This window comes from Kaistia soli DSM 19436, from assembly GCF_900129325.1.
In the GTDB taxonomy this organism is placed as follows: Bacteria; Pseudomonadota; Alphaproteobacteria; order Rhizobiales; family Kaistiaceae; genus Kaistia; species Kaistia soli.
Genome location: NZ_FQUP01000006.1, coordinates 171,007 through 223,743, shown reverse-complemented (window position 1 = coordinate 223,743; position 52,737 = coordinate 171,007). Strand labels below are relative to the sequence as shown.

46 protein-coding genes (1 of these 46 only partly in view) are annotated in these 52,737 nt (G+C 64.8%); 33 read left to right on the top strand and 13 right to left on the bottom strand.

All coding sequences use genetic code 11. The annotated features are described in order from the left end of the window. Positions 1-1,121, bottom strand: a 1,121-nt coding sequence (locus BUB39_RS21615) for a mannose-1-phosphate guanylyltransferase/mannose-6-phosphate isomerase (RefSeq protein ID WP_073057915.1), incomplete at its 3' end; no start/stop codon positions are given. 227 nt (positions 1,122-1,348) lie between these two features. Between BUB39_RS21615 and BUB39_RS21610 the strand changes: the two genes are divergently transcribed. Together BUB39_RS21610 and denD are read left to right on the top strand one after the other, a co-directional pair. Then, positions 1,349-3,409: an ATP-dependent helicase gene (locus tag BUB39_RS21610; protein ID WP_073057914.1), complete on the top strand. Its 2,061-nt coding sequence runs from the start codon at positions 1,349-1,351 to the stop codon at positions 3,407-3,409. A 99-nt stretch (positions 3,410-3,508) separates the two neighbouring features. Next, a complete protein-coding gene (gene denD / locus BUB39_RS21605) occupies positions 3,509-4,492 on the top strand; it encodes a D-erythronate dehydrogenase (protein WP_073057913.1) in 984 nt (327 codons plus the stop codon). 86 nt (positions 4,493-4,578) lie between these two features. On the opposite strand, the gene BUB39_RS21600 is transcribed toward denD, so the two are convergent. Further along, entirely contained in the window at positions 4,579-4,941 is a 363-nt protein-coding gene (locus BUB39_RS21600) for a VOC family protein (protein ID WP_073057912.1), read from the bottom strand. Between the two features lie 32 nt (positions 4,942-4,973). Then, positions 4,974-5,687, bottom strand: a complete 714-nt coding sequence (locus BUB39_RS21595; RefSeq protein ID WP_073057911.1) for a helix-turn-helix transcriptional regulator — start codon at positions 5,685-5,687, stop codon at positions 4,974-4,976. 205 nt (positions 5,688-5,892) lie between these two features. Here BUB39_RS21595 and BUB39_RS21590 point away from each other — a divergent pair, with 205 nt between their 5' ends. The 29 genes from BUB39_RS21590 (at position 5,893) to BUB39_RS21450 (ending at position 43,012) form a co-directional block, all read left to right on the top strand. Next, entirely contained in the window at positions 5,893-7,242 is a 1,350-nt protein-coding gene (locus tag BUB39_RS21590) for an extracellular solute-binding protein (RefSeq protein WP_073057910.1), read from the top strand. A 77-nt stretch (positions 7,243-7,319) separates the two neighbouring features. Further along, a complete protein-coding gene (locus BUB39_RS21585) occupies positions 7,320-8,204 on the top strand; it encodes a carbohydrate ABC transporter permease (protein WP_073057909.1) in 885 nt (294 codons plus the stop codon). A 9-nt stretch (positions 8,205-8,213) separates the two neighbouring features. Next, positions 8,214-9,128, top strand: a complete 915-nt coding sequence (locus BUB39_RS21580; RefSeq protein ID WP_073057908.1) for an ABC transporter permease subunit — start codon at positions 8,214-8,216, stop codon at positions 9,126-9,128. A gap of 12 nt (positions 9,129-9,140) precedes the next feature. After that, positions 9,141-10,247 (top strand): sn-glycerol-3-phosphate ABC transporter ATP-binding protein UgpC, encoded by a 1,107-nt coding sequence (gene ugpC / locus BUB39_RS21575; protein WP_073057907.1) that lies wholly within the window; start codon positions 9,141-9,143, stop codon positions 10,245-10,247. A gap of 68 nt (positions 10,248-10,315) precedes the next feature. Continuing rightward, on the top strand, positions 10,316-11,239 hold the full coding sequence (locus tag BUB39_RS21570) for a TIM barrel protein (RefSeq protein ID WP_073057906.1): 924 nt from the start codon (positions 10,316-10,318) through the stop codon (positions 11,237-11,239). After that, entirely contained in the window at positions 11,240-12,304 is a 1,065-nt protein-coding gene (locus BUB39_RS21565; RefSeq protein ID WP_244540341.1) for an endonuclease/exonuclease/phosphatase family protein, read from the top strand. A 107-nt stretch (positions 12,305-12,411) separates the two neighbouring features. Next, the gene (gene mdlC, locus BUB39_RS21560) at positions 12,412-14,046 is read left to right on the top strand and encodes a benzoylformate decarboxylase (RefSeq protein ID WP_073057904.1); all 1,635 of its coding nucleotides are present in this window, start codon (positions 12,412-12,414) and stop codon (positions 14,044-14,046) included. Positions 14,047-14,176: 130 nt separating this feature from the next. Then, on the top strand, positions 14,177-15,001 hold the full coding sequence (locus BUB39_RS21555) for an ImuA family protein (protein ID WP_073057903.1): 825 nt from the start codon (positions 14,177-14,179) through the stop codon (positions 14,999-15,001). Further along, entirely contained in the window at positions 14,934-16,451 is a 1,518-nt protein-coding gene (locus BUB39_RS21550; protein WP_244540340.1) for a DNA polymerase Y family protein, read from the top strand. The genes BUB39_RS21555 and BUB39_RS21550 overlap by 68 nt, the downstream gene beginning before the upstream one ends. Next, a complete protein-coding gene (locus BUB39_RS21545; protein WP_073057902.1) occupies positions 16,448-19,711 on the top strand; it encodes an error-prone DNA polymerase in 3,264 nt (1,087 codons plus the stop codon). The genes BUB39_RS21550 and BUB39_RS21545 overlap by 4 nt, the downstream gene beginning before the upstream one ends. An 84-nt stretch (positions 19,712-19,795) precedes the next feature. Then, positions 19,796-20,992, top strand: a complete 1,197-nt coding sequence (gene uxuA, locus BUB39_RS21540; RefSeq protein ID WP_073057901.1) for a mannonate dehydratase — start codon at positions 19,796-19,798, stop codon at positions 20,990-20,992. A 134-nt stretch (positions 20,993-21,126) separates the two neighbouring features. Beyond that, positions 21,127-21,750 (top strand): TetR/AcrR family transcriptional regulator, encoded by a 624-nt coding sequence (locus tag BUB39_RS21535; protein ID WP_175561925.1) that lies wholly within the window; start codon positions 21,127-21,129, stop codon positions 21,748-21,750. 71 nt (positions 21,751-21,821) lie between these two features. Continuing rightward, positions 21,822-23,033 (top strand): efflux RND transporter periplasmic adaptor subunit, encoded by a 1,212-nt coding sequence (locus BUB39_RS21530; RefSeq protein WP_073057900.1) that lies wholly within the window; start codon positions 21,822-21,824, stop codon positions 23,031-23,033. Continuing rightward, positions 23,030-26,551, top strand: coding sequence for an efflux RND transporter permease subunit (locus tag BUB39_RS21525; RefSeq protein ID WP_073057899.1), 3,522 nt, complete (start codon positions 23,030-23,032; stop codon positions 26,549-26,551). Before BUB39_RS21530 ends, BUB39_RS21525 begins: the two co-directional genes overlap by 4 nt. A gap of 203 nt (positions 26,552-26,754) precedes the next feature. Continuing rightward, positions 26,755-27,801, top strand: coding sequence for a LacI family DNA-binding transcriptional regulator (locus tag BUB39_RS21520; RefSeq protein WP_073057898.1), 1,047 nt, complete (start codon positions 26,755-26,757; stop codon positions 27,799-27,801). After that, entirely contained in the window at positions 27,798-28,805 is a 1,008-nt protein-coding gene (locus BUB39_RS21515) for a Gfo/Idh/MocA family protein (protein WP_073057896.1), read from the top strand. Before BUB39_RS21520 ends, BUB39_RS21515 begins: the two co-directional genes overlap by 4 nt. A gap of 2 nt (positions 28,806-28,807) precedes the next feature. Then, positions 28,808-30,400 (top strand): acyl CoA:acetate/3-ketoacid CoA transferase, encoded by a 1,593-nt coding sequence (locus BUB39_RS21510; RefSeq protein ID WP_073057894.1) that lies wholly within the window; start codon positions 28,808-28,810, stop codon positions 30,398-30,400. Further along, the gene (locus BUB39_RS21505) at positions 30,393-31,172 is read left to right on the top strand and encodes an enoyl-CoA hydratase/isomerase family protein (protein WP_073057892.1); all 780 of its coding nucleotides are present in this window, start codon (positions 30,393-30,395) and stop codon (positions 31,170-31,172) included. The genes BUB39_RS21510 and BUB39_RS21505 overlap by 8 nt, the downstream gene beginning before the upstream one ends. Position 31,173: 1 nt before the next feature. Further along, positions 31,174-32,688 carry an aldehyde dehydrogenase family protein gene (locus tag BUB39_RS21500; protein ID WP_073057890.1) on the top strand — a complete coding sequence of 505 codons (1,515 nt, stop codon included), beginning with the start codon at positions 31,174-31,176 and terminating at the stop codon, positions 32,686-32,688. Between the two features lie 63 nt (positions 32,689-32,751). Beyond that, positions 32,752-34,005, top strand: coding sequence for an ABC transporter substrate-binding protein (locus BUB39_RS21495; protein WP_073057888.1), 1,254 nt, complete (start codon positions 32,752-32,754; stop codon positions 34,003-34,005). Positions 34,006-34,267: 262 nt separating this feature from the next. After that, on the top strand, positions 34,268-35,161 hold the full coding sequence (locus BUB39_RS21490; RefSeq protein ID WP_084527825.1) for a carbohydrate ABC transporter permease: 894 nt from the start codon (positions 34,268-34,270) through the stop codon (positions 35,159-35,161). After that, positions 35,158-36,093 (top strand): carbohydrate ABC transporter permease, encoded by a 936-nt coding sequence (locus BUB39_RS21485; protein ID WP_073057885.1) that lies wholly within the window; start codon positions 35,158-35,160, stop codon positions 36,091-36,093. Before BUB39_RS21490 ends, BUB39_RS21485 begins: the two co-directional genes overlap by 4 nt. A gap of 4 nt (positions 36,094-36,097) precedes the next feature. Next, a complete protein-coding gene (locus BUB39_RS21480; protein WP_073057883.1) occupies positions 36,098-37,213 on the top strand; it encodes an ABC transporter ATP-binding protein in 1,116 nt (371 codons plus the stop codon). Beyond that, positions 37,210-38,724, top strand: a complete 1,515-nt coding sequence (locus tag BUB39_RS21475) for an FAD-dependent oxidoreductase (RefSeq protein ID WP_175561924.1) — start codon at positions 37,210-37,212, stop codon at positions 38,722-38,724. Before BUB39_RS21480 ends, BUB39_RS21475 begins: the two co-directional genes overlap by 4 nt. Then, positions 38,721-39,500 carry a 3-ketoacyl-ACP reductase gene (locus BUB39_RS21470; protein WP_073057881.1) on the top strand — a complete coding sequence of 260 codons (780 nt, stop codon included), beginning with the start codon at positions 38,721-38,723 and terminating at the stop codon, positions 39,498-39,500. Before BUB39_RS21475 ends, BUB39_RS21470 begins: the two co-directional genes overlap by 4 nt. An 85-nt stretch (positions 39,501-39,585) precedes the next feature. After that, a complete protein-coding gene (locus BUB39_RS21465) occupies positions 39,586-41,223 on the top strand; it encodes a GMC family oxidoreductase (protein ID WP_073057933.1) in 1,638 nt (545 codons plus the stop codon). Between the two features lie 21 nt (positions 41,224-41,244). Next, positions 41,245-41,553 (top strand): Dabb family protein, encoded by a 309-nt coding sequence (locus BUB39_RS21460; protein WP_073057879.1) that lies wholly within the window; start codon positions 41,245-41,247, stop codon positions 41,551-41,553. Positions 41,554-41,665: 112 nt separating this feature from the next. Next, positions 41,666-42,766, top strand: a complete 1,101-nt coding sequence (gene ribB / locus BUB39_RS21455; protein WP_073057877.1) for a 3,4-dihydroxy-2-butanone-4-phosphate synthase — start codon at positions 41,666-41,668, stop codon at positions 42,764-42,766. A gap of 81 nt (positions 42,767-42,847) precedes the next feature. After that, entirely contained in the window at positions 42,848-43,012 is a 165-nt protein-coding gene (locus BUB39_RS21450) for a DUF1328 domain-containing protein (protein ID WP_073057876.1), read from the top strand. Between the two features lie 56 nt (positions 43,013-43,068). Here the strand turns inward: BUB39_RS21450 and bla are convergent, their stop codons facing one another. The 3 genes from bla to BUB39_RS25900 all read right to left on the bottom strand — a co-directional run bounded on the left by bla (position 43,069) and on the right by BUB39_RS25900 (position 44,873). Further along, on the bottom strand, positions 43,069-43,965 hold the full coding sequence (gene bla, locus BUB39_RS21445) for a class A beta-lactamase (RefSeq protein WP_073057874.1): 897 nt from the start codon (positions 43,963-43,965) through the stop codon (positions 43,069-43,071). A 77-nt stretch (positions 43,966-44,042) separates the two neighbouring features. Next, positions 44,043-44,585, bottom strand: coding sequence for a sigma-70 family RNA polymerase sigma factor (locus BUB39_RS21440; RefSeq protein WP_073057872.1), 543 nt, complete (start codon positions 44,583-44,585; stop codon positions 44,043-44,045). 54 nt (positions 44,586-44,639) lie between these two features. Further along, the gene (locus tag BUB39_RS25900) at positions 44,640-44,873 is read right to left on the bottom strand and encodes a NepR family anti-sigma factor (protein WP_175561923.1); all 234 of its coding nucleotides are present in this window, start codon (positions 44,871-44,873) and stop codon (positions 44,640-44,642) included. Here BUB39_RS25900 and BUB39_RS21430 point away from each other — a divergent pair. After that, on the top strand, positions 44,789-45,841 hold the full coding sequence (locus BUB39_RS21430) for a response regulator (RefSeq protein WP_342169566.1): 1,053 nt from the start codon (positions 44,789-44,791) through the stop codon (positions 45,839-45,841). The two genes, BUB39_RS25900 and BUB39_RS21430, sit on opposite strands and share 85 nt — an antisense overlap. Positions 45,842-45,897: 56 nt before the next feature. On the opposite strand, the gene BUB39_RS21425 is transcribed toward BUB39_RS21430, so the two are convergent. From BUB39_RS21425 to BUB39_RS21395, 7 genes are all read right to left on the bottom strand, one after another. Continuing rightward, positions 45,898-46,245 (bottom strand): hypothetical protein, encoded by a 348-nt coding sequence (locus BUB39_RS21425; RefSeq protein WP_073057867.1) that lies wholly within the window; start codon positions 46,243-46,245, stop codon positions 45,898-45,900. After that, on the bottom strand, positions 46,242-46,547 hold the full coding sequence (locus BUB39_RS21420) for an ElaB/YgaM/YqjD family protein (protein WP_073057865.1): 306 nt from the start codon (positions 46,545-46,547) through the stop codon (positions 46,242-46,244). Before BUB39_RS21420 ends, BUB39_RS21425 begins: the two co-directional genes overlap by 4 nt. 193 nt (positions 46,548-46,740) lie before the next feature. After that, entirely contained in the window at positions 46,741-47,472 is a 732-nt protein-coding gene (locus tag BUB39_RS21415; protein WP_073057863.1) for an aspartate/glutamate racemase family protein, read from the bottom strand. An 8-nt stretch (positions 47,473-47,480) separates the two neighbouring features. Continuing rightward, positions 47,481-48,437 carry an ABC transporter permease gene (locus tag BUB39_RS21410; protein WP_073057861.1) on the bottom strand — a complete coding sequence of 319 codons (957 nt, stop codon included), beginning with the start codon at positions 48,435-48,437 and terminating at the stop codon, positions 47,481-47,483. Positions 48,438-48,440: 3 nt separating this feature from the next. Further along, positions 48,441-49,322 (bottom strand): ABC transporter permease, encoded by an 882-nt coding sequence (locus BUB39_RS21405; RefSeq protein WP_073057859.1) that lies wholly within the window; start codon positions 49,320-49,322, stop codon positions 48,441-48,443. Between the two features lie 106 nt (positions 49,323-49,428). Then, positions 49,429-50,709 (bottom strand): ABC transporter substrate-binding protein, encoded by a 1,281-nt coding sequence (locus tag BUB39_RS21400; protein WP_073057857.1) that lies wholly within the window; start codon positions 50,707-50,709, stop codon positions 49,429-49,431. A gap of 33 nt (positions 50,710-50,742) precedes the next feature. Beyond that, positions 50,743-51,723, bottom strand: coding sequence for an ABC transporter ATP-binding protein (locus BUB39_RS21395; protein ID WP_073057855.1), 981 nt, complete (start codon positions 51,721-51,723; stop codon positions 50,743-50,745). A 327-nt stretch (positions 51,724-52,050) separates the two neighbouring features. On the opposite strand from BUB39_RS21395, the gene BUB39_RS21390 reads away from it, so the two are divergent. Next, positions 52,051-52,737 carry the 5' portion of a GntR family transcriptional regulator gene (locus BUB39_RS21390; protein ID WP_073057932.1) on the top strand. It continues 51 nt past the right edge of the window, so only the first 687 of its 738 coding nucleotides appear in the window; its start codon is at positions 52,051-52,053; its stop codon lies off the right edge, out of view.

The following is a 52,737-nucleotide window of genomic DNA, read 5'->3' as shown; positions in this document are numbered from 1 at the left end:
GTCTCATAGGTCCCCCAGGGGCGGTGGATCTTGATGTGCTCGTTGGCCTCGTTGCGCTTTTCCTTCTTGAGGCCGGCGACGAGATGCTTGACGTCCTGGCTGCGGTCGGTCGGCATCACCAGGATGGCATCGTCGGACGCGATCACGGTGAAGCCGTCGAGACCGATGCCGGTGACGAGCGGTCCTTCCGAATGGACGAAGGCGTTGCGGCTGTCGAGCAGCGATACCGGGCCGAAGGTGACATTGCCCTCTTCGGTCGGGGTGCCAAGCTCGCGCACCGCGTCCCAACTGCCGATATCGGACCAGGCGAAGCGTCCCTCGATGACGGCGGCGCGATCGGTGCGCTCCAGCACGGCATAGTCGATCGACTTGGCCGGTGTCGCGAGGAAGGCCGCCTTGTTGAGACGGATGAAGCCGAGATCCTCAGTGGCACCGGCGACGGCGGCAAGAGCGCCAGCGGCGATCTCCGGCTCGAACTTCTCCGCCTCGGCGATCATCAGCGCCGCCGGGAAGATGAAATTGCCGGAATTCCAGAGATAGCCTTCGCTGAGATAGGTCTCTGCGGTGGCGCGATCCGGCTTCTCGACGAAGCGTTCGACCTTGAAGCCGCCGGGAACGGCAAGCGGAGCGCCCGGCTTGATATAGCCGTAGCTGGTGCGCGGTTCGGTCGGCGTGATGCCGAACGTGACGATATAGCCTTCCTCGGCGACGCTCGCGGCCGTCATGCAGGCGCGGCGGAACGTGGCGGCGTCGGGAACAAGATGGTCGGCGGCGAGCGCAAGCACCAGGCAGTCGTCGCCGTAGCGTTCCTGCGCGATCCGGGCCGCGACGATCATCGCGGCGGCAGAGTCGCGCCGCGCCGGTTCAAGGACCACCGTGGCTTCGACGCCCACTTCCGCTGCCTGGCGGCGCGCAAAGAACCGGAAATCATCGCTCGTCACGACGATCGGATCGGCGACGCTCTCGCCAGCCTCGGGCAGGCGAAGCAGCGTCTCCTGATAGAAGGTCTTGGCCGAGCCAAGGCCCAGGAACTGCTTCGGCAGACTGTCCCGGGAAATGGGCCAGAGCCGCGTTCCCGAACCACCAGCAAGTATAACGGGAACGATCTTGGAACCGGTCATCAGCGATCCTCTAGCGATTTTGCGGCGCACTCTATCATGTTGCGATGCCGCGTACGTTGCCCAAATTTTGGCACGGCGAGCGGCCGAGTTCAACGCATCCGAAAGAGAACCCCGCATCGGGAGGAGGCGCTGGCCGTCCGCGCGCAGGGCGATTGCGAACAAAACAAGAAACGTGCTGCATTCGCGTGCGGCTTGGCCGCCTGATTCGCAAGGAAGCTGCTCGAACGATGAGCGCCGATCCCCTCGCTCGGCTGAATGAGGACCAGCGTCGTGCCGTGGAACACGGCGTGACGACGGAGGGCCGCGGTCCGCTCCTCATCATCGCCGGGGCCGGTTCCGGCAAGACCAACACGCTCGCCCACCGCGTCGCGCACCTCATCCGCAACGGCGCTGATCCCGGCCGCATCCTGCTCCTGACTTTCTCGCGGCGTGCCGCGGGCGAGATGGCGCGCCGCGTCGAGCGCATCGCGGCTGCAACGCTCGGCGACAAGGCCGAGGCGCTCGCCGGTGCGATCCTTTGGTCAGGCACGTTCCACGCCATCGGCGCGCGCCTCTTACGCGAATATGCGGCCTGGCTCGGCCTCGACCCCGCCTTCACGATCCATGACCGCGAGGATTCGGCGGACCTCATGAATCTCGTGCGCCACGAACTCGGCCTGTCGCGCAAGGAGAGCCGCTTTCCGCAGAAGAGTACTTGCCTCTCGATCTATTCGCGCGCCGTCAATGCCGAGATGGCGCTCGATCAGGCGCTGATCGAGGTCTTCCCATGGTGTGCGATGTGGAAAGAGGACCTGCGCGGCCTGTTCTCCGCCTATGTGGAGGCCAAGCAGCGCCAGGGCGTGCTCGATTACGATGACCTGCTGCTGTATTTCGCCCATGCCATGGCCGAGCCGCAGGTCGGAGCGGCGATCGCCGCCCGGTTCGATCATGTGCTGGTCGACGAATATCAGGACACCAACCGGCTCCAGGCTTCGATCCTGCACGCTCTAAAGCCATCGGGCGAAGGGCTGACCGTGGTTGGCGATGACGCCCAGTCGATCTATTCGTTCCGCGCGGCCGAGATCCGCAACATCCTCGATTTTCCCGCCCGATTCGCGCCGCCGGCCTCCGTGGTGACGCTCGCACGCAACTACCGTTCGACAGCGCCAATTCTCGCCGCGGCCAATGGCGTGATCGGCCTCGCCAGCGAGCGCTTCACCAAGGATCTGTGGACCGAGAAGACGGCGGGCGAGGCTCCGGCGCTGGTCACCGTTCGCGACGAGACCGACCAGGCGCGCTATGTCGTCGAGCGCATCCTTGAAAAGCGCGAGGAGGGCGTGGCGCTCAAGGCGCAGGCGGTTCTCTTTCGCGCCTCGCACCACAGCGGCCCGCTCGAGGTCGAACTGACGCGGCGTAACATCCCTTTCGTGAAGTTCGGCGGCCTCAAATTCCTTGACGCGGCGCATGTGAAGGACCTTCTCGGCGTTCTGCGCTTCGCCGAGAACCCGCGCGATCGCGTCGCCGGCTTCCGCGTCATCCAACTGATGCAAGGCGTCGGACCGACCACGGCCGGAAAAGCGCTCGATGGGTTGGCCGGGGCCGTCGACCCTCTGGCCGCGCTCCTCGACTTCGCGCCGCCGGCTCGCGCTGGCGAGGATTGGCGGGATTTCATCGGCCTGATGACGGCGCTGCGCAGCCGGCAACTCGGCTGGCCGGCGGAACTCGCAACTGTCCGTTCCTGGTATGAACCACATCTGGAACGCCGACACGAGGACGCGGCCATCCGCCTGCTCGATCTTGTGCAACTCGAACAGATTGCCGCGGGCTATCCGTCGCGCGAGCGCTTCCTGACCGAGCTGACGCTCGATCCGCCCGACGCCACCTCGGATCAGTCGGGGGTGCCGCTCCTCGACGAGGACTACCTCATCCTTTCGACCATTCACTCCGCCAAGGGGCAGGAGTGGTCGCAGGTCTTCGTGCTCAACGCAGTCGACGGCTGCATTCCTTCCGATCTCGGCACGGGATCGTCGGCGGAGATCGAGGAGGAGCGACGCCTGCTCTATGTCGCGATGACACGTGCCAAGACCGATCTCCACCTCGTGATGCCGCAGCGCTTCTTCGTCCATCAGCAGGGCAGGGGCGGCGACCGCCATATCTACGCGTCGCGCACACGCTTCATTCCGCCTGCACTTCTGCGGCATTTCCGCCAGGTCATGTGGCCGATGGCGCGTGCGACGGCCACGGAGGCGCCTCTACAGCCGCCGGCGCCGATCGATATCGCGGCCCGCATGCGTGGGATGTGGCGCTAGGTGGCGGGCTCAATTGGTATGATGACGAGACGAGCCTTGCGCGGCGACGAAGTCTCGTATTGAACCAAACGACAACAAGAGGTCGGAGGAGACGAGACGATGCATGTGCTGATCCTGGGCGCCGCCGGCATGGTGGGCCAGAAGCTGACGACAGCGCTCATCGCCGACGGCGGACTTGGCGACCAAGCCCTGACGCGCCTGTCGCTGGTCGATGTGGTCGAGCCTCCCGCGCCCGCGGCCTTCTCGGGCGCCGTTGATCGCGTCGCCGCTGATCTGTCGCTCCCGGGCACGGCCGAGCAGGTCGTCGCATCGCGGCCCGATGTCATCTTTCATCTCGCCGCGATCGTCTCGGGCGAGGCCGAGGCGGATTTCGACAAGGGCTATCGTATCAATCTCGACGGCACGCGCTTCCTCTTCGACGCCATCCGCCTCGTCGGCGACGGCTATCGCCCGCGCATCGTGTTCACCTCGTCGATTGCCGTATTCGGCGCGCCGTTCCCGGATCTGATCCCGGACGAGTATTTCACGACGCCGCTGACGAGCTATGGCACGCAGAAGGCGATCGGCGAACTGCTGCTTTCGGACTACACCCGCCGCGGTTTCTTCGACGGTGTCGCGATCCGCCTGCCGACCATCTGTGTCCGGCCCGGCAAGCCGAACAAGGCGGCTTCGGGCTTCTTCTCGAATATCATTCGCGAGCCGCTCAGCGGACACGAAGCGGTGCTGCCGGTTGCCGAGGATGTGCGCCACTGGTTCGCCTCGCCGCGCGCAGCGGTCAGCTTCCTGAAACATGCTGCGACGCTGGACAGCGACCGCATCGGCCCGCGCCGCGCGATTTCCCTGCCCGGTCTTTCCTGCACGGTCAGCGATGAGATCGCCTCGCTCCGCCGCATCGGCGGCGAGGCGGTGGTCGCGCGCATCCGCCGCGAGCCCGACCCGACGATCGGCCGGATCGTCGCTGGCTGGCCGACTAATTTCAATGCCCGCCGCGCCGCGGAACTCGGCTTCGTCGCCGAGACAAGGTTCGAAGAGATTATCGAAGCTCACATCGAGGATGAACTGGGCGGCCGCTTCGTTTCGTAAGGACGGGAGTGGCCCTATGACGAACTCGTCCAACTCGCCGATGTTGCGGAGCGGGCAGGCGTCGACGTGACGATCCAGGCCGCCGTTCAGCCGACGGGCGTGAATACCCGGATGCGGTGTCCGTCCGGGTCGAGGGCGACGAAGGTGCGCCCAAAATCCAGCTCGGTCACGGGCTGCGCGATGGTGATGCCCTTTGCCGTCCAGGCGTGAAAGGTCGCTTCGAGCGCGTCAGCGTCCACTGTGATCGCGACTTCTGCGCTACCGGCGGCACCGCTGGCCGGGGGCTGGACGCCGTGCTTCGACCAGAGGCCGAATTTCAGACCGTTTTCGAAGACGAACAGAACGAAGGTGGGCGAGGATTCGACAGCTTTACGGCCAAAGAGTTCGGCGTAGAACGTGCCGCTTGCCTCTGGCTTGTCGACATAGAGCAGGATGTAAGTCGGGGTCATTGGAAGTCTCCGTCGTTGGTGACGACGGAGATCTAGCCCATCCTGCTGTCAGTTTTTGTCAGCATGCCGCGCTTCCCCTCCAGGGCCTTCCAGTCCTTCATGAGCGCGGCGCGCCGGCGCGGATAGCGCTCGCCCGTCTCGGTCGCTCCGGCGATACGGTCCGTGCGAAAATGACGGAAATCATCGCGCAACTCGCACCAGGCGATCAGCACGCGGACGTTGTCGAAGAAGCCGAGCGCGAAGGGCCAGATGGTCCGGTTGGACAGGGTGCCGTCGGCATCGGCATAGGCCAGCGCAAGACGCTGCTCCGCTCGAATGGCGCGTCGGAGCGCCGCGAGATCGATCCGGTCACGAGGCGATCCGGTCGGAGCGACGAGCAGCGTCGAGCTGTCGAGCGCGCGCCGCAATTCCTCCGGCAAGACGCCAGAGATCTTGGCGAGCACATGCTGCGCCGAGCGCTGCAACGGTTCGTCGGCGCGCATCGCGACGAAGCGCATGCCGAGAACCAGGGCTTCGATCTCCTCATCCGCAAACATCAGCGGTGGCAGAAGGAAGCCCGGCTTCAGAACATAGCCGAGGCCTGGCTCACCCTCGATATCGGCGCCCTGGCCCTTGAGTGTCGCGATATCGCGATAGACCGTCCTGAGGCTGACGCCCAGCGTCTCGGCGAGTGCCTGCCCGCTGACGGGCCTGCGATGACGCCTGAATTCCTGAATGAGATCGAGCAAACGTTCCGAGCGCGCCATCCCGGCCTCCTGATGACCGTCCCATAGCACATTTCAGCCCACCGGCTTCCGGCCGAAGCAGAGGCGCACAGTAATTCGATAAAATAAGCCGGCAAATAATAAGCCGGCATGTCATTGAAACTTCATTACTATTGGGCGCCTCGATCGGCTAACCGGTTGCCGTCGCGCCGCAGGAGGCGCTCCACCCCATTCCCGTGAGGCTTCCATGCACGCCAAATTCCTCGGCGCCGCCGGCATGTTCGCGATCGCCGCCATGCTGGCCGGACCCGCCATGGCCGACAAGACCAAGATCGATTTCTGGTTCGGCAACACCGGCGATATTGCCAAGCGGGTCCAGGAGCAGTGCGACCGGTTCAACCAGTCGCAGTCAGACTATGAGGTCGTCTGCACGTCGCAGGGCTCTTATGACGCCTCGCTGCAGAACACCATTGCCGCCTTCCGCGCCGGCAAGCAGCCGACGATCGCCCAGGTCTCGGACGCCGGCACGCTCGACATCATGCTCTCTGGCGCCTTCTACCCGGCGAAGAAGCTGATGGCCGACATGGGCTATGCGGTCGACTGGGACGATTACTTCTCCGGCATTCGTTCCTATTACGCGACCTCGAAGGGCGACATGTACTCGTTCCCCTTCAATTCATCGACGCCGCTGCTCTACTGGAACAAGGACGCCTTCGCCAAGATCGGCAAGGATCACGCGCCGGCGACTTGGGAAGAGGCAGCCGAAGATTTCAAGGCCCTGAAGGCCGCCGGCTACGCCTGCCCGCTCGGCTTCAATATCTCGCGCGACGAGATCTGGCAGTATGGCGAGCAGTTCATGGCCGTGCATGGCGAGCCGATCGCCACCAAGCGCAACGGCTATGACGGCCTCGACGCCGAGTTGATCTTCAACAAGGGCAAGTGGGTCCAGTACGTCAAGAACCTGAAGAGCTGGTACGACAACGGGGAAGCTGTGCTGAAGTCGAAGGAGACCGGACAGACCTTCGTCGAGGCCTTCGCCGCTGGCGATTGCCAGGTGATCCTGACTTCGGTCGGCGACCACGGCAATATCGGCCGCACCGCGAAGCCCGGCATGAACTGGGACGTCGCGATGCTGCCGGTTTATGCCGGCACCGAGCGCAAGCACTCCTTCGTCGGCGGCGCCTCGCTCTGGGTCCTCGCCGGCAAGTCGGATGCCGAATACAAGGGTGCCGCGGCCTTCTTCAACTTCATCGCCAAGCCGGAAGAGGCGCTGACCTGGTCGACGGTCACCGGCTACATCCCGGTGCGCAATTCCGGCTACGACTATCTCGTGAAGCAGGGCTTTTATGACAAGGCGCCCTATGCCGGCCGCGAACTCGCGATCAAGAGCCTGACCGCCTCGCCAGCAACGGCCGACTCGCTGCCCGGCATTCGTCTTGGCGGGCTGCTGCAGATCCGCCAGGAAATGGCCAACGGCCTGCAGGCGATCTTCATCAACAATGCCGACGTCCAGGCATCGCTCGACGATGCGGCGGCGCGTGGCAACCAGATCCTGCGCCGTTTCGAGCAGACCTATAAGGGCAAGCAACTGCCCTAGGCCTTCTCGCGTCTCTTCGCCCTCTCCCGTCCGCGGGGGAGGGCTTCCGGCCAAGAGCGGACGGCAATACGGATCCCATGGAAAAGCGCGCTACCTTCTCCTCGACGACGATCGGCCTCATCTTCATTGCGCCGATGCTGCTGCTGATCTTCGTCTTCTTCTACTGGCCGAGCGGCCAGGCTCTCTATTGGGCCTTCACGCTCGAGCAGCCCTGGGGTGGCGGAAATCAATGGGTCGGATTGCAGAATTTCCAGCAGCTCCTCTCTGATCCCGTCTACTGGAACTCGATCACAAGAAGCCTCGTCTTCGGTCTCGCCTCGACCGCGATCGCCATGGGCGTTGCGCTGGTGCTGGCGCTCTTCACCGACCGGGAGCTTCGGTTCCACCGCGCCTATCGCTCGATCTTCGTCTGGCCCTATGCGATCGCGGCGCCGGCGCTCGGCCTTGCTTTCCGCTTCATCCTGGCGCCCGAAGCCGGCCTTTTGTCGGTGCTCAACTCGGTCTGGCCAAATATCTGGAATCCGGCTCTCGACGGCAAAGACGCGATGATCGCTGTGATCATCGCCTTCTCGTGGAAATATATCGGCTACAACTTCATCTTCTTCCTGTCCGCGCTCGCTGCCATCCCGCGCTCGCTGATCGAAGCGGCGGCGATGGATGGCGCCGGTCCGGCGCGCCGCGTCGCCGACATCCAGCTGCCCTTGCTGACGCCGACGCTGTTCTTCCTGCTCGTGATCAACATCACCGAGAGCTTCCAAGACAGTTTCGGCATCGTCGACATCATGACCCAGGGCGGTCCGGCCCGGGCCACCGAGCTCATGGTCTACAAGATCTATTTCGACGGCTTCAAAGGCCTCGACTATTCCGGCGCTGCCGCCCAGTCGATCATCCTGATGGGCCTCGTCGTCCTGCTCACCATCGTGCAGTTCCGCTTCATCGAGCGGCGCGTGCACTACAAATAGGAGCGGGTCATGGTCGAACGCACACCTCTTTTCGACGCGATCTGCCAGGCAATTCTGCTGATCGGTCTGCTCGTCGCCTTGCTACCCTTCGCGATCGTCATCATCGCGGCGACGCACGACATCCGCACCGTCAACATCGTGCCGATGCCGCTGATGCCCGGTCATGACCTCATGGCCAATCTGCATGAAGCCTGGGTCCGCGCCGATCTTGGCAGCAAGCTGTTCAACTCGATCCTGTTCGCGACGTCGGTCGCCGCCGGCAAGGTGATCCTCTCGGCGATGGCGGCCTTTTCGATCGTCTATTTCCGCTTTCCCGGCCGCTCGTTGCTGTTCTGGGCGATCTTCATCACATTGATGCTGCCGCTTGAGGTGCGCATCGTTCCGACCTATGCGGTAGCAGCCAATGCGCTCGCCCCATTCCAGGCGATCCTTGACCTGACGGGCATCACCTGGCTGGTCCGCACGGTCTCTGGCCTCCAGGTGACACTGCAATGGGGGCTGCTCAATTCCTATCCCGGCCTGGTCCTGCCGCTGGTGGCGACGGCGACAGGAACGTTCCTCTATCGGCAGTTCTTCCTGACCATTCCGGATGAACTTGCCGAGGCCGCCAAGATGGACGGCTCGGGTCCGGTGCGGTTCTTCTTCGACATGCTGCTGCCGCTCTCACGGCCCAACATGATCGCCCTATTCACCATTATGTTCGTCTGGGCGTGGAACCAGTATCTCTGGCCGTTGCTCGTCACCACCGATCCGAAATTCGGCATCGCGGTCACGCAGCTCAAGCTGCTGATCCCCTCCGAATTCGGCCTGCCCGACTGGAACGTGGCGATGGCCGGCACGCTGATCATCATGGCGCCGCCGCTGGTCGTCGTCATCCTGATGCAGCGCTGGTTCGTGCGCGGCCTGATCTCCACCGAAAAGTAAAAGGAAGCGGACATGGCCTCGATCGGAATCCGCGGCGTCAGGAAGGCCTATCAGAAGAATGCCGTCGTCCATGGCGTCGATCTCGATATCGCTTCGGGCGAGTTCATCGTCATTCTCGGGCCTTCGGGATGCGGAAAGTCGACGCTTCTGAGGATGATCGCCGGCCTTGAGGAGATCTCGTCCGGCGAGATCGCCATCGACGGGATCGTGGTCAACCAGCTGGAGCCGCGCGAGCGCGGCTGCGCCATGGTGTTCCAGAACTACGCGCTCTATCCGCACATGACCGTCGCCGACAATATCGGCTATGCGCTGAAGGTCGCCGGCGTGCCAAAGGCGGAGCGGCGGCGCCGCGTCGAGGCGACGGCGAAGATCGTCGCGCTCGAATCTTTCCTTGATCGTCGGCCGATGGCGCTTTCCGGCGGTCAGCGCCAGCGTGTCGCCATGGCGCGCGCCATCGTGCGCGAGCCGAAAGTGTTCCTGTTCGACGAGCCGCTCTCAAATCTCGATGCCAAGCTGCGCGTTGCGATGCGCGCCGAAATCCGCCGGTTGCACCGCCGCCTGGGTGCCACGTCGATTTTTGTGACGCATGACCAGGTCGAGGCGATGACCTTGGGCGACAGGCTTGTGGTGATGAATGCCGGCCGCGTCGAGCAGGTCGGCGCGCCCGCCGATGTCTATAATCGTCCCGCCAGCCGCTTCGTCGCGAGCTTCGTTGGCTCGCCGGCCATGAACCTTCTGGAAGGCGCGATCGATCGGCACGGTGTCTTCGTCTACGATGGCGAGCGCCGTATCGAGGTCCCCGCCGCCGTGGAAAACCGCCTCGTCGGCCACAAGGTGACGCTCGGCGTCCGCGCCGAAGCCGCCCGTCTGGTCGAGGCCGGTACGCCCGGCAGCTTGCCGGCGACGGTCGATTTCATTGAGGAGCTCGGCGCCGGTCGTGTCGTCCACACCGATTTCGATGGCCTCTCCTTTGCCGTCGCCGTGACCGAGCCCGTCGCGCTGGCCGCCGGAGCGGCGGTCGGCATCGCCATCGATCCGGCTGACATCCATCTCTTTTCGTCCGAGACAGGCCTCAGGATTGACGCTGCGCCCGCCGAGGCGCGCGCGGATTCGGCTTAGTTTCGCTGTTGGTTGAACCTCGTTTCTTGCACCCCGCGCCGGTGTTCCGGCCAGACAGGAGCCAGACAATGACCGCGACGCTGCCGATTTCGCATGTTGGCTTTTCAACCTCGCCTCATAAGGGCGACCTCGCTTCTCTCGAAGCGTCCATCGCAGAGATCGTCGATCTCGGCGCCGACGTCGTCGAACTCGGGCTGTTCGGCGAGGATCTGATTTCCGGCGGCCGCGTCATCGAGGGCCGTGCCCGGCACTTCGCCGAGATCTGCGCCAAGTTCGACATTCGCTATACGGTGCACGGCCTCATCGTCTCCAACTTCATGGACGAGGCGCATCTTGCCTATCAGAAGGCGGCGGTCGGGGCGATGATCGAGCTGTGCGACCGCATCGGTGCCGACACGCTGGTACATCATTCCGGCCATGCGCCGATCGGTTCGCGCCCGCTACTGACCCATTATGATCGCGTCGAGCGCGCGGCGCTGGCCGAGATGGCCGCCTTAGCGGGCCGCCACGGCATTCGCATCGCGCTCGAAAACATCTTCGCCGTCGACAACAGCGAATACCGCCAGCTGCCGTCAGAGGTCGCCGCGACGGTGCATTCAGTTGGCAGCCCGCATCTCGTCGGCCTCATTGATTTCAGCCATGCCTATATCGAGGCGACGCGCACGGGCGCGGATTTCGTGCACGAAATCAAGGCCTTCGCGCCGGTTGCCGGCCATTTGCACCTGCATGACAGCTTTGGTCGGCCCTACACGATGTCGAAATTCTATTACACGAGCGAGGCGATCGCGCTCGGCATCGGAGATCTGCATCTCCCGCTCGGCTGGGGCGATCTGCCCTTCGAAGCACTGTTCAACGAGATCGATGTCCTGCCCGGCACAGCGCTCATCATGGAGATCGGCGAGCGCTTCTCGGCCGAGCGGGCCGACTCGCTCGAACGGGCCCGCGCCCTCGCGGCGCGGATCAACGCCCGCCATGCCGTCGCGGCAGCCTGAGTGAGCGACGCCATGCGCTTTGCCGACAAAGCCGCGGAGGTCGACCTTGCCGATCTCGTCACGGCGCGCGTCCCGAGCCTTCCGAAGCCGCCCGCTGCGCTGTTCGAAAAGGCGGAGGAGGCGGAGCAGACAGGGTCCGAGCATGACCGTCTGGCGCACGATCTGCCGGCCTTCAACGCGGTCGAGCTTGTCGCGCCGCCTTCGGGGCTAAGGAGCGGGACATCGCTCCGCGTTGCCGCCTGGAATGCAGAGCGGCTGAAGCATGCCGGCGCCTCGGCGGCCCTGGTCGCATCGACCGGCGCGGATATTCTACTGCTGACCGAGACCGACAATGGCATGGCGCGCTCGGGCAACCGCCATACCACGGCGGATTTGGCGGCGGCGCTCGGCATGGGCTACGTCTTCGGCGTCGAATTCGTCGAGCTTGGCCTCGGTGACGATCGCGAGCGGCTCTGGCATCGCGGCGAGACGAACCGGGTCGGCTTCCACGGCAATGCGCTCCTGTCGCGCCTGCCGATCGCCGATGCCGCGCTGATCCGCCTCGATGATGGCGCGGTCTGGTGGCTCGATGCCTTGAAGGGGCAACGCCGTCTCGGCTGGCGGATGGCGATCGCGGCACGGGTTGAAACCGCAGCGGGACCGCTGCTGGCGGTGGTCGTACATCTCGAGAGCAAGTCCGATCCCGCCGACAGGGCGAGCCAGGTCGCGCGGCTCATCACGGCGATTGAGGCCTTCGCGGAGGGGATGCCGGTCGTCATCGGCGGCGACTTCAACACCAAGGCGCTGCCGCCCGGGACGCTTGGCCCCGATCTCGATCCTGCAGCCCACGAGCCGCTCTTCGCGCTGATGGCGGCGGCCGGTTTCGATTGGCGCGAAGCCAATACCGCCGATGCCTCGCAGCGCCAGCTCCCGGACGGCAAGCCCGCGCCACCATTCCACCGCCTCGATTGGCTGTTCACACGCGGACTCGACCCACTTGATCCCGCCACTGTCCCGGCAACGGACGCGAAGGGCGATGCCATTTCCGATCATGATCTGATCGTTGCCAATGTAACGACGCGGTGAATTTGAAGGCAAAGCTTCGCGACGCGTTAACCTCTGCCGGGCGACAACAGTTCATGACCTGCCATCGCGGAAGGGTGGTCGTCTAGTCTTGTCGTGTGGAGCTTTTTATGTCGACCGTTCGTTCTGTGACGCATGATCTCTTGCGTCGGCTGGAATTGACCACGTTCTTCGGCAATCCGGGGTCTACGGAAGAGACCTTCCTCAAGGACTTCCCTTCGGATTTCACCTATCATCTTGCCCTTCAGGAAGCGTCTGCCATCGCGATTGCCGATGGCTATGCCCAGGCGACCGGCAAGCCGGCCATCGTCAATGTCCACACCGCGGCCGGCCTCGGCAATGCGATGGGCAATCTGATTACCGCCAGCCTCAACAAGACGCCTCTGATCGTCACAGCCGGCCAGCAGACGCGCGAAATGCTGCTGATGGAGCCTTGGCTCACCAATGTCGACGCGACGATGCTGCCGCGTCCCTGGGTCAAATGGGCCTACGAGCCGGCGCGGGCGGAAGATGTTCCGGCCGCCTTCATGCGCGCTTATGCGACGGCGGTGCAGGCGCCGGCCGGCCCTGTCTTCCTGTCGCTGCCGCTCGATGACTGGGACAAGCCGCTCTCCGGTCAGGCGCTGCTGCGCACCGTCAGCCACCGTGTCGCGCCGGATCTTGAGCGTCTGAAGTCGTTCGCTGAGATTCTCTCCGCAGCGTCGTCGCCTGCGCTGATCTTCGGCGCAGCGATCGATCGCGGCAATGGCTGGACGGAAGCCGTGGCGCTGGCCGAGAAGCTCGGCGCCGCCGTCTTCGCCGCTCCCGCCAGCGAGCGCACGCCCTTCCCCGAAGACCATCCGCTCTATGTCGGCGGGCTGCCTTTCGCCATCGGGCCTCTTTCGGAGCGCCTCAAGGGACATGACGTCGCCATCGTCATCGGCGCGCCGGTGTTCCGTTATTATCCTTATGTGGCTGGCGACTATCTGCCGGCCGGGCTGACGCTGCTGCATATCAGCGATGATCCAGCCGAGACGTCGCGTGCGCCGGTCGGTGACAGTCTCGTTGCCAACGCCGTGCTCGCCACCGCGGCGCTGGTCGATCTCGTCGAGCCGAAGAGCCGGCCAGGACGCACGATCACCCCGCTGGCCCAGCGCATGGCGCCGCAGGCCCCGCGCCATCCGGATGCCGCGCCCGGCGGCAAGGATGGCGTGCCGACGGCTGCCGATGTCTTTGCCGCGCTGGCGGCGGTCCGGCCGGAGCATGCGGTTCTGGTGGAGGAATCTCCCTCGAACCTCGCCGATCTCCATCGCTGGTGGCCCATCACCGAACCGGCCACCTTCTTCACCTTCGCCAGCGGCGGGCTGGGCTGGAACCTGCCGGCCTCCGTCGGCATCGCGCTCGGCGAGCGGGATACGGGACGGAACCGGCCCGTGCTCATGGTCATCGGCGACGGCTCGTTCCAATATTCGCTGCAGGCGCTGTGGACGGCGGCGCAGAACGATCTCCCTATCGTCTTCATCGTGCTGCGCAATGGCGAATATGGCATCCTCAAATCATTCGCCGTGCTGGAAGAGACGCCTGGCGTGCCGGGCCTCGATATTCCCGGCATCGATATCGTCAGTCTCGCGCGCGGCTATGGCTGCGACGCCGAGCGGATTTCCGATCTCGAGGCGTTGAAGGCGCGCGTCACCGCCGGCTTTGCCGGTGCGCGTCCGCTGGTGATCGAGGTGCCGATCTCGCCCGATATTCCCCCGCTGATCTGATCTTGTTGTCCTGAGGCATTTTCCCGGCGACGGCGAAGCCCGGCTTCGCCGTCGATTGACTCTTGCCATGCTTGGAGTCGTTATAGGAACAAATCATGAACATTCATGAGATGGAATAAGGGTGACGAGAATGGGGACGGCCGGACGGGTAACCGTTGACGCGCTGCGGCGGCAGGTGGCGGCGATCGAGCGGGCTGGCGACGGCACCCGGCCACTGGCCGGGCGTCGTCTCCCGGTCGATCACGGACCTGTCGATGCGGCGATCGGCGGCGGGCTGGCGGCCGGAGTTCTGCATGAGATCTTGCCGGCGGCGGTTGCCGATAGCGCTGCGGCCGGTGGGTTCGCACTGGCGCTTTCGCTCTGCCTCGCACCGGCCGAGCGGCCGCTGGTGTGGATCCGAGCCGCAGCCGCCGTGCGGGAGAGCGGGGAGCTTCACCCTGACGGGCTCGCGGCACTCGGGCTCGATCCGGCGCGGCTGATCCTGGTTCGCCTCGGCGATGCGGCCTCGATCCTGCGCGCCGGCGTAGAGGTGGCGCGCTGCGCGGCGCTCGGCGCGGTGATCGTCGAGCTCTATGGCGACCCGAAGGCGCTCGACCTGACCAGCGAGCGCCGCCTGATGCTCGCAGCCGAGCAATCAGGCGTCAGCGTCATTCTGCTGCGTCCCGGCGCGAAGGCGGCGCCCGGCGGCGCCGAGACGCGCTGGCGGCTCGCCTCGGGCCAGACGCAGCCGTTGCCGATGAATGCGCCGGGTCGGCCTGCCTTCGACCTGACGCTTCTACGCCATCGCCATGGTCCGCCCGGCGGGCCCTGGCGCCTTGAATGGAACCGCGATGCGAAACGCTTTGAACCCCTCCATTTCGCAACCGAGACGCTACGGCGCGATCCTGATGCCCTGCCTCGCGTCGAACCGGCTGCGCCGGCTGCCGGGCGCGCCCTTTGGCGCCATGCCGGCTGAAGCGCCGCTGCTGATCACCGAAAAGGTGAAGGGCGCGCTCGTCATCGCAGCGCGCGATCCAGCGGCGATCCGGCTCGGCCTTGCGCCGGGCCTGACGCTCGCCGAGGCGCGGGCGCGTATCGCTGATCCCGCCGTGGCGGAGGCCGATCCTGCCGCCGACGCCGCGCTTCTGGAGCGCATCGCTGACTGGTGTGACCGCTACACGCCGCTGGTGGCGCTCGACGGGCCGGGTGGGCTGATGCTCGATCTGACAGGGGTCGCCCATCTCTTCGGCGGCGAGGCAGCGATGCTGGAGGATTGCCTGAAGCGGCTGAACACATTCGGCATTTCGGCACGGATCGCCATCGCCGGCTCGGCCGATGCGGCGCGGGCGCTCGCCCGTGCCCGCCCGGGTTCGATCGTGCCGCCGGGCGGCGAGGCGCTGGCCGTGCGCGACCTGCCTGTGACGCTTCTCGGCCTCGATGCGGCGCGTAGCCTCGCGCTCACCCGTGCCGGTCTCAAGACGATCGGCGACCTCATCGACCGGCCGCGCGCTCCGCTTGCCGCCCGCTTTGGTGCCGAATGCGTCGATCGCATCGCCGGGCTGACCGGCCTCGTTCATCATCCGATCTCGCCGCGCCGGCTTGTTCCCGTGGCGCTGGCTGAGCGCATCTTTTTCGAGCCGGTCTCCCGCACCGAGGATATCGAGGCAACGCTCGCAGGCCTTGCCCTCGATGTCGCTCGGTTGCTCGAAAAGCGCGGCGAGGGCGGCCGGCGGTTCGAAGCGGTCTTCTACCGCGTCGATGGCTTCGTCCGCCGCATCGTCGTCACGACATCGCGGCCGAACCGCGATGCGAAGGCGCTCATCCGCCTGTTCCGCGAAAAGCTCGACGCGCTCTCCGATCCGCTTGAGGCAGGCTTCGGCTTCGATCTCGTCCGCTTGGGCACATTCGCGACCGAGCCCTTCGACGAGATCGAGACCAGTCTCGACGGCCGCGCCCGCGACGAGGATGCGCTCACCGATCTCGTCGACCGCCTCGGTGCGCGCTTCGGACCGGAGCATGTGCTGCGCTTCGTCCCCGAGGATACGCATATCCCCGAGCGGCGGGCACGGGCGGTGCCGGTTCTCGCCGCGCCGGCCGTGCGCTGGCAGGCCGATCTCGTCGCGGGAGAACCGCCGCTCCGGCCGCTCAGCCTGTTCAATCCGCCCGAGCCGATCGAGGCGCTGGCCGAGGTGCCGGACGGGCCGCCACTCCGCTTCCGCTGGCGCCGCGTGCTGCATCGCGTCGCGCGCGCCGAGGGGCCGGAGCGCATCGCGCCGGAATGGTGGCGGATGAGCGACGACACGCTCGACCGCGATTATTACCGCGTGGAGGATCAAGAGGGCCGCCGGTTCTGGCTCTATCGCGAAGGGCTCTACGGCCAGGAAACGACGAACCCGCGCTGGTATCTGCACGGGCTCTTTGCATGAGTGCGCGCGGCCACCCCTTCGCCGAACTCGGCGTCATGAGCAATTTCTCCTTCCTGGAGGGCGGTTCGCATGCCGCCGAGCTCATCATTCGAGCGGAAGCGCTGGGCCTTGCCGGCATCGGCATCGCCGATCGCAACACCTTCGCCGGCATCGTCCGCGCGCATGACGCCTGGGGCGAAGAGGAATTCGGCAATCCGCGCGCCAAGGGCCTTCGCCTTGTCGTCGGCGTCCGCCTCTGCTTTCGCGACGGCACGCCTGACATCCTCGCTTATCCTGTAGACCTTGCCGCCTATGCGCGGCTTTGCCATCTCCTCAGCCTCGGCAAGAAGCGGGCGCCAAAAGGCGCGTGCTATCTCGACTTCGGCGATCTCGGCCGTCATGCCGAGGGCGTTCTGATGATCGTCATGCCGCCTGACCATCCGGACGCCGTCTTTGCCGGGCTGCTGGAGAGAATTGCCATGCTGGCGCCCGGCCGCGTCTGGCTGGCCGCCAGCATGCCGCGCCGTGGCGCCGATCGCCGTCGTCTCGCAGGGCTTGTGTCCTTCGCCGAGGCCGCCGGCCTGCCGCTCATCGCCACCAATGACGTGCTCTATCACGCGCCCGAGCGGCGCCCGCTGCAGGACGTGCTCACCTGTATCCGAGCAAAGACGACGATCGAGAAGGCCGGGCGGCTGCTGGAGGGAAATGCCGAGCGTCATCTGAAGGACGGCGCGGAGATGACGCGCCTCTTCCGCGATCGGCCCGAGGCCGTCGCTGAGACGATGCGCTTCATGAAGCGCATCCATTTCACGCTCGACGAGATCAAATACCAATACCCGACGGAATCCGTGCCGCAGGGCATGAGCGCGCAGCAGCATCTGGAGGTCCTCACATGGAGGGGCGCGGGGGAGCGCTTTCCAGATGGCATTCCGCTTGAGGTCGAGGCGACGCTGAAGAAGGAGCTCGCCTTCATCGATAAGCTCAACTATCCCGCCTATTTCCTCACGGTGCATGACATCGTCGCCTATGCGCGCGAGATTGGAATTCTTTGCCAGGGGCGCGGATCGGCCGCCAATTCCGCGGTCTGCTATTGTCTCGGCATCACCTCCGTGAATCCGGTCCAGCACCAGCTTCTCTTCGAGCGCTTCGTCTCGGCCGAGCGGCAGGAGCCGCCGGATATCGATGTCGATTTCGAACATGAGCGGCGCGAGGAGGTGATCCAGTACATCTATCGCCGCTATGGCCGCCTGCGCGCCGGCATCTGCGCCACCGTTATCTCCTATCGCACCAAGAGCGCCATCCGCGAGGTCGGCAAGGCGATGGGGCTTTCCGAGGATGTGATCCTCGCGCTCGGCAGTACGGTCTGGGGTGGCGGCTGGGGTTCGGCCGTGCAGGACAGGCATATCCGCGAATCCGGCCTCGACCCGAAAAACACCGCCATCGCGCGCGTCGTGACCCTTGCGGAGGAACTTCGCGGTTTCCCGCGCCACCTCTCCCAGCATGTCGGCGGCTTCGTGCTGACGCAACGCCTCCTCAACGATCTCGTGCCGAGCGGGCCGGCCGCCATGAAGGACCGATCCTTCATCGAATGGGACAAGGACGACATCGATACCGTCAGGATGATGAAGGTCGATGTGCTGGGCTTGGGCATGTTGACCTGCATTCGCAAGGCGTTCGACCTGATCGCTGCGGCGGGGGGGACAGCCTATGAACTGCACACCGTCCCTGAGGACGATGAGGGCGTGTATGGAATGCTGCAGAAAGGGGATTCGATCGGCGTCTTCCAGGTTGAGAGCCGGGCGCAGATGAATATGTTGCCGCGCCTCCAGCCGAAGAAATTCTACGATCTCGTCATCCAGGTTGCGATCGTCCGCCCCGGCCCGATCCAGGGCGACATGGTCCATCCCTATCTGCGCCGCCGGCAGGGGCTCGAAGAGGTGAGCTTTCCCGCGCCTTCACCGGAGCATGGCCCGAAGGATGAGTTGGAACAGGTGCTTGGCCGCACGCTCGGCGTGCCCCTGTTCCAGGAACAGGCGATGAAGCTCGCCATGGTGGCCGCCCGCTTCACGCCCGAGCAGGCGAACGGTCTGCGCCGCGCGATGGCGACCTTCCGCCATAACGGCACCATGCACAAATATGAAACGATGATGGTGGAGGGCATGGTCCGGCGTGGCTATGAACGACAGTTCGCCGAGCGTTGTTTCAGCCAGATCAAGGGCTTCGGCGAGTATGGCTTCCCCGAAAGCCACGCAGCGAGCTTCGCCCGCCTCGTCTATATCTCCGCCTTCATCAAACACTATCATCCGGCAGCTTTCGCGGCGGCGCTGCTGAACTCCCAGCCGATGGGCTTCTATGCCCCGGCCCAGATCGTGCGCGATGCTGCTGACCATGGCGTTGTCGTGCTGCCGGTCGACGTCAATGCGAGCCTTTGGGACAACCAGCTCGAGCGGCATGAAGGCCAGCTCGCGCTCCGCCTCGGCTTTCGCCAGATCGACGGCTTCCGCGAGGATTGGGCCGAGAGGATCGCGGCGGTGCGCGGTCCGGGCTTCGAAAGCTTCGACGTCTTCGTCCGCCATACACGCCTGGAGCGCCGGGCCTACGAGCGGCTCGCCGATGCCGATGCGCTGCGCTCGCTCGGGCTTGACCGCCGGGCCGGCCTCTGGAGCGTGCGCCGCCTGCCGGGCGCACCGGCGCTGCCGCTGTTCGCCGCTGCGGATGCGGCCGAGCTTGGCAGGGAGGAGGATCGTCCCCTGCCCGAAATGCCGCTCTCCGAGCATGTCGTCGCCGATTACCAGACGCTGCGCCTGTCGCTGAAGGCACATCCGATGAGTTTCCTGCGCGCGCGCCTTGCCGGAGAGGGCATCCTTTCGGCGGCCGACACCACGGCGCTTGCCGATGGCGCAAAGGCGCGCATGGCCGGCGTGGTTCTGGTGCGCCAGCGGCCCGGCAAGGGAAACGTCGTGTTCATGACGCTGGAAGACGAGACCGGCATCGTCAATATCGTCGTCTGGACGCGGCTTTTCGACAAATTCCGCCGCACCATTTTGGGCGCCAAGCTGGTGCTGGTGGAGGGGCGGATCCAGAAAAGCCCGGAAGGCATCATCCATCTTGTCGCCGACCGACTTGTCGATCGCACAAGTGATCTCGCGCGCCTTTCGGAAGACCGGAAGCCCAATCTCCAGCTCTCGCGCGCCGATGAATTCGTTCACCCGCAACACCCGCGCACAGCCGGTCATCCGCGCAATGCCCGCATCATCCCGAAGTCGCGCGACTTCCACTGACGCTGTGGCATGGCGCTGAAAAGCGCTGGACAGGCGCGCTGCCCCGATTATGGGTTATGGCCTGTATGAGGGAGGAAAAACGATATGGAACAGTGCTGGCGTTGGTTCGGGCCGGAAGATCCCGTGACGCTCGATCATGTCAAGCAGGCCGGGGCCAGCGGCATCGTCACGGCGCTGCATCACATCTATGACGGCCGCGCCTGGACGCTCGAAGACGTCCTGGAGCGCAAGGCCATCATCGAAAAGGCAGGTCTGCGCTGGAGCGTCTGCGAGTCGATCCCCGTCCCCTCCGAGATCAAGCTCCGTTCCGGCGCCTATCGCGAGAAGATCGACGCCTGGAAGACCAGCCTCACCAGCCTTGCCAAGGGCGGCGTGAACGTCATCTGCTACAACTTCATGCCGGTGGTCGACTGGACGCGCACCGATCTCATGTTCCGCCGGCCGACTGGCGGCTATGCGCTGCGTTTCGACATGCCGGATTTCGTCGCCTATGACGCGTTCGTCCTGAAGCGGAAGAACGCCGCCGCCGGCTATGACGCCGCGCTGCTCGCGGAAGCCGAACGCCGCGTCAAGGCCATGGATGAAGCGGCGATCACGCGGCTCGAAAAGAACATCATCGCCGGACTCCCTGGCGGCGAGGACAGCTATTCGCGCGAGGGCATCGCCCGCCAGATCGCTCGGTTCGATGGCCTCGGCGATGCCGAGATGCGCGATCACCTGATTGAATTCCTGAAGGAAGTCGCCCCGCTTGCCGAGGAACTCGGCGTGCGCCTCGGCATCCACGCCGATGACCCGCCCTTCTCGTTGTTCGGCCTGCCGCGGGTCGTCTCGACGAGCACGGATGTCCGCACCATCCTCTCGGCCGTCGATATTCCAGCGAGCGGATTGACGCTCTGCTCCGGCTCCTATGGCGCGCGGGCCGATAACGACCTGCCGGCGATCGCGGAGGAATTCGGCAGCCGCGTTCATTTCGTTCATTTGCGCAATGTGACGCGCGAGGCAGACGGCTCCTTCTTCGAGGACGATCACCTCGCAGGCAGCACAGACATGGTGAAGCTGATCGTGGCGCTGACCCGCGAGGAACGCCGCCGCCGGGCCGAAGGCCGCGCGGATGCCGAGATCCCCATGCGGCCGGATCACGGCCATCTCCTCGTCGACGACATCACCAAGGTCGAGGCGGGCATGCGGGTCAATCCGGGCTATTCCTGCATCGGTCGCCTGAAGGGCCTTGCCGAACTGCGCGGCGTCATGGCGGCGGTCGACCAGCTCATCCCGGCCTGATGCTTCTGAAGCGGCGTCGCATTGGTTCGATGTGACGCCCCCTACATTTCCGAACATGTCGGCTTGACTCTGCCACCTCCCTTGCCCACTTCATGCGAGCGAATGTTCATTCGCACGAAGCGCAGGGGTCCGTTATGGCGACGATGGTGGCGATAGATCCGGCTGAGCGGGTGGTAAACGCGCAGGAAGCGCGGCGCGCCCAGGTGCTCGACGCCGCGCGTGTCTGCTTCGCCCGTTCCGGCTTTCGCGGTGCTTCGATGCAGGAAATCTGTGCCGAGGCAAAGATGAGCCCCGGCGCGCTCTATCGCTATTTTCCGTCCAAGGAAGCGATCATCGAGGCAATCGCCGAGGATGAACGCTGCGACGCTGCCGCGATCGTCGAAACGATGCGGGGCGACGCGCCCCTGCTCGATCGCATGGTCACCTGTTCCATAGGCTATTTCGCGTTTATGCGCGAAGCGGGTGCATCGAGCCTGATGGCCGAAATCAGCGCCGAGAGCCTGCGCAACACCGCCATCGGTCAGCGCTTCGCCCGCATCGACGACAAGGTGCGCGCAACGATTGACGACATTCTGTCCGAGGCAGTCGCTGCGGGCGAAATTCCGCCGATCGACGACATGAACGCGACCATCGGCCTGCTTATGGCGGCTGTCGACGGCATCGCGCTGCGCCAGATCGCCGACCCGGACCTGACCCTTGCCCGCATTGAACCTGTCCTCCGCCGGATGCTTGCCGGCGTCTTGCAGATCACCGCCTGAATGCATAACGCGCGATCCCCGATCGCCCATGCCCCTGTTTCGAGAAGGCGCTGCGTGAGCGGCGGACAGAGATGAAGTTTGAAATCCGCCTCGCGGCATCGGCCGCCCTCGCAGCCTTCCTCGCCGGTGCCTGCATCACACTGCTGTCGGCACCGGCCGCCTTCGGTGCCGAGGCCGCTGCGCCCGCGGCTGTCGCGCGGCCGCCGGCCATCACGGTTGCGCCCGCCGCCCGTGGCGAAGTCGTCGAGACGGAGACCGTCGTCGGTTCACTGGTGCCCCGCGAGGAGGTGCTGGTGGGCGTCGATCTCGACGGCTACCGCCTGACCGAACTGCTCGTCGAGGAAGGCGACAGGGTCAAGGCCGGCCAGGTTCTCGCTCGTCTTTCGACCGATACACTCGAAGTGCTGCTCGCGCAGAATGCATCTTCGCTCGCTCGCAACGATGCCGCGATCGCGCAGGCCAGGAGCCAGATCGCCGAAGCCGTCGCGACCGAGGTGGAGGCCAAGTCCTCTCTGGAGCGCGGCACGTCGCTGCAGGAGAAGGGCTTCGCGTCCACGAGTGTCCTCGACCAGCGCCGCTCGCTGGCCGGCGCCGCGACCGCGCGCCGTGCCGCCGCCGAGCAAGGGCTTGCCGTCGCAGAGGCGGACAAGGCATTGACAGAAGCGCTCCGCCGCGAGCTGGAGCTGCGGCTTGCCAAGACCGAGATCAAGGCGCCGACCGACGGGATCGTGCTCTCCCGCAACGCCCGTATCGGCGCGATCGTCTCGGGAGGCGGCGAGCCACTCTTCCGCATTGCGGAGGATGGCGCCATCGAGATGGAGGCGCAGGTGCCCGAGACGGCGCTGGCGCGGATCGCCATCGGCCAGCCTGTCGAGATCCACTCCGCCGGCATCGACGCCGTCATCGAGGGCAAGGTGCGTCTGGTCGCTCCGCGAATCGACAGCACGAGCCGGCTCGGGCGCGTTCGCGTCGCGTTGGCGCCCGATGCCAAGGTCAATGCCGGAGCTTTCGCGCGCGGCACCGTCGAGATCGCCCGGCATGCCGGCGTGATGCTGCCGCAGTCGGCGATCGTCACGCTCGACGGCAAGCCGACGGCGCAGGTGGTCAAGGACGGCAAGGTGGAGACGCGTGCGCTCGTCACCGGGATTTCCGGCAACGGCGTCGTCGAGATCCGCTCCGGCGTCGCCGAGGGCGAGGACGTCATCCTCAGGGCCGGCACATTCGTGCGCGACGGCGATCAGGTGACGCCGGTGCTGGCGTCGGCTCAGGGAGCGAAGGGATGAACTGGAACTTCTCCGCCTGGGCGATCCGCAATCCGGTCCCGCCGATCCTCCTCTTCGTCGTGCTGATGGCACTCGGCCTCTATTCGTTCTTCCATCTGCCGATCACAAAATTCCCCAACATCGACGTGCCCGTGATTTCGGTGACGGTCACTGATGTCGGCTCGGCCCCGGCCGAGCTCGAGACGCAGGTGACGAAGAAGGTCGAGGACGCCATCGCCGGCATATCCGGCGTCAAGCATGTCACCTCGACGGTCACGGATGGTTCCTCGACCACGGCGGTCGAGTTTCGTCTCGAGATCAACACCGATCGGGCGCTCAACGACGTCAAAGACGCCATCGCCAAGATCCGCAGCGATATGCCGGGCTCGATCGATGAACCGATCGTCCAGCGCATCGACGTCGAGGGGCAGTCGATCCAGACCTATGCCGTCACCGCGCCGACGATGACGGCGGAGGAATTGTCCTGGTTCGTCGACGACACCATCATCCGCGACCTGCAGGGACTCAAGGGCGTCGGCCGCGTCGAACGCATGGGCGGCGTCACGCGCGAAGTCCAGGTTCGGCTCGACCCGGACCGCCTGATGGCGCTCGGCGTCACGGCGGCCGAGGTCAGCCGGCAGCTCAAGGCGACCAATGTCGATCTCTCCGGCGGTAAGGCCGAAGTCGGCGGCCAGGAGCAGACGATCCGTACGCTGGCCAATGCTCCTAACCTCGATGAGCTCGCCGCGACCCGCATCGTGCTGAGCGGTGGACGCGAGGTGCGGCTCTCCGATCTCGGAACGCTGGTCGACGGCTATCAGGAACCGAAGTCCTATGCACGGCTCGACGGCAAGCCGGTCGTCGCTTTCGCCATTTACCGTGCCAAGGGCGCCAGCGACGCATCTGTGTCCGACGTGGTCAAGGCCGAGGTTGCGACGCTCCAGGCGGCTCATCCCGATATCGGCTTCTCGCGGATCGACGACAGCGTCTACTACACCTATGGCAACTATCAGAGCGCGATGGACACGCTCGTCGAGGGCGCGCTTCTGGCGATCCTCGTCGTGCTGCTGTTCCTGCGCGACATCCGCGCGACGCTGATCGCGGCCATCGCATTGCCGCTCTCGGCGATCCCGACCTTTTGGGCGCTGTCGATGCTCGGCTTCTCGCTGAATCTCATCAGCCTGCTCGGCATCACCCTCGTTACCGGCATTCTCGTCGACGATGCGATCGTCGAGATCGAGAACATCGTCCGCCACACCCGCATGGGCAAAAAGCCCTACAGGGCGGCGCTGGAGGCGGCCGATGAGATCGGCCTCGCGGTCATCGCGATCTCGGCGACGATCATCGCGATTTTCGCGCCGGTCTCCTTCATGGGCGGTGTTGCCGGCCAGTATTTCAAGCAGTTCGGTCTCACCGTCGCGATCGCCGTGTTCTTCTCGCTGCTGGTCGCACGACTGATTACCCCGATGATGGCCGCGTTCTTCATGCGCGTGCCCTATGCGGGCGATGGCAGCGATGGACGCAAAGTCTATCGAGGCGTCTGGCCGACCTTCCGCCGCCGCGTCGGTGCGCTTGCCCTGGTCGGTATTCTGTTCCTTGCCTTGCTCATGCTGGTTGAAAGCGCCGGGCCGGCCGCCGCCTGGTGGGCGCCGCTGACCGCGCTTGATGGTTTGGCGGCGAAGCTCGCAGCTAGTGGCTGGGCGCTCGTCATCGGCGGCACGCTGGCTGTCGTGCTCGCCGTTGCAGCCTTCACGACCTGGCTCGGCCGTCCGCATCCCGAGGAGCATGAAGACGGCTTCATCATGCGGCTCTATACCGGGCTGCTGCGCGCGACGCTCTGGCGGCCGCGCATTCGCGTGCCCTTCGCGACGCGGCTCGAAGAAGGCGTGAAGCGTCCGGTCCGGTTGCGCGTTCCGGTGATGCCGCTCGTCACGATCGCGGCCGGCATCGCCTTCTTCCTCGTCTCGATGAATGCCACGCAATATCTTCCGACCGGCTTCATCCCGCCGGTCGACGAGGGCCGCATCGTCACCTCGGTCGAATTGCCGCCCGGCGCACGCCTCGACGAGACCACGCGCGTCAGCGACGCGATCTCGGCAACGCTCGGCAAGATCAATGGCGTCGAAAGCGTCTTCGTGATGGGCGGCACCTCGCCGACCGGTACGCTGGAAAAACGCCGCGCCACGGTCATCCTCAACCTGACGCCGAAGGAAAGCGGCCGGCCGAGCCAGAAGGACCTGCAATTCGTGGTGCAGGATGCGCTCGCCAGCATCCCCGACATCCGTGCCTTCTTCATGAATGAGCGTGGCGATCGCGAGGCGACAGTCGGTATCCTCGGCCGCGACGGCGACGCCGTGACGGCCGCCGCGAGTAATCTCGAAGCCGCGATGCGCAAGGATCCGATCTTCTCGAATCCTGCGGCGCAGGCCTCGTTCGCCCGGCCGGAGATCCGGATCAACCCGAAGGCCGATCAGGCAGCCGATCTTGGTATCTCCACCAGCGCGATCTCGGAAACCGTCCGCGTCGCCACCATGGGCGATGCTGACAGTCAGCTCGCCAAGTTCACCGTTGGCGACCGGCAGATCCCGATCCGCGTCGAATTGAAGGAAGGGTCGCGCGGCGATCTCTCGTTGCTCTCCGCCTTGCGCGTGCCAACCGGTTCCGGTGGCTCGGTGCCGCTTTCGACCGTTGCCGATATCGGCTTCGGTCAGGGACCGTCGACCATCGAGCGCTACGATCGTGAGCGGTTGGTCAAGGTCGGTACCGACATGGCGCCCGGCTATACGTCGGGGCAGGGGCTCGATCGCATCAAGGCGCTGCCGGTGGTCAAGGACTTCCCCGCGGGCGTCCGCATCCAGGATACCGGCGATGCTGAAATCCAGGGTGAAGTCTTCTCCGGCTTCGCCGTGGCGATGGGCGCCGGCATCATGATGGTGTTCGTGGTGCTGATCCTGCTCTTCAACAGCGTGATCCAGCCGATCACTATCCTGGCCTCGCTGCCGCTTTCGGTCGGCGGCGTGGTCGCGGCGCTGCTCCTCACCAACAACGCGCTCTCGATGCCGGTCATCATCGGCATACTCATGCTGATGGGCATCGTCACCAAGAATGCGATCATGCTGGTCGATTTCGCGGTCGAGCGTGAGAAGCACGGCATGGAGCAGACCGAGGCTGTGATCGATGCCGGGCGCAAGCGTGCCCGGCCGATCGTGATGACCACCATCGCCATGGCTGCCGGCATGCTGCCAGCCGCCTATGGCGTCGGCCAGGGCGGCGAGTTTCGCGCGCCGATGGCGATTGCGGTGATCGGCGGCCTCCTCGTCTCGACGGTACTGTCGCTGGTGTTCATCCCCTCGGTCTATTCGGTCATGGACGACGTCTCGCGCGGCATCGCCGGGCTGTTCCACTGGATCGTCAAGCCGAACCGCCGCGAGGAAGCCGGCGACACCGCCGAAGACGCGCATCCTGCGGCGGCAGCCAGCTCCGCAGCCGACGCCACAGCCGCCGAGCACGCGGCGGCGATGCGGATCGCCGCCGAATAGGTTTCGCCCGGACGCCCTGCCATCGGCGGGTCGTCCGGGTTCTCTGTTTATGGAACGATCCAAAAAATCTGTGGTCGCCTTGCGGCTAAAGTGACGCATTTAGCCTAAAGGCTGGATTTCCAGCTAACGGCGATCTCTTGACGTGGTTGCGATCTCGGCATAGAGAACTGGAACGTTCCAAAAACAGAGATCGACAGCGATCCATGAACGCCCGGGAAACGCCAGCCACCGCTTCACGCATCACGATGATCGACATCGCCCGCCATGCCGGCGTCTCGAAGTCGACGGTGTCGCTCGTGCTGCAGGCGAGCCCACTGGTGAAGGCCGAGACGCGCGATAAGGTCAATGCGGCGATCGAGGCGCTTGGCTATGTCTACAATCGCGGCGCAGCGAACCTCCGCGGTTCGCGCTCGAACATCGTCGGCATGGTCATCAATGATCTCGCCAACCCGTTCTTCGCCGAGCTTGCCGTCGGCATCGAGCGCGTCTTCCATGCCGCCGGCTACATTCCGTTCATCGCCAACACGATCGAGAATGCGAAGCGCCAGAGCGAAGTGCTGCGCTCGATGTCGGAGCATGACATCGCCGGCCTGATCATCTGCCCGGCACGCGGCACGCGTCCGGCCGATATCGAGGCGCTGGCGCAGCTCGGCGTGCCGACGGTGCTCGCCATGCGCCGTCTCGCCGGACCGAAATTCTCGTCCGTCACGCCGGACAATTTGCGCGGCGCGCGGCGGGCGACGGAGCATCTCATCGCCCTCGGTCATCGCCGCATTGCCTTTTTCGGCGGCTATTCGGACATGATCGCCCAGAATGATCGCTGCGGCGGCTACCAAGCCGCGCTGTCGGCCGCCGGCATCACGTTCGACCGCGCGCTGGTCATCGAAGGGCCGCCCAATCGCGACTGCGGCCTCAACGCGATCGGCCATGTGCTCGACATGGCCGAGCCGCCGACGGCCGCGCTCTGCTTCAACGATGTCGTCGCCTTCGGCGTGCTCTCGGGCCTCGAGCGGCGCGGGCTTGCCGCCGGCCGCGACTTCGCACTCGTCGGCTTCGACGATGTCGCCGAGGCGCGCCACACCAATCCGCCGCTCACGACGGTGCATGTCGATACCGGCGCACTCGGCGAGCGGGCGGCGCATCAGGTGTTGCGCATGATCCATGGCGATACGCGGCCGGAGGAGTTCGTCAGCGATGTCGATCTCGTCGTGAGGGCGAGTTGCGGCGCCACATCCAGGAGACAGCCATGACCACGATCCGATGGGGCCTCATCGGCGCCTCCAATATCGCCCGCGAGCATGTCATCAACGCTATCCGCCAAAATGGCGGCGAGGTGCTGTCGGTGATGAGCTCCGATGCCGGGCGCGCCAACGACTATGCGGCCGCAAACGGCATCCCTTCCGGCACGGACAGCCTCGCGGCGCTCTTGGAGCGCGATGATATCGACGCGGTCTATATCTCGACGACCAACGAGCTGCATCGCGACCAGGCGCTTGCCGCGGCCAAGGCCGGCAAGCACATCCTCTGCGAGAAGCCCCTGGCGCTGGCGCTGGCCGATGCTCATGCGATGGTGAATGCCGCCAAGGCGGCCGGCGTCGTGTTCGCGACCAACCATCACCTGCGCAATGCTGGCGCGCATCGCGCGATGCGGGCTGCGATCACTGAAGGGCGCATTGGCAAGCCTCTGGCGGCGCGGGTGTTCCACGCAGTCTATCTGCCGCCGTTCCTGCAAGGCTGGCGCATCAACGCGCCGGCTGCCGGCGGCGGTGTCATTCTCGACATCGCCGTGCATGACGCCGATACGCTGCGCTTCGTTCTGGGCGACGAGCCCGAAAGCGTCCAGGCGCTGACCCAGTCGGCCGGCATGGCCGAGGGTGGCCTCGCGGATGCGGTGATGACGACAGCGCGCTTCCGCTCCGGCCTGATCGCCCAGACGCACGATGCCTTCACATCCAAATATGCCGGCACCGGTTTCGAGGTGCATGGCACCGAGGGCTCGCTGATCGCGCGCGATGTCATGACCCAGAAGCCGATCGGCTCGGTGGTGCTGCGCGACAACAACGGCGAGCATGCGCTCGATTTCGATCGCGGCGACCTCTATGTCCGCGCGCTCGGCGCTTTCCATGCGGCCACACGCGGCGAGGGCCAGCCGGCTGCGACCGGCGAGGACGGCATCCGCTCGCTCGCGTTCGGCCTCGCAGTTGCCGAGGCGGCGCGGACCGGCGCGCGCGTCGCTGTGGAGACGGGGCTCTGAGCATGGCGTCGAAGGTCATCACAGCCAGCGAAGCCGCGGCTCTCATCAAGGACGATGCCGTCGTCACGGTCTCCTCGGCGAGCGCGCTTGGCTGTCCGGACGCGACGCTGGCGGCGATCGGCGCGCAATTCGACGCCACGGGTCATCCGAAGAACCTGACGATGCTGCATCCAATCGCCGCCGGCGACATGTATGGCGTCAAGGGCATCGATCATGTCGCGAAGCCCGGCTTGCTCGGGCGCATCCTCGCCGGCTCCTATCCCTCCGGTCCGTCGACAGCCGAGCCGCCGGCGATCTGGAAGATGGTCGGCGACAATGCCATTCCGGCCTACAACATCCCCTCGGGCATCCTGTTCGACATGCATCGCGAGGCGGCGGCGAAACGGCCCGGGGTCATCACGAAGGTCGGCCTCGATACCTTCGCCGATCCCCGCCGCCATGGCTGCGCGATGAACGCCGCGGCCGAAGCAGCCCCGGTTGTCGAGGTTCTCGATTTCCGCGGCGAGGAATGGCTGTTCTTCCCCTGCATCGTGCCCGACGTCGCCATCATCCGCGCCACGACGGCCGACGAGCGCGGCAATCTTACCTTCGAGCATGAGGGCGCCTATCTCGGCCCGCTCGATCAGGCGATGGCCGTGCGCAACAATGGCGGCATCGTGATCGCGCAGGTGAAGCGCTTGACGCGAGCCGGCACGATGAAACCGCTGGCCGTGCATGTGCCCGGCATTCTCGTCGACCATGTCGTCGTCGCGCCCGACCAGTGGCAGACCTGCCAGACCGCCTATGAGCCGGCGATCTCGGGCGAGATTTCGCGCCCGCTCGAGAGCTTCGACATTCCCGCCTTCGACATCGCCAAGGTCATCGCCCGCCGCGTCGCGCTGGAGCTGAAGGCGGGCTGGGCGGTCAATATCGGCTTCGGCATCTCCGCCAATGTGCCGCGCATCCTGATCGAGGAAGGCCGGCATGGCGACGTGACTTGGGTCATCGAGCAGGGCGCCGTCGGCGGCGTGCCGCTCCTCGATTTCCAGTTCGGCTGCGCCTCGAATGCCGAGGCGATCGTGCCGAGCCCGCAGCAATTCGTCTATTTCCAGGGCGGGGGCTTCGATTGCTCGCTGCTCTCCTTCCTGCAGATCGATGCGTCGGGCTCGGTCAATGTCTCACGCCTCTCCGCACGGCCGCATGTGACGGCTGGAGCCGGCGGCTTCGTCGACATCACCGCGCGGGCCAAGCGCATCATCTTCTCCGGCTATTTCAATGCCGGCGCTAAGTTCGCGATCGAGAACGGCACGGTGGAGATCGTCAAGGAAGGCAAGGTCAAGAAGCTCGTGCCGGAGGTGGAGCACGTCTCCTTCTCGGGCCGACGCGCTGTCGCGCAGGGACAGGAGATTCTCTATGTCACCGAGCGCTGCGTCATGCGGCTGACGCCTGCGGGCGTCGAGGTGATCGAGATCGCGCCGGGCTTCGATCTGGAGCGCGATATTCTCGGCCAGGCAGAATTCCCTCTTCGGGTAGCGAATGACCTGAAGCGCACGCCCGACCGACTCTACCATCCGGCAAAGATCGGCCTCGCGCTTGAGGAAGCCCATCATGGCTGAAACGCGCATCCGCAACGAGATCGATGGCCCGATCGCGATCTTGACGCTCGACCGGCCGGAAAAGCTGAACGCGCTCGATCAGGCGATGATCGACGCGATCGAAGCCTTCGTAGCGTCGACCGAGGCGAACCGCGCCGTGCGCGCTGCGATTATCACCGGGGCGGGCGAGAAGGCCTTCTCCGCCGGCGGCGATATTGCCGCCTGGGCCGGGCTCGATCCGGTGACCTTCATGCGTGACTGGATCCGCAATGGCCACCGCGTGTTCGATCGCCTCGCGCGCCTGCGTCAGCCGCTGATCGCCTGCCTCAACGGTCATGCCTTCGGCGGCGGGCTGGAACTCGCCGCGACGGCCGACCTGATCGTGATGGAGGCGCATGGCCGCATCGGCCTGCCGGAAACCGGACTCGCCATGGTGCCGGGCTGGTCGGGCACGCAACGCCTCGTGCGCCGCTTCGGCTCGCGCGTCATCAAGCGGATGGCGCTCGGCGGCGAGATGTTCGGGGCCGAGGAGGCGTTGGCGCTCGGGCTCGTCGATAAGGTCGTGCCAAAAGGCGAGGGGCTCGCGGCCGCCAAGGCCTTGGCGACGTCGATCGCTGCGCGCGGCCCGGTGGCGGTCCAGGTCACCAAGCAGTTGATCAACGCCGCCGAGGGCGAAGAGCAGGCGGCGGCAATCGAATCCGTCGCCGGTGCGCTCGCAGCCTTCACCGAGGATCTGAAAGAGGGCGCCGCCAGCTTCCGCGAGAAGCGCGCCCCCCGTTTTGAGGATTGCTGACATGACCCTTCACATCGATCCGGCGCGTCTCGCTGAGGCGACCAGCGGCCCCCGCCGCTACCAGATGCTGATCGACGGCAAGTGGACTGATGGCGAGGTCGGGCTCGAGGGCGAGCGTGTCAGCCCCGGCCACGGCATCGTCGTCAGCCGCTACGCCTTCGGTTCGGAGGCGGATGTCGCGCGCGCCGTGGCGGCTGCCCGCCGCGCCTTTCATCGCGGGCCCTGGCCTCGCATGAAGGCGGCCGATCGCGCCGCCGTGCTGCTTAAGACTGCCGACCTCATCGACGCGAGGCGCGAGGAGATCGCGCGCCTCGATGCGATCGAGAGCGGCAAGCCGATCAGCCAGGCGCGTGGCGAGATCGCCGGCGCCGCCGATATCTGGCGCTATGCTGCCTCGCTCGCACGTACGCTGCATGGCGAAAGCTACGCCAATCTCGGCGACGACATGCTAGGCGTGGTGTTGCGCGAGCCGGTCGGTGTCGTCTCGATCATCACGCCGTGGAACTTTCCGTTCCTGATCGTGGCGCAGAAACTGCCCTTCGCGCTCGCCGCCGGCTGCACGACCGTGGTCAAGCCCAGCGAGATGACCTCGGCCTCGACCGTCGTTCTTGGTGAGATCCTGATGCAGGCCGGCCTCCCCGAGGGCGTCTGCAACATCGTGCTCGGCACCGGGCCCGAAGTCGGCGCCCATATGGTCGCCCACCGCGACGTCGACATGGTGACATTCACCGGCTCGACGCGGGTTGGCAAGGCGACGGTGCAGGCCGCCGGCGCGACGCTGAAGAAAGTGGCGATGGAGCTCGGCGGCAAGAACGCGCAGATCGTGTTCCCCGATGCCGATCTTGATGCCGCGGTCGATGCCGCCGTGTTCGGCGCTTTCTTCAACGCCGGCGAATGCTGCAATGCCGGCAGCCGGCTCATCATTCACAAGGCGGTGGCGAAGGACTTCCTCGCGGCCTTCGAGAAGCGCGCCGCGCGGGTCAAGGTCGGCGACCCGCTCGACGACGCTACCAAGGTCGGCGCGATCATCACGCCCGAGCATCTGAAGAAGATCGAAAATGCCGTGATCGACGCGACCGCCGACGGCGCGACTGTCGCGCTCGGCGGTGCGGGGCTCACCAGTGCTGCGGGCCAGTACATGACGCCGACGGTCGTGACCGGCGTCAAGCCCGACATGGCGATCGCGCGCGAAGAGGTGTTCGGCCCGGTTCTGTCGGTGCTCGAATTCGAGCGCGTCGAGGAGGCGCTGCGTCTTGCCGACCTCACCGACTATGGCCTTTCGGCCGGTGTCTGGTCGCGCGACATCGATACCGCCATGACCGTCGCGCGCTCGGTTCGCACCGGTACGGTGTGGGTCAACACCTTTATGGATGGCTATCCCGAACTGCCCTTCGGCGGCATGAAGCAGAGCGGAATCGGTAGAGAGCTGGGCAAGAATGCGGTAGAAGATTTTTCGGAGGCCAAAACAATTCAGTTCCATCGGGGTCCGCGCACCTCATGGTGGGTGGAGGACTGACGGGGAGACGGCCGGCTCTGGAGGGAGCCCGGCCGAGGTTGATGCGTCACTCGGGAGGAGATGATGATGCGTAAGCTGATGATGGCTGCGGCCATGCTGGCGACGACGGCGCTCACCGCGCATGCGGATGACGTCAAGGAAGTGCAGATGCTGCACTGGTGGACTTCGGGCGGCGAGGCTGCCGCTCTCAATGTCCTCAAGCAGGATCTCGCCACGGAAGGCTATACCTGGAAGGACGTTCCGGTGGCCGGCGGCGGTGGTGACGCCGCCATGACGGCGCTGAAGGCGATGGTCGCGGCGGGCAACCCGCCGACTGCCTCGCAGATGCTCGGCTATACGGTTCTTGATTACGCCGAGGCCGGCAAGATGGGCGACTTGACGGAGACAGCCGTCGCGGAAGGTTGGGACAAGGCCGTTCCAGCCGCTCTGCAGAAGTTTGCCGTCTATGACGGCAAATGGGTCGCGGCGCCGGTCAATGTCCATTCGGTGAACTGGCTTTGGATCAACAAGGCCGTGATGGACAAGATCGGCGGCACCGAGCCGAAGACCTTTGATGATTTCATCGCGCTGCTCGACAAGGCCAAGGCGGCCGGCGTCACGCCGCTCGCGCTCGGCGGCCAGAACTGGCAGGAAGCGACGATGTTCGACAGCGTCGTCCTGTCGACCGGCGGTCCCGAATTCTACAAGAAGGCCTTCAACGACCTCGACGAGGACGCGCTGAAGTCCGACACGATGAAGAAGTCGTTCGACAATCTTGCCAAGCTCAAGACCTATGTCGATCCGAACTTCTCGGGCCGCGACTGGAACCTTGCCACCGCCATGGTCATCAATGGCGATGCCCTGGTCCAGGTGATGGGCGATTGGGCCAAGGGCGAGTTCGTGGCGGCGAAGAAGGTGCCCGGCACAGACTTCCTCTGCTACCGCTTCCCGGGCACGGACGGCTCAGTGATCTACAACTCCGACATGTTCGGCATGTTCGACGTGCCGGATGATCGCAAGGCCGCCCAGATCGCGCTCGCCAAGGCGACGCTCTCCAAGAGCTTCCAGTCGGCCTTCAATGTGGTGAAGGGCTCTGTTCCCGCGCGCACCGACGTTCCGGATACCGACTTCGACGCCTGCGGCAAGAAGGGCATCGCCGACCTTAAGGCCGCCAATGAAGGCGGCACGCTGTTCGGCTCGTTCGCCCAAGGCTATGGCGCGCCTCCGGCGGTCGCCAATGCCTACAAGGACGTCGTCTCGAAATTCGTCCACGGCCAGATCACGTCCTCCGATCAGGCGGTCGATGAACTGGTGAAGGCGATCGACGACGCCAAGTAGCGGCGCATCCTACGTCTTCCCCGCTCGCTCTGGGCGGGGAAGATGCGCTCTGTCATTGCCGGCTCGCCCCGGCAATCCAGACATCCCTTCGACGCAGTCACCCGCCCGACGCGACAAGCGAGGCAGGCGTGCCGGGTCAGGCCCGACAATGACAGGCGTTCGAAGGATCCGTCGATCGTCGATCCGGAGTCCGCCCATGGCGCTGACAACTGCAACCCACCCCGATAGGCCGTCGGCAGCCGGCATTCAGCCGTCCAGGTCGATGCGCGCGCGGATGCAGGATGCGCTGCCGAAGCTGGTGCTGGCGCCAAGCTTCGCGATCACGCTCATCTTCGTCTACGGCTTCATCCTCTGGACGATCTATCTCTCCTTCACCAACTCGAAGGCGTTTCCGAAATATGTCCTCACTGACGCCCGCGCCTATCAGCGGCTGTGGCGTTGGACGTTCGAGAGCGATCCGCCGTCGTCCTGGTATACCTCGATCACCAATATGGGCATTTTCGGCGTGCTCTATATCGCCATCTGCCTCGGCCTCGGCCTGCTGATCGCGATCCTGCTCGACCAGAAGATCCGCGGAGAGGGCCTGCTGCGACCGATCTATCTCTATCCGATGGCGCTGTCCTTCATCGTGACCGGCGTCGCGTGGAAGTGGTTCCTCGATCCCGGCCTCGGTCTTGAGCAGACGCTGCATCAATGGGGCTGGACCTCGTTCCATTTCGACTGGATCAAGAACAAGGATTTCGTGATCTATACCGTCGTCATCGCCGGCGTCTGGCAGGCCTCCGGCTTCGTGATGGCGATGTTCCTCGCGGGCCTCCGCGGCATCGACAGTGAGATCGTCAAGGCCTCGCAGATCGATGGCGCCTCGACCTTCCAGCTTTATCGCAGGATCATCATTCCGCTGCTCCGGCCGGTCTTCCTCTCGGCGCTGATCGTGCTCGCGCATATGGCGATCAAGTCCTACGACCTCGTGGTCGCGTTGACCTCGGGCGGGCCGGGTGGCTCGGCCTGGCTGCCGTCCAACTTCATGTATGAGTACACCTTCAAGCGCAACGAGATGGCTGTCGGTTCGGCCAGCGCCGTGATCATGCTCGCTACCATCTCGGCGATCATCGTCCCCTATCTCTATTCCGAGCTCAGGGAGAAGGCCCGATGAGCGCCGCTCTCGCCGCGTCGCGCCGGACGCCGGGGTCGTCCATCGTCCCGCGCATCGTCATCTACGGGTTGCTGATCTTCTTCGCGCTGATCTACCTAATCCCGTTCTTCGTGATGCTGGTGACATCGCTGAAGACGATGCCGGAGATCCAGCAAGGCAACATGCTGGCGCTGCCGAAGGCGCCGACGATCGATCCCTGGATCAGGGCCTGGGGCGAGGCCTGTGTCGGGCTGACCTGCGAGGGCATCCACGGCTATTTCTGGAATTCGATCAAGATGGTCGTGCCGGCCGTCGCGATCTCGACCATTCTCGGCGCCCTCAACGGCTATGTGCTTACCAAGTGGCGCTTCAAAGGTCACAAGCTCGTCTTCGGACTGATGCTGTTCGCCTGCTTCATTCCGTTCCAGGCCGTGCTGTTGCCGATGGCCACTGTGCTGGGTGAGTTCGGCCAGATCGGCAAGGCGCTCACCAACGCGACCGGGTTCGCGTTCGGGTTCGGCAACCCGACGGTGAACCTCGTCTTCGTGCATGTCGTCTATGGTCTCGGCTTCACGACGCTGTTCTTCCGCAACTATTACGAGGCGTTCCCCACCGAACTGGTGAAGGCCGCCATGGTCGACGGCGCCAGCTTCTTTCAGATTTTTCGCCGCGTGCTGCTGCCGAATTCACTGCCGATCATCGTGGTGACGGTGATCTACCAGTTCACCAATATCTGGAACGACTTCCTGTTCGCCTCGGCCTATGCCGGCTCGGGCGACGTGATGCCGATGACGGTGGCGCTCAACAATGTCGTCAACACGTCGACCGGCGTCGTCGAATACAATGTCAACATGGCCGCCGCGATGATCGCCGCGATGCCGACGCTCCTCGTCTACGTCCTCGCCGGCCGCTATTTCGTGCGCGGTCTCATGGCGGGCGCCGTCAAGGGATAGAACCATGGCGTTTCTGGAAATCGACCGTCTCGTCAAGCGCTTCGGCGCCACCGAGGTTCTGAAGGGCATAACGCTCGAGGTGGAAGAGGGTGGCTTCCTCGTGCTGGTCGGGCCATCAGGCTGCGGCAAGTCCACGCTGCTCTCGATGATCGCCGGGCTCGACACGATCTCCGAGGGCGAGGTGCGCATCAACGGCCGCCGCGTCAACGAACTGCATCCCTCGCAGCGCGACATTGCGATGGTGTTCCAGTCCTATGCGCTCTACCCGAATATGACGGTCGCCGAGAACATCGCCTTCGGGCTCGAAATGCGCGGCGTTCCGAAGGCGGAACGAGTCGCGGCGGTGGCCAAGGTCGCGGACATGCTGCAGATGGGTCATCTCCTGAACCGCAAGCCGAGCCAGCTTTCGGGCGGCCAGCGCCAGCGCGTCGCCATGGGACGCGCGCTGGTGCGCGATCCGCAGGTGTTCCTGTTCGACGAGCCGCTCAGCAATCTCGACGCCAAGCTCCGGGTCGACATGCGCACCGAGATCAAGCGGCTGCACCAGCGCATGGGCACCACGATCGTCTATGTGACGCATGACCAGATCGAGGCCATGACGCTGGCGACCCAGATCGCCGTGTTGAAGGATGGCGTGCTGCAGCAGTTCGGAAGCCCGGCCGAGGTCTACAACAACCCGGTCAACATGTTCGTCGCCGACTTCATGGGTTCGCCATCGATGAACCTCGTGCCGGCCAATATCCGCGCAGAGAATGGCAGGACGGTCGTCGCGCTGAGCCGGGCGAATGAAGAGGATCTCATTCTCGATCCCGGCGCCGCGTCTGAAAAGCTCGGCACGGTTCTCGGCCAGGATGTGCTGCTCGGCATCCGTCCCGAGGCGATCACCGACCACGATGGTGCCGATCGCAACGCCAAGACGCTCGTCGATGCCGATTGCCACGTCGAGGTGGTCGAGCCGGCTGGCTCCGACACGTTCGTCGTCACCCATCTCGGCGGCAAGCATGTCATCGCGCGCATGCGCTCGGACGCTTCTGTCAGGGGCGGTCAGCGCGCGCCCTTCACCTTCAACATGGACAAGGCCGTGTTCTTCGATCCCAAGACCGAACTTCGGGTGGCATGATCGTCATGACCCCCGACATCGTCATCATCGGCTCGGGCATGGGCGGCGCGACGCTGGCCGCCGGTCTCGCCGGCTCGGGTGCGCGCGTCCTCATCCTGGAAAAGGGGCGTCAGCTCGCCGATCGGCCCGAGAACCGCGACGCACGCGCCATTTTTCAGCGCGGCTATTTTCGGCCCAAGGAGCAGTGGTACGACGCCGAGGCCAACGACGCCCCGTTCAATCCAGGCAATTATTACTACGTCGGCGGCAATTCGAAATTTTATGGCGCGGTGCTGATCCGCTACCGCGCCGAGGATTTCGAAGCCATGGAGCATGATGGCGGCGTGTCGCCGGCCTGGCCGATCTCCTATGCCGAAATGGAGCCCTATTACAGCCGCGCCGAACAGCTCTACCGCGTGCGCGGCGAGCTCGGCGACGACGACACCGAGCCGTATCACTCGCAACCCTATGCTTTCGGCGCCATCCCGGATGAACCGGCGCTGGCGGCGGTGCGGCGGCGGCTCGCGGCTGCCGGCCTGCATCCGGCTTCGCTGCCGCTCGGCGTCGACATCGATCAATGGCTGAAGAAGGCGCGGACACCCTGGGATGCGTTCCCGGATGCCCGCACCGGCAAGATGGACGCCGAGACCTGCGGCCTCGCGACGGCCCTCGCCGATCCCAACATCACGATCGAGACTGGCGCTGAGGTCACGCGGCTTGTCGCCGGACCTGACGGCCGCATCACCACTGTCGTCTATGTGCAGGACGGTGAAACGAAGACGCTGTCGCCGAAGATCGTCGTGCTCTCGACCGGCGCGGTGAAATCGGCGGCCATGCTGCTCGCCTCGAAAAGCGAAGCCTTTCCAAACGGGCTCGCCAACGGCTCGGATGTGGTCGGGCGCTATTTCATGAGCCACAACATGACGGCGATGATCGCCGTCGATCCGCGTTTCACCAATGATGCCATCCACCAGAAGACGTTCGGCTTCAACGACTTCTATTTGTCGGACGGCAGGGGCGGCAAGCCGCTCGGCAACATGCAGCTTCTCGGCCGTGTCTCCGGTGCGATCCTCAAGGCCAATGTCCGTTTCGCGCCGGAATGGACGCTGAGCCTCTTGTCTCGCCACAGCGTCGATTTTCTCGCCATGAACGAAGATCTGCCGGATCGCGACAGCCGCATCCGCGTCGATGGCGAGCGGGTCATCATGCAGTGGAAGCGATCCAACATGGAGGCGCATTGGAAGCTCGTCCGCGTCATGAAAGAGCGTTTTCATGCCGCCGGCTTCCCGCTGGTGCTCACGCATCACTTCGATGGGCGCACGCCCTCGCATCAGTGCGGCACGGTCCGTTTCGGTACCGATCCGGCGACATCGGCGCTCGATATCCATTGCCGCGCCCATGACCACCGCAATCTCTTTGTTGTCGACGCCGGCTTCCTGCCGACCTCGGCCGCCGTCAATCCGGCGCTGACGATCGCGGCGCAGGCGCTCCGCACCGCTGACCACATGATCGCGACCGGGTTCGACGCATGACAGCCGAGGCCGGAAAACGTCCCGTGACGCTCGTCACCGGCGGCCGGCGCGGCATCGGCCTCGCAATCGCCGAAGCCTTCGCAGCCGCCGGCCATGATGTGGCGCTGACCGACATCGTCCGCGACGATGCGGCGGACGCAGCGATCGCCCGCATCGAGGCACTGGGCGCGCGTGCTCACTTCGTGGCCTTCGATCTTGCTGATCTTTCGGCGCATGAAACAGCGCTCGCGGAGATCGAGGCGGCCCTCGGCCCAGTCGACATTCTGGTCAACAATGCCGGCATCGGCGCCGTGGTCCGGGGTGATCTCCTCGAACTGCTGCCGGAGAATTTTGACACCGTCCTCGCGGTCAATCTGCGTGGCACGCTGTTCTTCACGCAGGCTGCCGTGAAGCGGATGCTGGCGCGTCGGGGTCTGCATCCCCGCGCGATCCTGACGGTATCGTCGGTTTCGGCGGCGCTCGCCTCGCCGGAACGGACGGACTACTGCGTTTCGAAGGCCGGTCTCGCGATGTTCGTCCAAAACCTCGCGCTCCGCCTCGCCGACACCGATATCGGCGTCTTCGAACTTCGACCGGGTATCATTCGTACCGATATGACGGTCAAGGTCAGCGAAAAATACGACCGACTGATCGCGGACGGCCTCGTACCGGCCGGACGCTGGGGCGAGGGCGCCGATATCGGGCGCGCCGCGGTGGCTCTGGCGAGCGGCGCCTTCGGCTTTGCGACTGGAACGGTCGTCAATCTCGATGGCGGCCTCGCAATACCGAGACTGTAGTTCAACCCGCGATCCTACATGTCGCGGCATATTGTTTGGAACGTTCCAAAGTGCTCGGAAGCCGATGGAACGGCTGGAGGAAGCGATGGCGGATTACATCATTGTCGGCGGCGGTCCGGCCGGCTGCGCGATCGCGGCCCGGCTTTCGGAGGATGCCGCCGTCAAGGTGCTCCTGCTCGAAGCGGGCGGCCGGGACAATAATCTGCTCTACCACTGGCCGGCCGGCTTCGCGAAAATGACCAAGGGCATCGGCTCGTGGGGCTGGTCGACGGTGCCGCAAAAGCACATGCAGGACCGCGTGCTGCGCTATACACAGGCCAAGGTCATCGGCGGCGGCTCGACCATCAACGCCCAGCTCTACACCCGCGGCAATCGGCTTGACTATGACGAGTGGGCGCAGGCTGGCTGCCGCGGCTGGTCCTATGAGGATGTGCTGCCCTATTTCCGCCGGGCCGAGGACAACCAGCGCTTCAGCGATGAATTTCACGCCTATGGTGGCCCGATCGGCGTCTCGATGCCGGTGGCGCCTTTGCCGATCTGCGATGCTTTCATGCGGGCGGCGCAGGAGGCGGGCATTCCCTACAATCATGATTTCAATGGCGCCCGGCAGGCCGGCATCGGCTTCTATCAACTGTCGCAGAAGAACGCCCGCCGCTCTTCAGCCGCGACTGGCTATCTGAAGCCCGCGGCGACACGGCCCAATCTCAGCGTCGAGACCGGCGTCCAGGTGCTGCGGGTCGTGGTGGAACAGGGTAGGGCGGTCGGTGTCGAGGTCGCGGCCGGCAATGGCGGGACGCACATCCACCGCGCCGATCGCGAAGTGATCATTTCGAGCGGCGCCATCGGATCGCCGCGCCTGCTGATGCTCTCCGGCATCGGCCCGGCCGATCATCTCCAGTCCGTCGGCGTGCCGGTGGTCCATGATCTTGCCGGCGTCGGCGGCAACCTGCAGGACCATCTCGATCTCTTCGTCATCGCCGAATGCACCGGCGACCACACCTATGATTCCTATGCGAAATGGTATCGCTCGGCCTTTGCCGGCCTTGAATATCTGATGTTCAAAAAGGGTCCCGTCGCCTCCTCGCTCTTCGAGACGGGTGGCTTCTGGTATGCCGATCCCGAGGCGCGCTCGCCGGACATCCAGTTTCATCTCGGCCTCGGCTCGGGCATCGAGGCAGGGGTCGCCAAGCTTAAGAATGCCGGCGTGACGCTGAATTCGGCCTTCCTGCGTCCCCGCTCGCGCGGAACGGTTCGGCTTGCCTCGGCCGATCCGGCCGCAGTGCCGCTGATCGATCCGAACTACTGGGCCGATCCGCACGACGTCGAAATGTCGCTGCGCGGCTTGCGGCTTGCCCGCGAGATCTTCAGCCAGAAGGCGCTGAAACCCTTCATTCTCGCCGAGAGGCTGCCGGGCGATGGCGTCGTCAGCGACCATGACCTTTTCGACTATGGTTGCCGCCATGCGAAGACGGATCATCATCCCGCCGGCACCTGCAAGATGGGCGTTGATGCCGACGCGGTCGTCGATCCCGAGCTGCGCGTGCGCGGCATCGAGGGGCTGCGCGTCGCCGACAGCTCGATCATGCCGCAGGTAAATTCGTCGAACACAAACGCGCCGACGATCATGATCGGTGAAAAGGCGGCTGACCTTATCCGTGGCGCCAAGCCTCTGCCGAGGGCTACAATCGCGCCCGTTGAAGAAGCGCGGCCGCGAGTCGCTTGAAGAAAAGGGCAGGAAACCAGCATGATCACCCATTGCGTCTTCATCCGATATCGAGCCGATGCCAACGACGCCACGCGCGACGATATCTACAAGGCGCTGCATGGCCTTCGGCCGCGCATCCCCGGGTTGACCGGCATTGTGATCGCCGCCAATTCGAGCCCCGAAGGCCTCGACAAGGGGTTCTCGGAGGGATTCATCGTCACGTTCCGCGACGCCAAGGCGCGTGACCAGTATCTCGCCGATCCGGAGCACGCGAAGGTCGGCGCCATGATCGTGGCGGCGGCCGAGGGCGGCATTGACGGGATCTTTGTCTACGATCTCGATCACTGACGCGCGCCATTGAACAGGGTTTCAACCGGATGACGCGGCGCCGAAGCTGGCGCGGCGCGGCGGTTCGCTGCTAAGACGGCGCTCGGATCGCTTTGTCGGATGGAACCGTGTCATGTCGCTGAACAAGATTGAGGACGCCATTGCGGCCATCGCCGCCGGCGAGCTGGTGGTCGTCGTCGACGATACCGATCGCGAGAATGAGGGCGACCTCATCATGGCGGCCTCCAAGGCGACGCCCGAGAATGTCGCCTTCATGATCCGGCACACCAGCGGCATCATCTGCGTGCCGCTGACGCCGGAACGTGCCGAGCACCTGCACCTCCCGCCGATGGTTGCGAACAATCGCGACCCGATGCGAACCGCCTTCACTGTCACGGTCGACTACCGCGTCGGCCTGACAACGGGCATTTCGAGCGAGGAGCGTGCCAACACGATCCAGGCGCTTGCGAACGACAACTGCACCGCGGGCGACTTCCTCCGCCCCGGTCACATTTTTCCCTTGATCGCACGCGAGGGTGGCGTGCTGATCCGCTCCGGCCATACCGAGGCGGCCATCGATCTCGCGCGTCTGGCAGGACTGGAGCCCGCCGGTGTGCTCGCTGAGGTGGTCAATGACGACGGCACGGTCAAGCGGTTGCCACAGCTGCTCGAATTCGCGCGAGAGCATGGCCTGAAGATCGTCTCGATCGAGGATCTCATCGCCTATCGCGCCCGCACGGAGAGCTTCGTCAAGGAAGTCGACAGCTTCCAGGTTCCGGTCGGCGGCCGCACGGCAATGGCCTATGTCTACGAGACGCCCTTCGATCCGATCCAGCATCTCGCCATCGTCTTCGGCGACATCGCCGAGCAGCCCGACGTGCTGGTGCGCATCCACCGCGCCAATCCGATCACGGATCTCGTCTCGCGCGGACCGGATTCGAAGGGTTGGCTGGAAACGACGCTGCGCAAGGTCGGGACGGCGGATCGCGGCGTGTTCCTGATGATCCGCGATCCGGCGGTCGCCCGTCCGGACGGCTCGCTGCCGGGTGACGGCGAAGAGCGGCATCTCTCTGCCCGGCAGCGCAAGGAGCGCTGGCGCGAAATCGGTGTTGGCGCACAGATCTTGCGGGCGCTCCGCGTCCGGTCGATCCGCCTCATCTCCTCGCAGGAGCGGCAATATGTCGGCCTGCAGGGCTTCGGCATCGAGATCACCGGCCGGGAAAGTGGCGACTGATCTGACGTCCGGAACTCTTTGCTCTCGACCGCATTAATTGGGCGAGCGGTGCTGAGACCGCTGAAGAGACGGAGCTTCGTGATGCTGAACTGGGCTATTCTTTTTCTGATCGTGGCGCTTGTCGCGGCTGTTCTCGGTTTCGGCGGTATCGCCGGTACGGCCATCGGCATCGCGAAGATCATTTTCGTCGTGGCGATCGTGCTGTTCCTGATTTCGGCCGTGATGCATATGATGCGTCGGGCCTGATCTAGTCGATCACCTTGAATAAAAGCCCGCCGCGGGAACGCGGCGGGCTTTTTTGTTCAATCAAGAAGCGTCGCGGCGATCGCGCGGCCGATCGAAGCGATGGCGGCGTTGCGAGCGTCGAAGCTCGCCGCGGTCTCCGTGATATAGACGGCCACAAACACCGGCTCGCGTGCCGGCGGAACGATGATCGCGATGTCGTTCATCGTGCCGTGATTGCCGCCGCCCGTCTTGTCGCCGATGAGCCAGCGTGCAGGCAGGCCCGCGCGCAGCTTGGCATCGCCGGTTCGATTGGCGACCATCCACGTCGCCAGTTGCTTTTTCGAACGTGCCGACAGGACCGGACCGAGCAAGATCGCCTGAAGTGATCGAGCCATTGCGACGGGCGTCGTCGTATCGCGCGCGTCGCCGGGCGAAGCCTCGTTGAGCGCAGTCTCCCATCGATCGAGCCGCGTCGTGTCATCGCCGATCGATCGGGCGAAGCTGGTCAAACCGGCCGGACCGCCGATCGCCTTCAGCATCATGTTGCCGGCCGTATTATCGCTCGTCGTCAGCGCTGCAGCGCAGATCTCGGCGAGCGTCATGCCCTTGCCCTCGGTGCGGCGCTGGGTGACGGGGGAATAGTCGACGAGATCGCCTTGTCTGATGATGACGCGACGGCTCAGCGAGTCCGTTCCGCTATCGACCTGCCTGAGGATCGCAGCAGCCGCTAGAACCTTGAATGTGCTGCAAAGCGGAAAGCGTTCGTCGGCCCGGTGCAGCCAATGGCGCTTGCTCCCGGTGTCGAGGATCGCAACGCCCACTCTTGCCGCGAGCGAGGCCTCGATCTCGGCCAGCTTAGAATCGAGATCGCCCGAGGTGGACTTAGCGGAACCAGGCGAAGCGCCGAGAAACGGCAGCGCCACTGCGAAACCAAGCGTGGTGAGGCAGGCACGCCGCGTCAGACATGTCGCCATTGCAGATTTCCCCTTCGTCCCAGCGGCCGAATGGGGAAATCGCTGCGGTTTCCGTCATTTTGATGACGGGCGGATGATCAGGCGCGAAGCCGCATGGCGTCGGCAATTTCAAGCGCCGATTTTTCAGCGCTATCACCGCCCGGCAGGTCGACGCCGCCATTCATGATTTCTTCGAGACGCGCGCGGGCACGCGAAACACGGCTCTTGACGGTTCCGATACGGACGCCGCAGATCTCAGCCGCTTCTTCATAGGAAAAACCGCTGGCCCCGATCAGCACGAGCGCCTCACGCTGCTCGTCGGGCAGGAGACGCATGGCACGCAGGAAGTCGTCGAGTTCGAGATGGCCCGGCTGCGCAGGAATGTCGGAAAGACGACTGGCATGCGTACCTTCGGCATCCTCAACTTCGCGGCGGCGCTTGCGGACTTCGGAATAATACTGGTTGCGGAGGATCGTGACGAGCCAGGCATGCAGATTGGTGCCTTCCTGGAATTTGTCGCGATTGGCGAGAGCCCGCATGACGGTCTCCTGCACGAGGTCGTCAGCACGATCGCGGTTTCCGGAGAGCGATCGCGCGAAGGCACGCAACATGGGCAATGCCTCGACCAGTTCATTCTTCATGGATGTCTCCTCGACGCCCCGCGCCGATTGCGAAGAGGCAAGTCACGCGCGACGTCACTCGCCGCTTTTGCTGCGCTCGCCTGAATTGTCATCGATCCGCTCAAGCAGCGACATGATGTCATCCGGCAACGGTTCGTTCAGCGCATCATCGAAGACGCGGCGCAACTGACGACCGATCCAGTCTTCCTTGCCGTCGCGCCCAGGTGACAGCGCCTGCCCGGGGAGAGGCGGCTCACCCTTCACGTCCTTTTCGTCATTATTCACTTTTTCTGTCCCAGCAGTTGCCATTGCGGCTCACCCGTCATTCCAAAGCGTCGCGACCGGACCCGGTGCCTCCTCTCGGTTCGCGGCACTGTCCAATGCCCGATCCGAATTTTGGTTCCAGCGTGCTGGAACCGAAGAGCACAATATGCGTTGCTATCCCGACGCACCGTCCTTCCGAGGGAAAAACCATGCCTGATAGCCTGTCGCAGATGCTGGCTCCGCATCTGCCTTTCCTGCGCCGCTACGCCCGCGCGCTGACAGGAGGCCAGCGAAGCGGCGACGCCTATGTGCGCGCCTGTCTTCAAGCCATAATCAACGAGCCGTCGGCTATCCAACGCGACGTCCATCCCAAGGTTGCACTTTATCGTCTGTTTCATGCGATCTGGTCCGGCACGCAGTTTGGCGAGACCGGCGAGATCGACGGTATCAGCCGCCAAGAAGCAACGGCGCAGCAACGCCTTTCCGAGATGACGCCGGAGAGCCGCCAGGCTCTGCTTCTTTCGACGATGGAAGGTTTTTCGGATGCCGACACGGCCGCCGTGATGGGCGTTGAGGAAAGCGTGATACAGCCGCTGATCGCCGAGGCCCTCAGCGAAATCCAGCGCCAGACGCACACACGCGTGCTGATCATCGAGGATGAGCCGATGATCTCGATGGACCTTGCCGGGATCGTCCAGGAGCTCGGCCATGAGGTCGCGGCGATTGCGCGGACCCGTAGCGAAGCCGTCGCCGCTGCCGGTGCGGAGCTGCCCGGGCTGGTGCTGGCCGATATTCAGCTTGCGGATGGATCGTCCGGTATCGACGCGGTTAAGGACATTCTCGCCGGTTTCAGCGTGCCGGTGATCTTTATCACCGCCTTCCCGCAGCGCCTGCTGACGGGCGAGCGTCCCGAGCCGACATTCCTCCTGACGAAGCCGTTTGATCCGCGCACGGTCAAGGCTGCGATCAGCCAGGCGCTCTTCTTCAATTCGACAGCCTCAATGGCGGCCTGACCGGTCGTTTTGAGATCGGGACGACAAGCGGCCCCGGAGCAATCCGGGGCCTTTTTCTATCGGCGCCGACCGAGGCCCGAAAGAAGGCCCATGGCAAAGGCCACTGCGGCTGTGGTGGCGTCACCGGTTTCAGCCGGGCGTCTGCGCGTCCGGCCGCCATAATTGGCACTCACATAGATGATGAGACCAACCAGCACAAAGACGCCGGCCGAAATCAGCTTGGCCGTGCGAGGGCCGAGAGCGATGACGAGCGCGTCATAGCCGGCGGCTGCCGCGAAGGTGATGCCGATCAGAATGAAGACCGCGGCCAGCGCGGTCCAGGCGACCTTCTTCAGGGTCCGCGCGGTTGCCTGCGCCGCCACCGCGGTGGCGACGCTGGCAAGAGCTCCGAAAACCCCGCTCATCGGCGGCCCAGGACGGCGCCGATGACGAGGCCGATGCCGGCGGCGATCAGCACGGCCGGAAGCGGGTTGGCGGTAATGCGGCCCTGCAGGTCCTCTGCGAGCTGCTCGCCGCGTCGATGCGCGTCGTGGGCGGCGCCATAGGCGGCATCGCCAGCCCGGCTCGCCGCATCGCGCAGCGCATCAGCCCCGGCCGCTGCATGTTCCTTGGAATAGGAGCGAACGGTCTCCGTCAGGGACAACAGCTCCGCCTGGATCGCCTTGATCTGATCGGAGAGCTCGGAACCCGCGGTCTTTTCTGCCATCATGCACTCCTGTTGAATGGGTCACGCCTTGCTGCGCGCCCGGTCGCCGGTGACGGCTGCAGCGTGACTATAACGCGGCAGCGGCCGTTTGTGGTGTAGACGCCGTGCCGCCGCGGACAATTTGTCCGTCGCGGTTAAGGCAGCACCATCCTCCCGGACAATGAACGAGCCTCGCCGCGGTTCCGCTTCGTGATCAATCGCCGAGTCCGGAAAGGCGCGCGGGCAGGGACTTGCGCCGTGGCGGCGCCCATCCGCCGATCTTCGACGTGGCAAGCCCGAGCGAAACCAGGCTTTCGACGAGGCGCACGGCCGCCGAGACTCCTTCGATGACCGGAAGGCCATGCTCGCTCGACAGCGATCGGGCAAGATCTGCGAGACCCGCAGTGCCAAGGACAATCGCCTCCGACCGATCCTCGCGAATGGCGCGGTCGATTTCGGCAGAGATGCGGTCCCGCGCCGCCGAATGAAGGTCGTCGAGAGAGTGCAGCGATATTTCCGCGACGCGCACCCGAACGCAGCGGGCGCTGAAGCCGTAGCGGACGAGGTTGTGCTCGATAAGCGGCACGGTCCGCGCATGCGTCGTGATCACCGTGAAGCGGCCGGCGACGAGACTTGCAAGATGGAACGCCGCCTCGCCGATGCCGATCACCGGCGCCCGGGCGAGCGAGCGGGCCGCATCGAGGCCGGGATCATCGAAGGCGGCGATGATATGGCCGGAAACCCCGTCGCTCTCCCCGCGCGCGACCTGCTCGACAAGTCCGGCCAGCGCCAGCGCGGCCTCGACCGGCCCCTCGATCGAGGCCGGTGCGTCCGTGGCCGGAACGGCGATGACCTCGGTGCCGCGGGAAGCAAAGGCGCGACCAGCTGCCGCGATCCGTGCCGTGGTGCCGGGCGCGCTGCCCGGATTGATGATCTGAATGCGCATGAAGCGCGTTATACGCCCCGGCCGGCGTCCGATCCATGCCGACGGCGGCGGGCCTGCACGATCAGCAGCGTGGCAATGGCGGTACCGATGACGGCGAAGGAGACGGCGGTCGTTACCGTGCCGAGCGCATAGATCACTGGCGTTGTTACCGTCGTGGTGAGGCCGCGCAGGGTCAGTGGCAACGTGTTGGCCGAGCCGACCGCCTGGCTGGAACGGGCGATCTCGTCCCAGGACAGGGTGAAGCCGAATAGCGCCACACCGACCAGCGAAGGCAGGATCATCGGCAGGACGACGAAGCGGAAGGTCTGCCAGGGCGAGGCGCCGAGATCGCGCGCTGCTTCCTCATAGGCTGGATTGAAGCGGTTGAAGACCGCGAACATGATCAAAAGGCCGAAAGGCAGCGTCCAGGTGAGATGCGCGCCGAGCCCGGAACTGAACAAGCCCATCAACGTCTGGAAATTGTCCTGGATCGATGTGCCGATGAAGCCGAGGAAATTGGTCCAGCCGGTCGGGTTCTCGATGTCGACATAGTTGTCGACGAGGCTGTCACCAAAGCCGGTGATCGTCTGGTTGAAGAGCTGGAACTCGAGCGCGATGCCGAGCGACACGACGATCGAGGGCAGGATCAAGCTGGCGATCGCCGTGAAGAACAGCGTGTCCTGACCGCGGAAACGGCGGCGGAACGCATAGCCGGCGAGGATCGAGATCACCACGGTGATGATGGTCACGACGATGCCGAGCTTCAGCGAGTTCACCAGGGCGTCTACGACGTTCGGCACGCCGATGCCGGCCCATAGATTATGGAACCAGTGCAGCGAGACGCCATTCATCGGGAAGGTCATGCCGCCGCTCGGGCCCTGGAACGAGAGCACGAGAATTGTGATTGTCGGGCCGTAGAGGAACAGCACATAGAGCGCGAAGATCGCCGAGAGGACGTAGAACGTGCGCGAGCGGGACTCGGTCATCGCTCAGAGCTCCTTGCGAATGTCGACGAAGCGCAGCAGCGTCCACACGATCATCAGCACGACCGCCAGCAGCACGATCGCATTGGCGGCGGCGATCGGGAATTGCAGCGCGGTGATCTGCGTCTCGATCACCTTGCCGGCCGAGGCGATCTGCTGGCCGCCCATCAGGCCGATCGAGATGAAGTCGCCCATCACGACGGTGATGACGAAGATCGAGCCGATGGCGATGCCGGTCTTCGACAGCGGTATGATGACGTTCCAGATCGTCTGCCAGGCGCCAGCACCATTGTCATAGGCGGCCTCGATCAGCGACTTGTCGATGCGCGACATTGAATTGAGGATCGGCACGATCATGAAGACCGTGTTGATATGCACCAGCGACAGCGTCACCGAGAAGCTCGAATAGAGCAGCCAGTCGACTGGTTGCGACGTGATGCCGGCATTCATCAGCGCCTGGTTGATCAGGCCGTTGCGGCCGAGCAGCGGGATCCACGAGATCATGCGGATGACGTTCGAGGTCCAGAACGGGATGGTCGTCAGCAGCGCCAGCACGATCCGCGTCGTCGGCGACTTGATCTCGAAGACGAGGTAGTAAGCGATGGTGAAGCCGAGCACGAGGGTGATCAGCCAGACCATCAGGCAGAATTTCAGCGTCGAAAGATAAGTCCGGAACGTCGTGCAGAGGTCCGGCAGGCTCGCGAAGCACTTGTCGAAGGCCGTGACATAGTTGTCGGCGACGAAGGCCGGCGTGATCGAATAGCCGGTATAAGTCCAGAAGCTCACCATGAAGGTGATGGCGAGCGGCAGGACGAAGAAGACGAAGAAGACGAAGGCGAGCGGCGCGGCTTGCCAATAGGGCGTCCAGCGCGATTTCACGTCCAGCATGGGCGAGGTGTCTCCGTCCGTCTTGCATGTCGATCGGAGCGGTCACGATGCTCGCGTCCGCACCTTGGTCGGACCCGGCAGGCCGAAGCCTGCCGGGCGCATCAGATCAGGCGGCGATGAACTCGTTCCACTTCTGAACCATGTAGGCGTTCTCATCCATGATCGAGTTCCAGCAGGCGACGGCGCCCATGCGCGTGTCGTAGGAGCCGCCATCGCGGATCGTGCCGGCCTTTTCAAGCAGGCCGCCGTCGGGACCCATGATGTCCTTCTCGGCGGGCTTGCCTTCCATCCAGAACGCCCACTCATAGGGCTGCATGTTTTCCTTCGCCGTCTCCAGAACGGCCGCGTAGTAGCCCTGGCGGTTCAGATAGGCGCCGGCCCAGCCGGAGAGGAACCAGTTGATGAACTCATAGGCGGCGTCGAGCTTCTTGCCCTTGAGCGTCTTCGGCAGGCCGAAACCGGCGGCCCAGGCGCGATAGCCTTCCTTGAGCGGCTGGAAGGTGCAGGGGATGCCCTTGAGGCGCACGGCGGTGACGGCCGGAGACCACATCGACTGGATGACGGTCTCGCCCGAGGCCATCAGATTGACGCTCTCGTTGAAGTCCGACCAGAACGCGCGGAACTGGCCGGCCTTCTTGGCTTCGATCAAGGTGGCGATCGTCTTGTCGATCTCCTCCTTGGTCATGTTGCCCTTGTCGCCATACTTTACGAGGCCCATCGCCTCGTTGACCATCGCGGCGTCCATGATGCCGATCGAGGGGATGTTGAGGATCGCGGCCTTGCCCTTGAATTCCGGGTTCAGCAGTTCTGCCCAGCTGTCGATCGGGCGCTTGATCAGGTCAGGGCGGATACCGAGCGTATCGGCATTGTAGGTGGTCGGGATCAGGGTGATCCAGTCGGTCGGCTCGCTGGCGAAGGTCTTGCCGCGCTGCTTCTCGAGATAAAACACCTTGTGCGGCGCCGTGCCCTGGTCGCCGATGGACTTGCCGTTGACCTTGCCCTGCGTCAGCGCGGGAACCAGCTTGTCGACGAGCTTGATCTTCTTGGCGTCGATACCGACGAGGCTGCCCGAGGGGATGAGGTTCTTGAGCTGGAAATACTCGCTGTCGACGAGGTCGAACGAATCCGGCTGCGTCAGGATGCGCTTGGTGACGTCGTCGGTGGTGACGGTCACATACTCGATGTTGATGCCGAGCACTTCCTTGGCCTTGGCGGCGATGGCGGGCGACTGGTTGGTCGCCGTCGAGAGATAGCGCAGCGTGATCGGTTCGTCGGCATGGACGGCCGGGAAGCCTGTGACGACGGTGGTGCCGATGAAGCCGGCTGTAATCGCCGAGCCCTTCAGCAGCGTGCGGCGCGAGATCCCGACATTATCGGTCTTCTTCATGGGATGTTTCTCCTCTGGTGGAAGATGATGCCGCTAGGCGGCGAGCTCGTGGATATCGGCCGGATCCCAGTGGACCTTGACCGCCTCGCCAGCCTCGAAGGGGTGGCTGTAGAAGATGCGTTCCGGCACGATCGCCATCATTTCGACGCCAGTTTCCGTGGCGAGGCTGACATGGACGGCGATGCCTTGATATTCGACGTCGCGGACCACAGCCGGCGTGCCGTGGCCGCCGCTTGAAATCTGCAGCCGGTCGGAGCGGATGCTGATCTTGCGGCCCTCGTCGGGCATGATGTTGTGGCCGCCAATGAAGCGGGCGACGAATTCCGTTGCCGGCGAATTGAAGATGTCGCGCGGCGCGCCGGCCTGCTCGATCCGGCCGTTGTTCATGATGATCACGAGGTCGGCGAGCGCCATCGCCTCTTCCTGGCTGTGCGTCACATGAATGAAGGAGATGCCGAGTTCGCGCTGGAAGCGCTTCAGCTCGGCGCGCACGCGCACCTTGAGGAACGGGTCAAGCGCCGAAAGCGGCTCGTCGAGCAAGAGGATCTGCGGATCGGTGACGAGCGCGCGGGCGAGCGCCACGCGCTGCTGCTGGCCGCCGGACAATTGGCTGGGCAGGCGCGCCTGATACCGCTCCATGTCGACCATCTTCAGCGCCTCGGTGGCGCGGATCGACCGATCGACCTTGTTCATGCCCTTCATGCGCAACGGGAAGGCGACATTGTCCCGGGCCGAGAGATGGGGAAATAGCGCATAGGACTGGAACATCATCGCCGTGCCGCGCTTGGCGGGCGGCAGCGTGTTGACGACCTCGGGCCCGAGCACGATGTCGCCGTCCGATACACTTTCATGCCCCGCGATCATGCGCAGCGTCGAGGATTTGCCGCAGCCCGAGGGGCCGAGGAGGCAGCAATAGGTTCCGGCCTTGATCTTCAGGTTAATGCTGTCGACGGCTGTCGTGTCGCCGTAGCGTTTGGTGACGGATGCGAGTTCAAGATCGGCGGGGCGTGCCATCGTCGTCTCCGTTGGGGGCCAGCACCTTCAATCGCAAGTCGTGTGCCAAGCCTCCCGGATCGGCGGGCACGGCTACAAACGCCTTGCGCACCGCGGTTTTCCCGCCTTTGAGAGGTCGCAACGCGACCCTGCGCCGCTTTCATGCGCATGCACAAAGATTCAGCGTTGGAGACGATCGATTGCCTCAATCGTATACGATCGCGATCTTTGCCCGTCGCTCGCCCTCCATTATTCTTGCCGAAGCGGTTCGGCGTGAGGGCTCTTCCTGTGCCGATCCTGGAAAGGGCGACAATGCCGAGCGACGATCGCGTGGCTTCCCACTCTGCGATGGAGCGCCGTATCCCGCTGCGCAGCGCGCGGGCGGCGATCGTCTATCGCGAGCTGCTCTCGGCCATTCTCGATCACCGTCTCACGCCCGGCACGCGCCTTCCCGAGGACGAAATCGGCGCGGTCTATGGCGCCAGCCGCACCATCGTCCGCTCGGCGCTCGAGGCGCTGTCGCATGAAGGCGTCGTGCATATCGAGCCCAATCGCGGCGCCATCGTCGCTCAGCCGACCGTTGCCGAGGCGCGTAGCGTTTTCGAAGCGCGCCAGTTGATCGAGCCACGCGTCGCAAGCGCCGCGGCGGGTCGCGCGACGCCGGCTCAACTCGAGGCGCTCAGTGCGGAGGTCGAAGCCGAACATCAGGCGCTGCACGGTGGAGACCATCGCCGGGCAATCGTTCTCTCCGGCAGCTTCCACATCATGATTGCCGAGATCGCCAGCCAACCGGTCTTCGCCGGCTTCGTGCGCGAACTCGTCGCGCGCTCCTCGCTGATCATCTCGCTCTATTGGCGACGCAAGGAGGCGACCTGCGCGACGCCGGCCCATGGTGCCCTGATCGCGGCGCTCGCCGCGGGCGATGCAGCGGGCGCGGCCGCGCTGATGGAGGCGCATATCGTCGATCTTCTCGGCGGGCTCGATCTCGTCGAGCATCCCGCGGCGCCGGCCTCCCTCGCCAAGCTGTTGATCGCG

Bases quoted from the DNA above. Each gene is read 5' to 3' on its own strand.
- BUB39_RS21490 (WP_084527825.1), top strand. From the start codon at position 34,268: ATGCGCGCGCGGATGCAGGATGCGCTGCCGAAGCTGGTGCTGGCGCCA.
- BUB39_RS21535 (WP_175561925.1), top strand. From the start codon at position 21,127: ATGGCGACGATGGTGGCGATAGATCCGGCTGAGCGGGTGGTAAACGCG.
- BUB39_RS21470 (WP_073057881.1), top strand. From the start codon at position 38,721: ATGACAGCCGAGGCCGGAAAACGTCCCGTGACGCTCGTCACCGGCGGC.
- BUB39_RS21440 (WP_073057872.1), bottom strand. From the start codon at position 44,585: ATGAAGAATGAACTGGTCGAGGCATTGCCCATGTTGCGTGCCTTCGCG.
- BUB39_RS21395 (WP_073057855.1), bottom strand. From the start codon at position 51,723: ATGGCACGCCCCGCCGATCTTGAACTCGCATCCGTCACCAAACGCTAC.
- BUB39_RS21595 (WP_073057911.1), bottom strand. From the start codon at position 5,687: ATGGCGCGCTCGGAACGTTTGCTCGATCTCATTCAGGAATTCAGGCGT.
- BUB39_RS21460 (WP_073057879.1), top strand. From the start codon at position 41,245: ATGATCACCCATTGCGTCTTCATCCGATATCGAGCCGATGCCAACGAC.
- BUB39_RS21610 (WP_073057914.1), top strand. From the start codon at position 1,349: ATGAGCGCCGATCCCCTCGCTCGGCTGAATGAGGACCAGCGTCGTGCC.
- BUB39_RS25900 (WP_175561923.1), bottom strand. From the start codon at position 44,873: ATGGCAACTGCTGGGACAGAAAAAGTGAATAATGACGAAAAGGACGTG.
- BUB39_RS21410 (WP_073057861.1), bottom strand. From the start codon at position 48,437: ATGACCGAGTCCCGCTCGCGCACGTTCTACGTCCTCTCGGCGATCTTC.
- BUB39_RS21580 (WP_073057908.1), top strand. From the start codon at position 8,214: ATGGTCGAACGCACACCTCTTTTCGACGCGATCTGCCAGGCAATTCTG.
- BUB39_RS21600 (WP_073057912.1), bottom strand. From the start codon at position 4,941: ATGACCCCGACTTACATCCTGCTCTATGTCGACAAGCCAGAGGCAAGC.
- BUB39_RS21590 (WP_073057910.1), top strand. From the start codon at position 5,893: ATGCACGCCAAATTCCTCGGCGCCGCCGGCATGTTCGCGATCGCCGCC.
- BUB39_RS21475 (WP_175561924.1), top strand. From the start codon at position 37,210: ATGATCGTCATGACCCCCGACATCGTCATCATCGGCTCGGGCATGGGC.
- BUB39_RS21520 (WP_073057898.1), top strand. From the start codon at position 26,755: ATGAACGCCCGGGAAACGCCAGCCACCGCTTCACGCATCACGATGATC.
- BUB39_RS21545 (WP_073057902.1), top strand. From the start codon at position 16,448: ATGAGTGCGCGCGGCCACCCCTTCGCCGAACTCGGCGTCATGAGCAAT.
- denD (WP_073057913.1), top strand. From the start codon at position 3,509: ATGCATGTGCTGATCCTGGGCGCCGCCGGCATGGTGGGCCAGAAGCTG.
- BUB39_RS21515 (WP_073057896.1), top strand. From the start codon at position 27,798: ATGACCACGATCCGATGGGGCCTCATCGGCGCCTCCAATATCGCCCGC.
- BUB39_RS21585 (WP_073057909.1), top strand. From the start codon at position 7,320: ATGGAAAAGCGCGCTACCTTCTCCTCGACGACGATCGGCCTCATCTTC.
- BUB39_RS21485 (WP_073057885.1), top strand. From the start codon at position 35,158: ATGAGCGCCGCTCTCGCCGCGTCGCGCCGGACGCCGGGGTCGTCCATC.
- BUB39_RS21450 (WP_073057876.1), top strand. From the start codon at position 42,848: ATGCTGAACTGGGCTATTCTTTTTCTGATCGTGGCGCTTGTCGCGGCT.
- BUB39_RS21420 (WP_073057865.1), bottom strand. From the start codon at position 46,547: ATGGCAGAAAAGACCGCGGGTTCCGAGCTCTCCGATCAGATCAAGGCG.
- BUB39_RS21480 (WP_073057883.1), top strand. From the start codon at position 36,098: ATGGCGTTTCTGGAAATCGACCGTCTCGTCAAGCGCTTCGGCGCCACC.
- BUB39_RS21525 (WP_073057899.1), top strand. From the start codon at position 23,030: ATGAACTGGAACTTCTCCGCCTGGGCGATCCGCAATCCGGTCCCGCCG.
- ribB (WP_073057877.1), top strand. From the start codon at position 41,666: ATGTCGCTGAACAAGATTGAGGACGCCATTGCGGCCATCGCCGCCGGC.
- ugpC (WP_073057907.1), top strand. From the start codon at position 9,141: ATGGCCTCGATCGGAATCCGCGGCGTCAGGAAGGCCTATCAGAAGAAT.
- BUB39_RS21465 (WP_073057933.1), top strand. From the start codon at position 39,586: ATGGCGGATTACATCATTGTCGGCGGCGGTCCGGCCGGCTGCGCGATC.
- BUB39_RS21510 (WP_073057894.1), top strand. From the start codon at position 28,808: ATGGCGTCGAAGGTCATCACAGCCAGCGAAGCCGCGGCTCTCATCAAG.
- BUB39_RS21505 (WP_073057892.1), top strand. From the start codon at position 30,393: ATGGCTGAAACGCGCATCCGCAACGAGATCGATGGCCCGATCGCGATC.
- BUB39_RS21415 (WP_073057863.1), bottom strand. From the start codon at position 47,472: ATGCGCATTCAGATCATCAATCCGGGCAGCGCGCCCGGCACCACGGCA.
- mdlC (WP_073057904.1), top strand. From the start codon at position 12,412: ATGTCGACCGTTCGTTCTGTGACGCATGATCTCTTGCGTCGGCTGGAA.
- bla (WP_073057874.1), bottom strand. From the start codon at position 43,965: ATGGCGACATGTCTGACGCGGCGTGCCTGCCTCACCACGCTTGGTTTC.
- BUB39_RS21550 (WP_244540340.1), top strand. From the start codon at position 14,934: ATGCCCTGCCTCGCGTCGAACCGGCTGCGCCGGCTGCCGGGCGCGCCC.
- BUB39_RS21425 (WP_073057867.1), bottom strand. From the start codon at position 46,245: ATGAGCGGGGTTTTCGGAGCTCTTGCCAGCGTCGCCACCGCGGTGGCG.
- BUB39_RS21405 (WP_073057859.1), bottom strand. From the start codon at position 49,322: ATGCTGGACGTGAAATCGCGCTGGACGCCCTATTGGCAAGCCGCGCCG.
- BUB39_RS21500 (WP_073057890.1), top strand. From the start codon at position 31,174: ATGACCCTTCACATCGATCCGGCGCGTCTCGCTGAGGCGACCAGCGGC.
- BUB39_RS21570 (WP_073057906.1), top strand. From the start codon at position 10,316: ATGACCGCGACGCTGCCGATTTCGCATGTTGGCTTTTCAACCTCGCCT.
- BUB39_RS21555 (WP_073057903.1), top strand. From the start codon at position 14,177: ATGGGGACGGCCGGACGGGTAACCGTTGACGCGCTGCGGCGGCAGGTG.
- BUB39_RS21400 (WP_073057857.1), bottom strand. From the start codon at position 50,709: ATGAAGAAGACCGATAATGTCGGGATCTCGCGCCGCACGCTGCTGAAG.
- uxuA (WP_073057901.1), top strand. From the start codon at position 19,796: ATGGAACAGTGCTGGCGTTGGTTCGGGCCGGAAGATCCCGTGACGCTC.
- BUB39_RS21495 (WP_073057888.1), top strand. From the start codon at position 32,752: ATGATGCGTAAGCTGATGATGGCTGCGGCCATGCTGGCGACGACGGCG.
- BUB39_RS21530 (WP_073057900.1), top strand. From the start codon at position 21,822: ATGAAGTTTGAAATCCGCCTCGCGGCATCGGCCGCCCTCGCAGCCTTC.